This is a genomic window from Frigoribacterium sp. NPDC087798, from assembly GCF_044742985.1.
Lineage (GTDB): Bacteria > Actinomycetota > Actinomycetes > Actinomycetales > Microbacteriaceae > Frigoribacterium.
In genome coordinates, this window is record NZ_JBIUVP010000001.1 from 227,777 (window position 1) to 285,214 (window position 57,438).

Genomic DNA, 57,438 nt, shown 5'->3' on the forward strand with positions numbered 1-57,438 from the left:
GCGAGCTCGACGCTCTCGTCGACGGCCGCGTGGACGGCCACGCGCGTCGAGAGGAGCTGGTGCGTGCCGAGGCGGAGGACGTCCAGGAGTGCCGGGTCGATCGCGTCGGTGCCCCGACGGGCGGCCAGCGCGATGACGCGGTCGTAGTAGCCCCGGAGGCGCAGGGTGCCGTAGGTCAGTTCGGTCGCGAGCCCTGCGTCCTGGGCCCCCAGACGGGCCCGGACGATGCGCTGCGGCAGCAGGAGGTTGGCGTAGGCGTCGTCCTGCTCGACGGCCCGGAGGACGTCGAGGGCGACCTGGCGGGCGGGTTGGACTCGGCTCATGAGGTGCTCTTCGGGTCGGTGTCGGTGTCGGTGTCGATGTTGGCCGGGACGGGCAGGGTCACGCGACGGTCGACGCCGCCGGGCAGCCCCCGCCACCAGTCGGCCGCCGACATCTCTTTCTTGCCCGCCGGTTGCACCCGGACCAGCTCGACGGGCGAGGAGGCGGTGCCCAGCAGCACACGGCGGCCCCGGGACTCGAGGCGACCGGCCTCGAGAGGTGCCTCGTCGGTCGACGTCGTCCGCGCCTCCGTGATCTTGAGGCCCGAGCCGTCGAGGTCGACGCGGGCGCCGGGCTCCGGCGTGACGCCTCGGAAGCGGGCGATCACCTCGGTCGCCGGTCGCGAGGCGTCGAGGACGCCGTCGACGAGGGTCAGCTTGGGGGCGAGCGTGACCGCACCGGTCTGGGGCGTCGCCGTGGCCGTGCCGTCGGCGAGGCGGTCGACGACGTCGACCAGCAGGCCGGCACCGGAACGCGCGAGCTCGGCGAGGAGCTGGCCTGCGGTCTCGGTGCCGTCGAGGACGCGCTCGAGGGTGCCGTAGACGTCCCCCGCGTCGAGCTCGGGGACGAGCTGGAACACCGCGGCGCCCGACACGACGTCGCCCGCCATGAGCGACCGCTGGACGGGGGCGGCGCCGCGCCAGGCGGGGAGGAGGGAGAAGTGCAGGTTGACCCAGCCGAGCCGGGGGGCGCCGAGGAGGGGCTCGCGGAGCAGGGCTCCGTAGGCCACGACGACGCCGAGGTCGGGATCGAGCCCCGTGAGCTCGGCCGTGACCTCAGGCGTGATGCGGCGGGCCTTGACGACGCGGAGACCGAGGCGGTCGGCCTCGACGGCGACGGGGGTGGGGGTCAGGACGCGTCTGCGTCCCTGCGGGGTGTCGTCGCGGGTCAGCACGGCGACGATCTCGTGAGGACCGTCGGCGAGGGCGGTGAGCGAGGGCACGGCAGCGGCGGGGCTGCCGGCGAAGACGAGGCGCATGGGGTTCCTGGCGGGTCAGTCGGCGAACGGCTCGACGTCGTCGAACCGCACTCTGAGTGTAGGGACGGCCCGCGCACGCTTCTGACCGAGCGCCTTGCGTCGGTCCGTGGCCGCCCGGATGACCTGGGAGCGGAGGGCCAGCGCCACGTCGTGACCGCGCGAGTAGTCGAAGCGGACGATGGCGCGGACGCCGGCGGACTCGACGTCCACCGGGCCGAGGGTCTCGGCACGGACTTCGTCGGGAAGGTCGTCGAGCGCACGCGCGACGGTGTCGACCGTGCCGGTCACGGTCACCACTCGGACGGCCGGGGGGAAGCGCAGGACGCGACGGTCGGCGAGCTCTGAGGAGACGAAGCGGGCGAGCTCCCACGTCGCGAGGGCGGAGGCGATGGCGCCACCCACCCCGACCAGCACGACCGGGGCGCGACGTGCGGCCAGGGCCGTGGCGTTGGCCCACCAGCGGAGGCAGTCCTCCGCCACGCGGAGGCTCTCTCGGGCGAGCATGCGCTCACCGTCGAGCAGCAGCACGGCTCGGTAGCCGCCGGGGGCGATCGGCTCGGCCCCGCGGGTCGCGACGACGATCGCCGGGTCGGCGTCGACGTGGGTCAGGGCCCTCGCGCCGTCCGAGACGATGACGCGCACCCCGGGGAACGCCTTGCCGAGTTCGTCGGCCGTCCGCGACGCGCCGGTGCCGACGGCCCGCATGCGCGTTCCCTCGCAGGTGCGGCAGTGCCACGAGACGGCCAGGGCGCCACACCAGGCGCAGGCCGGGGTCACCCCTCGCTCGCGTTGCTGGAGGGGGCCGTTGCAGCGCAGGCAGCGTGCCGTGTCGCCACAGTCGACGCAGGCCAGGCGTGGCGAGTAGCCGGGCGAGGCCACCTGGATCAGGACCGGTCCGTGCTCGACCGCGGCCCGCGCCTCGGCGTAGGCCGAGGAGGGGATGCGGGCCTGCGCGGCGAATCCGTCCGTGGCGGCCTGACGGACGGTCGGCACGACCCGGGGCTGGTAGCGCGGATCGGGACGCACCTCGGCCAGGAAGCCGATCTCGACCAGGCGCTGCACGTCGGTGCTGCGGGAGTGGCCGAGGAACACCAGGGCGCTGTCTTGTTGGGCCTGCCGGAGCAGCGCGGTGTCGCGGGCGTGCACGTACGGGGCGAGCGGCTCGCCGAAGGACGGGTCACCGTCGTCGAACACCACGACGACCCCGAGCCTGGCCGAGGGGGCGAGCAGGACGGACCGGTTGCCGACGACGACCACGGGCTCGTCGCCTCGGGCACGGAGGAGCGCTCGGTAGCGGTCGGCGTTCGACTGTCGGGAGTCGAGCCGGACGACGCGGTCGGGCGGGAGGACGGCGGCGAGGGCCTGGAGGACGTGCTCTTCGTCGCGGTAGTCGGGGACGGCGACCACGGCGTTGTCGCCCGCGCCGACGGCGACCGCAGCGAGCTGGGCGGCCGTGAGGGCCCAGTGACCCACCCATGCCCCGTCGGGCAGTTCGACCAGCAGCGGAACGGCGTCGACCGCCGCGCGACCGCGGGCCGCAACGAGCCCGGCGAGGTCGGTCGACCGATAGCCGACGACGACCGGGACGGGTTCGGGGTGGGCGTCGGCGTCGTGGTCGGGAGTCGAGGATGTCACGGGAGCCACGGTCGGGGCAGTGGGGCCGGTGGGGCCGGAGGCCGGTGAGGACGAGTTGTCGGCGGCGGCCAGGTGGGCCTTCTCGACCCGGACCTGACGCGGTGGGATCGCGAGCCGCACGACGTCGCTGGCCGATCCGCCGGCCCGGTCGGCCACGGCGCGCGCGAGGCGCCACACCTCGGGTGCCAGGACCGACACGGTCGACACGACGTCCTCGATCTCGGACAGGTCGCCGCCGTGCTCGGACGACGACGCGACCTCGACGACGAAGCCGTCGGTGATGCGCCCGGCGGAGCGGAGCGGAACCTTGACGCGGATGCCCGGGGCGATCTGGTCGCGCAGCCGCTCGGGCACGGCGTAGTCGAACAACCGGTCGAGTTGCGGCAGCGGCGATTCGACCATCACCCGGACGACGCGCGGCACCCTGTCGACGGGGACGTCGGCGACCGCCGCCACGGTCAGAGCCCGGCGGCGGCCCGGAGGGCGTCGACGCGGTCGAGCGCCTCCCAGGTGAAGTCGGGCAGGTCGCGACCGAAGTGGCCGTAGGTCGACGTCGCCGCGTAGATCGGCCTCAGCAGGTCGAGGTCGCGGATGATCGCCGCCGGGCGGAGGTCGAACACGCTCTCGATGGCGGCCGTGATGACGTCGTCGCCGACGTGCCCGGTGCCGAAGGTCTCGACGTAGAGGCCGACGGGTGCGGCCCGCCCGATCGCGTAGGCCACCTGGAGTTCGAGCCGGTCGGCGAGGCCCGCGGCGACGGCGTTCTTGGCCACCCACCGCATGGCGTACGCGGCGGACCGGTCGACCTTCGAGGGGTCCTTGCCCGAGAACGCGCCCCCACCGTGACGGCTCGCCCCGCCGTAGGTGTCGACGATGATCTTGCGGCCGGTGAGTCCGGCGTCGCCCTGCGGGCCGCCGATCTCGAACCTGCCGGTCGGGTTGATGATGAACCGGGTGTCCGTGGACGAGAACCCTGCCTCGTCGAGGACGGGGCGGATGACGTGCTCGATGACGTCGGACTCGAGCTGAGCGCTCGAGACCGCAGGCGAGTGTTGGGTCGACAGGACGACGGTGTCGACGGTCGTGGGCACGACCCCGTCGTAGCCGACCGTCACCTGCGTCTTGCCGTCGGGCCGGAGGTAGTCGAGGGTGCCCGACTTGCGCACGGCCGCCAGTCGCTCGGCGAGCCGGTGGGCCAGCCACACGGGGAGCGGCATGAACTGGGGGGTCTCGTTGGTGGCGTAGCCGAACATGATGCCCTGGTCGCCGGCACCCTGGCGGTTGAGCAGGTCGTCGTCGCCGCCACGCGCCTCGAGGGCGGTGTCGACGCCCTGGGCGATGTCGGGCGACTGGGACCCGATCGACACCTCGACGCCGCAGGTACGGCCGTCGAAGCTCACGGCCGACGAGTCGTAGCCGATGCCCACGATGAGGTCGCGCACGATCGTGGGGATGTCGACGTAGCCCTTGGTGGTGACCTCGCCGGCCACGTGCACGAGTCCCGTGGTGACCATGGTCTCGACCGCGACCCGGCTGGCGGGGTCGACAGCCAGCAGCGCGTCGAGGATGCCGTCCGAGATCTGGTCGCAGATCTTGTCGGGGTGGCCCTCGGTGACCGACTCGGAGGTGAAGAGTCGAAGGGAGGTCGATGCCGTCGTGGCGGGGGCGGTCGTCGTGTCGGTCGGGGTCACGGTGTTCCTCTGGGTGTCGTTCTGGGTGGGGACGCGATGAGGCCCCGCGGGATGGACTCCCGGGGGCCTCGTCAGATGATAGGACCGACCACCGTCAGAGGGGCTGGTCGTGCCGCCCCGCTACTCGGAGGGGACGGCGAGCGGCTTCACCTCGAGCTTGTCCTCGTTGATCTCGTGCATCGCGACCGACAGGGGCTTGTCGTCGATGGAGCTGTCGACCAGGGGGCCGACGTTGTCGAACAGGCTGCCCTCGTGCAGGTCGGCGTAGTAGTCGTTGATCTGACGCGCGCGCTTGGAGGCGAAGATGACGAGTGCGTACTTCGACTCGACCTTCGACAGCAGCTCGTCGATGGGGGGATCGATGATGCCCTGGTTCTTGTCGGCCATTGGTTGCTCCTCGTGTCGATGGGGGACGGTGCCGGCTCCGCTCGGGACGAGCGTGGGCACCAAGATGGGGGCGCGGGTCACGCGCGCGTGCGGCCCGGTTCGGGCGCAGTCATCAATTCTACGACCTCTCGGGCCGCTTCGGCCACGTCGTGGTTCACGACACGCGCGTCGAACTCGTCCTGGGCGGCCAGTTCGACCTTCGCGGTCTCGAGTCGGCGTTGCTGTTCGGCGGCGTCCTCGGTACCCCGACCGATGAGTCGACGGACGAGTTCGTCCCAGGTCGGGGGCAGCAGGAACACGAGCACGGCCTCGGGCATCGCGGCCCGGACGAGTCGAGCCCCCTGCAGGTCGATCTCGAGCAGCACGCTGCGCCCCTCGTTCAACGCGGCGTCCAACGGAGGGCGGGGCGTGCCGTAGCGGTACGAGTTGTGCACCGTGGCGTACTCGAGCAGTTCGCGGTCGCGGATCATGCGGTCGAACTCCGCGTCGTCCACGAAGTAGTAGTGGACCCCGTCGACCTCGCCGGGTCGCGGGGCACGGGTCGTCGCCGACACGCTGAGGTGCACGTCGGGGTAGTTCTCGCGGATGTAGGTCGAGACCGTGCCCTTGCCCACGGCCGTGGGGCCCGCCAGGACGACCAGCCGGGACCGGAGGCGCCCCTTCGACTCGCGGACGGCCAGCCAGTCGCCGAGGATGCGGCGTTGCCTCACCCCGAGGCCACCGACCCGCTTCGACTCGGCGATGCCGAGCTCGGTCATGATGCGGGCGACGCGGGTCGGACCGATGCCCGGGATGCTGGTGAGGAGTTCGCGGACCCTGAGCGACCCCTCGGGGCTCGTGGGTTCACCGGCCCAGGCGGACTCGGCGACGTCGAGGGCGCTGCGAGTCCGGGAGGCGACGGCGTTCTTGACGGCGGCGCGACCGCGACGCGCGGCCACGGCGGCTCGGGCCGCCGCGGCACGGTCGACGGGAGGCGGGGTCAGACGAGGCACGAACGCACCTCGTCGGCATCACGACGGACCGCGTCGGCGAACCCTTCCGGACCCGCCGAGAGCAGGGCTCGGGAGGCGGAGACCAGCACGGCACCGGCCGCGGGGCCGAAGAGCCGCGGCAGGTCGGCATAGGTCGCGCCCTGGTGGCCGAACCCCGGGGCGAGCACCGGCGTCGTCGTCAGTCGGGCGGCGTCGATGCCGTAGTCGTCGAGGTCGACGGTCGCGCCGAGCACGAGGCCGACGCTGCCGAACGGAGCGTCGCCCGCCGTCTGGTTGTCATGGAGCACGTCGTCGACGATACCGCTCGCGACGGTGCCCTCCGCGCCGTGGTCGTCCGTCCGGACGGCCGTCTGGGTGGCGAGGGCCTCGACGTTGGACGTCGCGGCCAGCACGAAGACGCCGGCGCCGACGGCCCGTGCCCGGGTGACCAGTCCGGTCATGGAGTCGAAGCCGAGATAGGGCGAGACCGTCAGCGCGTCGACCCGCAGCGGTGACGACGCGTCGAACCAGGCCTCGCCGTAGGCGTCCATCGTCGAGCCGATGTCGCCCCGCTTCGCGTCGCCGATCTGCACCAGGCCCCGCTCGCGACCGGCCTCGAGGACGTCTTCGAGGGCTGCGAACCCCGCGGAGCCCCACCGTTCGAAGAACGCGACCTGCGGTTTCACGATCGTCGCCGAGCCGACCAGACCGTCGAGGACGCGCAGGCCGAACTCACGGACACCCGAGGCGTCGGACGGCAGGCCCCACTGGTCGAGGAGGTAGGGATGGGGATCGATGCCGACGCAGAGCGGACCGGTCGCGGCGAAGGCCGCCGCGAGCCGGTCGCCGAACGACGAGCTCACCGTCGGGCCGCCCGGGCGAGGCCGTAGTCCTGCAGGCTCGTCACCTCGAGGTCGCTCTGGACGGCCTCGATCGAGGCGACGGCCGCACCGAGTTGGGCGATGGTCGTGAAGAGCGCCTTGTCGGCTGCGACCGTCGCCGCACGGATCTCGTAGCCGTCGGCCCGGGCGCTCGAGCCGCTCGGGGTGTTGATCACGATGTCGACCTCGTCGGCGTTGATCAGGTCGACGACCGAGTGGCCTCCGGCGCTGAACTTGTCGACGGTGTCGGCGTGGATGCCGTTGCGGACGAGGACGGTGGCCGTCCCCTCGGTCGCCAGGATGCGGAAGCCGAGCTGCTGGAGGCGCAGCACCGGCAACACGATGGCCCGCTTGTCGCGATCGGCGACGCTGACGAAGACGGTGCCCGAGGTGGGGAGGCCGCCGTACGCCGCCGTCTGGCTCTTCGCGAACGCCCGGGGGAAGTCGCGGTCGATGCCCATGACCTCGCCCGTGGAACGCATCTCGGGGCTGAGGACGCTGTCGACGACCTGGCCCTCCTTCGTGCGGAACCGCTTGAAGGGGAGCACGGCTTCCTTCACCGAGATCGGCGAGTCGAGGGGGACGTCCGAGCCGTCCTGCTCCGGCAGCAGGCCGGTCTCCACGAGGTCGCGCACGCTGTGGCCGACCATGATGAGCGAGGCCGCCTTGGCCAACGGGATGCCGAGGGCCTTCGAGACGAAGGGCACCGTGCGGCTCGCCCGGGGGTTGGCCTCGATGACGTAGAGCACGCCGGCCGCGATCGCGAACTGCACGTTGAGCAGGCCGGACACGCCGATGCCCTTCGCGATGGCGAGGGTCGCGTCGCGGACGCGGTCGATCTCGCCCTTCCCGAGCGTGACGGGCGGAAGGGTGCAGCTCGAGTCGCCGGAGTGGATGCCGGCCTCCTCGATGTGCTCCATGATGCCGCCGACGTAGAGCTCGGTGCCGTCGTAGAGCGCGTCGACGTCGATCTCGACGGCGTCGTCCAGGAACCGGTCGACCAGCAGGGGTGCCTCCGGTCCGATGATGGCCTGGTCGGCGACCCGTTCGAAGTAGTCGGCGAGCGAGGGGCTGTCGTAGACGATCTCCATGCCGCGGCCACCGAGCACGTACGACGGACGCACCAGCACCGGGTAGCCGATCTCTTCGGCGACGGCGACGGCGCTGTCGTAGTCGGTCGCCGTGCCGTTGCGGGGCGCGAGCAGGCCGGCGGCGTCGAGGATGCCCTGGAAGAGGCCTCGTTCTTCTGCCGAGTCGATCGCGTCGGGCGTCGTGCCGAGGATGGGCACGCCCGCGGCCTCGAGGCCCTTCGACAGGCCGAGGGCCGTCTGGCCGCCGAGCTGCACGACGACGCCGACGAGCTCGCCGCTGGCGCTCTCGGCGTGGACCACCTCGAGGACGTCCTCGAGGGTGAGCGGCTCGAAGTACAACCGGTCGCTCGTGTCGTAGTCGGTCGAGACCGTCTCGGGGTTGCAGTTGATCATGATCGTCTCGAACCCGGCGTCGCTCAGGGCGAAGCTCGCGTGGACGCACGAGTAGTCGAACTCGACGCCCTGCCCGATGCGGTTCGGCCCGGAGCCGAGGATGATCACCTTGCGGCGATCGCTGGCCACCACCTCGGTCTCGGCGTCGTAGCTCGAGTAGTGGTACGGCGTCAGCGCGGGGAACTCCCCCGCGCAGGTGTCGACGGTCTTGAAGACGGGACGCACGTCGAGGGCGTGCCGGTGATCGCGGACCTGCTGCTCGGAGAGACCGCGCAACTGGCCGATCTGGTCGTCGCTGAAGCCGTGGTCCTTCGCGAGCACGAGCACGTCCGCGTCGAGTACGGCCGCCGCGGCGACCTGCTCGGCGACCTCGTTGATCAACACGACCTGGTCGATGAACCAGGGGTCGATCTTCGTGGCGTCGAAGACCTGCTCGGCGGTGGCGCCGGCCCGCAGGGCCTGCTGCACGGTGACGATGCGGCCGTCCGTGGGCGTCGACGACAACGCGAGCAGCGCCTCCTCGTCTCCGGGCTCGCCCTGCCAGTGGAAGCTCGAGCCACGCTTCTCGAGCGACCGGAGCGACTTCTGCAGCGCCTGCGCGAAGTTGCGGCCGAGGGCCATGGCCTCGCCCACGCTCTTCATCGTCGTGGTCAGCGTCGTGTCGGCCGCCGGGAACTTCTCGAAGGCGAACCTCGGCACCTTGACGACGACGTAGTCGAGCGTCGGCTCGAAGGAGGCGGGGGTCACCTTCGTGATGTCGTTCGGGATCTCGTCGAGACGGTACCCGAGGGCGAGCTTCGCCGCGATCTTGGCGATCGGGAAGCCGGTCGCCTTCGACGCCAGGGCGCTCGAGCGCGACACGCGGGGGTTCATCTCGATGACGATGACGCGGCCGTCCGCGGGGTCCACCGCGAACTGGATGTTGCAGCCGCCCGTGTCGACGCCCACGCGACGGATGATGTCGATGCTGATGTCGCGCAGGTTCTGGTACTCGCGGTCGGTGAGGGTGAGCGCCGGGGCGACGGTGATCGAGTCGCCGGTGTGGACGCCGACGGGGTCGACGTTCTCGATCGAGCAGACCACGACCGTGTTGTCGGCCGTGTCCCGCATCATCTCGAGCTCGTACTCCTTCCAGCCGAGGATGCTCTCCTCGAGGAGCACCTCGGTGGTCGGGCTCTGGTGCAGGCCGTCCGTGACCATGCGGACGAGCTCGTCACGGGTGTAGGCGAAGCCCGATCCGAGCCCGCCCATGGTGAACGAGGGCCGGATGACCAGCGGGTACCCGAGGTCTTCGGCGTACTCGACGGCCTGGTCGACCGTCGTGGCGATGTACGACTTGGCGACGTCGGCACCGGACTCCAGCACGAGCTTCTTGAAGAGCTGGCGGTCCTCGCCCTTCTGGATGGCCTCGACCTTGGCGCCGATCAACTCGACGCCGTGCTTGGCGAGGATGCCTTCTTCGTCGAGGGCGATGGCGGCGTTCAGGGCCGTCTGCCCGCCGAGGGTGGGCAGGATCGCGTCGGGGCGCTCCTTCACGATGATCGCCTCGAGCACCTCGGACGTGATGGGCTCGATGTACGTCGCGTCGGCGAAGTCGGGGTCGGTCATGATCGTGGCCGGGTTCGGGTTGACGAGGATGACCCGGACCCCTTCTTCACGCAGCACGCGGCACGCCTGGGTGCCCGAGTAGTCGAACTCGGCCGCCTGGCCGATGACGATCGGCCCGGAGCCGATCACGAGGACGGAGTTGATGTCGTCACGCTTGGGCATCAGTTGCTGCTTTCGATGTCGGAGCCGAAGTCGACGGCCTGGCCGTTCGTGCGGGCGACGACCGCCTCGCGGAAGCGGTCGAAGAGGTGGTTGCTGTCGTGGGGGCCCGCGGCGGCCTCGGGGTGGTACTGCACCGAGAACGCGGGGATGTCGAGGGCACGGAGGCCCTCGACGACCTGGTCGTTCAGGCTGTAGTGGCTGACCTCGACCCGGCCGAAGCCGGCCGGGGAGTCGAGGACGCCGTCGATGGGTGCGTCGACCGCGAAGCCGTGGTTCTGGCTGGTGATCTCGACCTTGTTCGTCGTCTTGTCGAGCACGGGTTGGTTGATGCCACGGTGGCCGAAGGGCAGCTTGTACGTGCCGAATCCCAGGGCCCGGCCGAACAGCTGGTTGCCGAAGCAGATGCCGAAGTAGGGCAGCCCGTCCCGCAGGGCACCCTGCAGCAGTTCGACCTGGGAGTCGCTCGCCGCCGGGTCGCCCGGGCCGTTCGAGTAGAAGAGCGCGTCGGGGGCGAGGGCACGGAGCTCGTCCAGGGTCGTGGACTGCGGCAGCACGTGCACCTCGAAGCCGCGCTGCGCCAGGTAGCGGAGCGTCGAGGTCTTCACGCCCAGGTCGAGCACCGCGACGGAGCCGATGCGGTCGCCCTCGGCGTGCAGGACGTACGGCTCGACCGTCGACACCTGGCTCGAGAGGTTGAGGCCGCGCATGTCGGCCCCGGCGGTGACGAGGGACAGCTGCTCGTCGGGGTCGAGCTCCGCGTCGGGACCGCTGAAGACCCCGCCCTTCATCGAGCCGACCTCGCGCAGACGGCGCGTGACGGCGCGGGTGTCGATGCCGCGGATGCCGACGATGCCGTCGGCGACGAGCTGGTCGTCGAGGCTGCCCTGCGCCCGGTGGTTCGAGACCACCCGGCTCGCGTCCCGCACGACGTACCCGGCGACCCAGATGCGGCGTGACTCGGGGTCGGTGTCGTTCACGCCCGTGTTGCCGATGTGCGGTGCCGTCATGACGACGATCTGCCCGGCGTACGACGGGTCGGTGAGGGTCTCCTGGTAGCCGGTCATGCCGGTCGCGAAGACGACCTCGCCGAGGGTGCGTCCGACGGCGCCGTAGGCACGACCCGTGTAGCGGGTGCCGTCGGCGAGGACCAGCACGGCCCTCTCGGTGGTGGAGGCGTCAGTCAATGGTCTTCTCCTTGGTGGTGCCGGCCCCGGGGGCCGTGGGGACGAGGGGGCGGATCGCGGCGACGACGGGTGCCGGGTCGTCGGTGATGCGCAGGTAGGTGTCGAGGTCGACGTCGCCGAGGCGCCAGCCGACGAGGACGAGGCCGTCCCGCTCGACGACGCGGTCGATGGTCCAGGTCGCACGGTCGACCCCCCGCAACGAGGAGGCGCGGATCAGCACGGCCGGTTCGCCCGCGATCTCGAGGCGCACGCCCTCGGCGTGGACGGACACGATCGCCCGACCGCGGAACCCGAGGCCGTGCACGACGACGCGGTCGAGCGGGTCACCGCCCCGTGACGTGGCGACGTAGAGGGCGTCGACGGCGAGGACGGGGGCCGAGAGGTCGTCGGGCGCCCGGTCGGGGGCGGGGATGTCGGACTGACGCCGCCCCCTGGCGCGCCAGGAGCGGGCCATCAGACCGATCAGCAGTCCGACGCCGACGAGGATGAGCGCGGCGATGATCCACTGGCTCATCGGGCGGGCGTCCCGTCGGAGGCGGCGAGGGCGGCGGCGCTGTCGACGAGTCGAGCCGCGTGGGCGACGACCTCGCTCTCGACGACGTGCCCGTCGACCACCGTCGCGTAGCCCTGGTGGAAGGTCGCCCGCACCTGTCCCGGCAGGAAGCGACCGAGGTAGGGCGAGTTGCGGCTCTTGCCCGCGAGGTGCTCGGTCGAGAACGTGCGGGTCACCCCACGATCGTAGAGCGTGAGCTCGGCGGGCTCGCCCACGGCGAGGGGACGGCCGTGGCCGGCGACCTGCCCGATCTCGGCCGGGGCGATCGACATCACGCGGGCGACGTCGGCCCAGCCGACGAGCCCCGTGTCGACCATCGCGTGGTGGACGACCGACAGGGCCGACTCGAGGCCGACCATGCCGTTCGCGGCGGCGTCCCACTCGCAGCACTTGGCCTCGGACGTGTGCGGGGCGTGGTCGGTGGCCACGATGTCGATCGTGCCGTCGGCCAGGGCGGCACGCAACGCCTCGACGTCTTCGGAGCGACGCAGCGGCGGATTGACCTTGAACCGTGAGTCGTAACCCGACACGAGGTCCTCCGTCAGCAGGAGGTGGTGCGGCGTCACCTCGGCCGTGACCTCGATGCCGCGCGACTTGGCCCAGCGGATGACCTCGACGCTGCCCGCCGTCGACACGTGGCAGACGTGCAGTCGGGCGCCGACGTGGTCGGCGAGCAGGACGTCGCGGGCGATGATGGCCTCTTCGGCGACCGCGGGCCAGCCTCCCAGGCCCAGTTCGGCCGACAGCGCGCCCTCGTTCATCTGGGCGCCCTCCGTGAGCCTCGGCTCCTGGGCGTGCTGGGCGAGGACTCCCCCGAACCCCTTGATGTACTCGAGGGCCCGACGCATCAGCAACGGGTCGGCGACGCAGGAACCGTCGTCGGAGAAGACCCGGACGGCGGCCCGCGAGCGGGCCATGGCACCGATCTCGGAGAGGTGGGTCCCCTTCAGCCCCTGGCTCACGGCACCGATCGGGCGGACGGTCACGAAGCCGGCCCGCTCCCCCAGCGCCTGCACCTGTTCGACGACCCCCGCGGTGTCGGCCACGGGTGACGAGTTCGCCATGGCGTTGACCGCGGTGTACCCGCCGGCGGCCGCTGCGCGTGATCCGGTCAGGACGGTCTCGCTGCCCTCGCCCCCCGGCTCGCGCAGGTGGGTGTGGAGGTCGACGAGGCCGGGGAGCAGGAGCAGGCCGTCGGCGTCGGTGACCGTCGCACCGGCGGCGGTCAGGCCGGTGCCGAGTTCGGCGACGACGCCGTCACGGACGACGACGTCGGTGCGGGTGCCGTCGACGGTCTCGGCGCCCCGGATGAGGTGGGTGGTGGTCACGATGCGTCCTCCCGGTCGCCGGCGAGGGTGAGGTAGAGCACGGCCATGCGGACGGCCACGCCGTTCGCGACCTGCTCACGGACGGTGGACCGCGGCGAGTCGGCGGCCTCGTCGCTGATCTCGAGGCCGCGGTTCATCGGGCCGGGGTGCATGACGAGCGTGGACTCGGGCAGAGCCCGGAACCGCATCGCACCCAGCCCCCAGGACCGGGCGTACTCGCGGGGATTGGGGAAGAACGCGTCGTTCATGCGCTCCTGTTGGATGCGCAGCATCATGACGACGTCCGGTCGCACCTCGGCCAGGGCCTCGTCGAGGTCGTAGCGGACGGAGACGCCGAAGCGGCTGACGTCCACCGGGATCAGCGTGGGAGGCGCGACCACCGTGACGTGCGCCCCGAGCGTCCGCAGCAACCACGCGTTGGAGCGGGCCACCCGCGAGTGCAGGATGTCACCGACGATCATCACCTCGACGCCGTCGAGGTCGCGCCCCCGGCTCGCCGAGCCGTGGACGCGCCGGCGGATCGTGAACGCGTCGAGCAGGGCCTGCGTGGGGTGTTCGTGGGTGCCGTCGCCGGCGTTGACGATGCCGGCGTCCACCCAGCCGCTGTCGGCCAGCACACGAGGTGCGCCGCTCGACGGGTGGCGGATCACGATGCCGTCGGCCCCCATGGCGGCGAGGGTCTGGGCCGTGTCCTTCAGGGACTCGCCCTTGGAGACGCTCGACCCCTTGGCGGCGAAGTTGATGACGTCCGCACTGAGCCGCTTGGCGGCGGCCTCGAACGAGATGCGCGTGCGGGTGCTGTCCTCGTAGAACAGGTTGACGACCGTGATGCCGCGGAGCGTCGGCAGCTTGCGCACCTCGCGGGTGGCCACGTCCGCCATGTCCTCCGCGACGTCGAGGACGCGGATCGAGTCGTCGCGCGAGAGGTCGGCGGTACTGAGCAGATGCCTCATCGGTTCGCCCCCGGGGTGGTGACCGGCGCGGAGGCGGCCCCCGCGCCTCCTGCGGTCGTGGCGTCGTCGATGGCGACGAGTTCGTCGTCGTCGACGCCGTGCAGTCGCACGAAGATGCGCTCGACGGTCGAGGTCGGCAGGTTCTTGCCCACGAAGTCGGCACGGATGGGCAGTTCTCGGTGGCCTCGGTCGACGAGGACCGCGAGGCGAACGGCCCGGGGTCGGCCGATCGAGCTCAGGGCGTCCAACGCGGCACGGATGGTACGCCCCGAGTAGAGGACGTCGTCGACGAGGACGACGGTCTTCCCGTCGATGCCGCCGGAGGGCACCGAGGTGGGTCGGGGCGACCGGGTGGGCTGGCGCCGGAGGTCGTCCCGGTACATCGTCACGTCGACCGACCCCACGGGAACGGTGCTGCCCGAGATGGACGAGAGGATCGCGGCGAGCCGGTCGGCGAGCACGACCCCCCGCGTCGGGATGCCCAGGACGACCAGGTCGTCGGCACCTTTGTTCGACTCGAGGATCTCGTGCGAGATGCGCGTGAGGGCACGCGCGATGTCAGCCTGACTCAGCACGGTACGGGTGCTCAATCGGACCTCCTTCCCCGCCTCTCGGGACGGAATTTAAAGGATGTCGGTGTGGGTCGCTCAACCCTAGCGGTTCGTCGGACGCCCGACGAGCCGGCCGGCGACGACGGCGGCCGGTCGGCGGTCAGTCCGCGGTCGCGATCCGACCGAGCAGTCCGTTGACGAACGAGGCGGAGTCGTCGGTGCTGAGGGTCTGGGCCAGTTCGACGGCCTCGCTGATCGCCACGGCGTCGGGGATCTCGTCGTTGTGACGCAGCTCCCAGATGCCGATCCGGATGATGCCGCGGTCGAGGGTGGGCATGCGCGCGAGGGTCCAGCCCTGCGAGTACGTCTCGATCAGTTCGTCGATCTCGTCGCGGTGGTCGATGACGCCCTGCACGATGTCGCGCGCATAACCCCAGCTCGAACCCCGCTCGGGCTGGTCGAGGGCCCGCTGGGTCTCGGCGACGAGTGCGTCGGTCATGCTGATCTGACGGATGTCGGCGACGTACAGGACGTCGAGGGCGCGCTTGCGCGCCTTGGTGCGTGCGCTCACCGACTAGTCGTTGACGCGGCCGAGGTAGCCGCCGTCGCGGGTGTCGACCTTGACCTTGGTGCCGGTCTCGAGGAACAGCGGCACCTGGATCTCGTAGCCGGTCTCGACGGTGGCGGGCTTCGTCCCGCCGGTCGAGCGGTCGCCCTGGAGGCCGGGCTCGGTGTACGTGACCTCGAGGATGACCGAGGCGGGCAACTCGATGTACAGCGGGTCGCCGTCGTGCAGGGCCATCTGCACGTTCTGGTTCTCGAGCATGAAGTTCTTCGCGTCGCCGACGATCGTGGCGGGCACGTTGATCTGGTCGTAGTCGCTCGTGTCCATGAACACGTAGCCGTCGGCCTCGGCGTAGAGGTACGTGTACTCGCGACGGTCCACGTTGGCGAAATCGATCTTGGTGCCGGCGTTGAACGTCTTGTCGACGACCTTGCCCGACATCACGTTCTTCATCTTGGTACGGACGAACGCGCCACCCTTGCCCGGCTTGACGTGCTGGAACTCGATGACGTTCCAGAGTTGACCGTCGAGGTTGAGGACGGCACCGTTCTTGATGTCGTTGGTAGTCGCCATGCGCGGATGATCCGTTCGGGGTGGTGGGAGGTCGGCCGGAATCGGCCATCGTCGAGTGTAGCGGACGCCCCGAAGGGCCGAAGGGCTACGAACCGATCTCTTGGTACGCCGCGAAGAGCAGGCTCTGGTCGGGCCCCTGCAGCACGGTGGGCCGACCGATCTCGTCCAGGACGATGAAGCGCAACAGGCCCGCGCGCGCCTTCTTGTCCCGTTGCATGGTGGCGAGCAGGGTGTTCCAGCGCCCGAGCGGATACGACACGGGAAGGGTCAGCGACTCGAGGATGCGGCGATGACGGTCGACCGCCTCGTCGGACAGTCGGCCGGTCAGGCGGGCGAGCTCTGCGGCGAACACCATGCCCACCGACACCGCGGCCCCGTGGCGCCACTGGTAACGCTCGGCGTGCTCGACGGCGTGGCCGAGGGTGTGGCCGTAGTTCAGGATCTCGCGCAGGCCCTGCTCGGTGAGGTCTTCGCCCACGACGCGGGCCTTCAACCCGATCGCCAGTTCGACCACCCGCCGGAACTCCGGCGTGGTCGGGTCGGTCGCCCGGTCGACGTCCGCCTCGACGATGTCGAGGATCTCGGGTTCGGCGATGAACCCGACCTTCACGACCTCGGCGAAGCCGGCGAGGATCTCGTTCTTCGAGAGCGTGTCGAGGTGGTCGAGGTCGGCCAGCACCGCCACCGGCGGGTGGAAGACACCGACGAGGTTCTTGCCTTCGGCCGTGTTCACTCCGGTCTTGCCACCGACGCTCGCGTCGACGAGCCCCAGCACGCTGGTCGGCATCTGGACCAGCGGGACGCCTCGGAGCCAGGTGCCGGCGACGAAGCCCGCCAGGTCGGTGATCGCCCCGCCGCCGAGACCGATGACGGCGTCGGTGCGGGTGAAGTCGGCCTGGCCCAGCACCTGCCAGCAGAAGGCGGCGACCTCGACGCGCTTGGCGTCCTCGGCGTCGGGCACCTCGGCGATGAGGGCCTCGTAGCCGGCCGCCACGAGCGCGTCGCGGACCTCTCCGGCCTTGCGGCCCAAGGTGGGGGCGTGGACGATCAGCACCTTCTTGGTCTGCGGGTGCAGGACCGCCGGCAGGTGGCCGGTGAGGCCCCGACCGATCAGGACGTCGTACGGGGCGTCTCCCCCGACGTGGATGGTGGTGGTGTCGGTCGCGTCGGTCATGCGGTGCCTCTCTCGGAGTCGAGCCAGGTCTCGATGTCGTCGACGACGGTCGAGACGGGTCGGTTAGACGTGTCGAACACGGCGGACGCCAGTGCCCGGTAGACCGGATCGCGCTCGGCGGCGATGGCTCGCCAGGCCTCGATCCCGCCCCTCTGCAGCAGCGGCCGGGTGCTCCCGGCCAGCCTCGACTCGACGGCCTCCGCCGTCACGGTCAGCAGGACGACGGGCAACCCGGACAAGGAGGCGCGCGTGCGTTCGTCGAGGACGGCTCCCCCGCCCAGCGATACCACCCCGTCGACGGTCAGGGCCTCGACCACGGCCTCGTGTTCGAGTGCCCGGAAGTGGGCCTCGCCGTGACGGTCGAACAGGTCGGCGATGGGCCCGTGCCGGCGGACGACGAGACGGTCGCTGTCGACGAACGGGACGCCGAGACGACGGGAGAGCTTCTTGCCGATGCTCGTCTTGCCCGCCCCCATGGGCCCGATCAGGACGACCGGCCGCGCGACCGTCACTCGGCGGCGGACGCCGGCTGAGTCCGCAGGTTCTCGGGGATGGCGTCGAGGTAGCCCCGCAGGTTGCGCGCCGTCTCCCCCAGCGAGTCGCCGCCGAACTTCTCCAGGATCGAGTTCGCGAGGACGAGGGCGACCATCGACTCGGCGACGACGCCGGCGGCCGGGACCGCGCAGACGTCCGATCGCTGGTGGTGCGCCTTGCTCTCTTCGCCGCTCGTGACGTCGACGGTGGCCAGCGCCCGGGGCACGGTCGCGATGGGCTTCATGCCGGCACGCACGCGGAGGACCGTGCCGGTGCTCATGCCCCCCTCGGTGCCGCCGGCTCGGTCGGTGTCACGCGAGATGACCCCTCCCGTGCGGTGGAGCTCGTCGTGGGCGACGGAACCGCGCCTCCGGGTGGTCTCGAAGCCGTCGCCGACCTCGACTCCCTTGATCGCCTGGATGCCCATCAACGCGGCGGCCAGCTGCGAGTCGAGACGGCGGTCCCACTGGACGTGCGAACCGAGCCCGGGCGGCACCCCGTAGGCGAGCACCTCGACGACGCCGCCCAGGGTGTCGCCGTCTTTCTTGGCGGCCTCGACCTCGTCGACCATGAGGGCGCTGGTCGCCTGGTCGAAGCAGCGCAACGGGTCGTCGTCGAGACGGTCCACGTCCGTCGGGACGGGCACCGGGCTGCCGTCGGGCACGCGCACGGGCCCGATCGACAGGGTGTGGCTGACGAGCTCGATGCCGAGCTCGGCGAGGAACGACCGGGCGACGGCTCCGAGCGCGACGCGCGCTGCCGTCTCGCGTGCGCTCGCCCGCTCGAGGATGGGTCGGGCCTCGTCGAAGTCGTACTTCTGCATGCCGACGAGGTCGGCGTGGCCGGGACGGGGTCGGGTGAGGGGCGCGCTCCGCCCCCGGGAGGCCTCACTCACCTCGACGGGCTCGGGGTTCATCACCTCGACCCACTTCGGCCATTCGGTGTTGCCGATCCGCAGGGCCACGGGGCTGCCCATCGTCAGACCGTGACGGACGCCGCCCGAGATGTTGAGTTCGTCCTGCTCGAACTTCATGCGGGAACCGCGGCCGTAGCCCAGTTTGCGTCGGGCGAGGTCGGCACGGATCGCGTCGAGCGACACCGGCACGCCGGCCGGCAGCCCTTCGAGGACGGCGACGAGCTCGGGCCCGTGAGATTCTCCAGCGGTCAACCAACGAAGCATGGTGTCGATCTTCCCACAGAGAGAGGGACCGACCGACCGTGTGACGGTCGATCGGCCCCTCGGGACCGGTGGGTCGGCCCAGAGGTCGACCGTGGGTCGGTCACTGGTACTCGGGGTGCTCCCGCATCCAGGCCTGCCACTGCTTGACCGCGGCCTGGTGCTCCGCGAAGGTGGTCGAGAACGCCGTCTCGCCCGAGTCGAGATCGACCGTGACGAAGTAGAGCCACGTCCCGTCGGCCGGCTTGAGGGCGGCGTTCAGGGCGAGGTCACCGGGGTTCGAGATCGGCCCCACCGGCAGGCCCTCGTGGACGTAGGTGTTGTAGGCGTTGTCCGCGTCGCCGCGCTCTTCGTCGGTCGTCGTGACCCGGTGGGTGTTGCCGGTGCCGTAGGCCACCGTCGCGTCGGACTGGAGGAGCATGCCCTGGTCGAGACGGTTCTGGAAGACCCGCGCGACCTTCGGGTAGTCGTCGGCCAGACCGGCCTCTTTCTGGACGAGCGACGCGAAGACGATGGTCTTCTGGTAGTCGGCGGGCTGGGCGCCGGCGGACTGCAGGTGCTGGGTCATGGTCGTCACCATGTCCTGCAGGTAGTCGTGGGCGGTCTTGCCCGGGTCGAGTTCGTAGGTCGCCGGGAAGAGCCATCCCTCGAGGCTCGTGGCCTCGGCGGGCAGCCCGAACGTCGTGTAGTCCGCAGCGGCGGCCTGGACGTCGGCGATGGGGATCGACGTCGCGGTGGCCAGGAGTTCGTAGACGTCCGCCGCCACGGTTCCCTCGGGGATGACGACCTTGTTGGTGATGCGGTTGGCACTGTCCTGCAACGCATCGAGGGCCGACTGGGCGCTCATCTGCTGCTGCAAGGTGTACGTCCCCGGTTGGAAGGTCATCGACGGGTTGGACAGGAGGAGCGAGTAGGCCGACTCGTAGCTCTGCGTGACGCCCGCGTCCGCGAGGTTCTGCGCGATGTCGGAGCCGACCTGACCCGAGACGATGGCGAACTCGACGGGCGTGCCGTTCCCGCTGCCGGCGTAGTCGGCCGGTTCGTCGTCACCCGTGAACTTGGCGATCAGGGGCTGCACCTGCCCCCATGCGGCGGCGACGCCGGCGGTTCCGCCGGCCAGGACGAGCACGAGGATGGACGCGAGGACGATCGGGCCCTTCTTGGAACGCCGTTCACGCGGTTCGCGCGTCATGCGTCCGCGGGGGCGGTCACCCCCACCGTCGGAGGGGGGAACGACGCCGGGTTCGGTCTGTCGCTCGCGCTCACGCTGTTCGCGGCGGGACAGGGCGGGGGCGTCGACGTGGGTGGTGCGGCGGAGGGGTGCACCGTCGGCGTCGCCCGATCGACCGTCACCCGGATCACCCCGTCGTCGTCCGGAGGTGTCGGCAGGGCGGTCGTTCTGGGGTTGGGACGCGAAGATGTCGTCCCAGTCGGGTTCGTCGGCCACGAATCACTGTCTCTCGTCGGTGGCGGGTGCGGCACCGTCGCCGCTCGCCTCTCGGGTCACGTCGACCATCCGCCCGGGCGGTCGACCGCTCGAGCGTTCGAGGTCGAGCGCGTGCTGGACGATGATAACAGCGGCCACTTGGTCGATGACGGACCGCTGGCTCGTGCCCTTCCGGCCCGAGGCCCGGAGGGCGCCCTGGGCGCTCACGGTCGACAGGCGCTCGTCGACGAGGCGCACGGGCACGGCCACGGCCCGGGCGACGGCCGCGGCGAAGTCCCGGGCGTCCTGGGTGGAGGCCGTGTCGCGACCCGAGAGGGCGATGGGCAGCCCGACGATCACCTCGAGCGCGTCGAGTCCGACGACCAGGTCGCGGACGGCACCGATGTCGGCCACGCCGTCGGCCGAACGCGCCAGCGTCTCGACCGGGGTGGCGAGCAGACCGTCGGGATCGGTGCGGGCGACACCGACCCGGGCCTTGCCCACGTCGATGCCGATCCGGACTCCGCGCCGCACGAGCGTCCTCAGGACCCGAGCTCGGCGACGATGCCGGCCAGCGCGGTGGGGATGGCCGAGACGTCGGATCCGCCGCCCTGGGCGAGGTCGTCCTTGCCGCCGCCCCCGCCACCGAGAGCCGCGGCGGCGCCCTTGGCGAGACGGCCGGCCTTGACGCCGGCCTGACGCGCGCCGTCCGTGGTGGCCACGATCACGGCGGGCTTGCCCGCGACGTCGGCTGCCAGGGCGACGACCGAGGCGCTGGACGCGCCCAGGCGTTCGCGGACCGACAGGGCGAGCGACCGCAGGTCGTCGGTCGAACCGAGCGACCCGACCGATTCGGCGACGACCGTGAGGTCGCCGATCCGACTCGCCGTCTCGGCCAGCGCCGGGACGCGGGTGGCGAGGCGGGCGGACTCGAACTCGGCGATCTTCTTCTCTGCCGTCCGGAGGCTCGTGACCAGGTCGCCGATGCGGTCGGCCAGCTGATCACGCGGAGTCTTGAGCGACGAGGTCAGTTGGGACACGAGAGCCCGCTCGGCGGCGAAGTCACGGAATGCGTCCATGCCGACGAGGGACTCGACGCGGCGGTTGGTCGACCCCACCGAGCTCTCGCTGACGAGGTTGATGAGGCCGACCTGCGAGCTGGTCGAGACGTGGGTGCCCGCGCAGAGCTCGCGCGACCAGGGACCACCGATGTCGACCATGCGGACCGTCTCGCCGTACTTCTCACCGAACAGCGCCATGGCGCCCAGCGCGCGGGCGTCGTCGAGGGGCATCTCGCGGGTGACGACCTGCAGGTCGTCGCGGATGGCGTTGTTCGCGATCTCTTCGATCTCGGAGCGTGTCTGCGGGCTCAGCGCCTGGTTCCAGTTGAAGTCGAGCCGCATGTATCCGGCCTTGTTGTACGACCCCGCCTGGTGCGCCTCCGGGCCGAGCACCTCCCGGAGGGCGGCGTGGATCAGGTGCGTCGCCGAATGCGCCTGCGTCGCGCCGCGCCGGTAGGCCGGGTCGACCACGCTGGTCGCCGTGTCGCCGACCCCCACCTCGCCGGACGTCACCTGGACGCGGTGGCTGATCAGCCCCTTGACGGGCTTCTGCACGTCGAGGACCTCGAGGTCGAAGCCCACGCCGACGATGCGGCCCGAGTCGGCTTCTTGACCGCCGGACTCGGCGTACAGGGAGGTCTCGGCGAGGATCACCTCGGCGATGTCACCCGCCACGGCCCGGTCGACGTCGGCCCCGTCGACGATCAGGCCCAGCACGCGCGTCTCGGTGTCGAGCTCGTCGTAGCCGGTGAAGACCGTCTCGCCCTGGGCCCTGAACGCGCTGTAGACGCTCAGGTCGGCCAGGGCCACCTTCCGGGACTTGGCATCGGCCTTCGCCCGGGCACGCTGCTCGGACATGAGTCGGTCGAATGCCTCGCGATCGACCGTCAGACCGCTCTCTTCCGCGATCTCGAGCGTCAGGTCGATGGGGAACCCGAAGGTGTCGTGCAGGAGGAACGCCGTGTCGCCCTGCAGCTGCGGGGTCGTGCCCGCCGAGGCACGCTGCTTCGTGTCGTCGACGGCGATGTCGAGGATGTTCGTCCCGGCGGCCAGGGTGCGGAGGAAGGTCTCCTCCTCGGCGTAGGCCAGGCGCGAGATGCGCTCGTAGTCGGTCTCGACCTCGGGGTAGGCGGCCTTCATCGCGTCGCGGGACTCGGGGAAGAGCGAGGGGAACGTGGGGCCGTCGACGCCGAGCAAGCGCATCGACCGGACCGTGCGGCGCAGGAGGCGGCGGAGGATGTAACCCCGACCCTCGTTGGACGGGCGGACCCCGTCGGACATCAACATGAGCGAACTGCGGACGTGGTCGGCGATGACCCGCATCCGCACGTCGTCGTCGTGGACGGCTCCGTATCGCCGTCCCGACAGCTCGGCGGCCTTGTCGAGGACGGGGCGCACCTGGTCGATCTCGTACATGTTGTCGACGCCCTGCTTGAGGAACGCCACGCGCTCGAGACCCATGCCGGTGTCGATGTTCTTGTTGGGCAGCTCGCGGACGATGTCGAAGTCGACCTTCGAGCGCACGTTCTCGATCTGGTACTGCATGAACACGAGGTTCCAGATCTCGACGTAACGGTCGTCGTCCGTCGCCGGGCCACCGTCGGCACCGTGGGCGGGACCACGGTCGAAGAAGATCTCCGAGCACGGACCTGCGGGCCCCGGCTGGCCGGTGTGCCAGTAGTTGGAGTCCTTGCCGAGTCGCTGGATGCGCTCGTCGGGCAGACCGGCGACCTTCTTCCAGAGGGCGATGGCCTCGTCGTCCTCTTCGTACACCGTCACCCAGAGGTCGTCGGGCGAGAACGCGAGTCCTCCGTCGGCCTCGCTCGAGGTCAGGAGCTCCCAGGCGTAACCGATCGCCTCTTCCTTGAAGTAGTCGCCGAACGAGAAGTTGCCGTTCATCTGGAAGAACGTGCCGTGCCGCGGCGTCTTGCCGACCTCTTCGATGTCGTTGGTGCGGATGCACTTCTGGACGCTGGTGGCACGCGGGTACGGCGTCGGGACGAGCCCCGTGAGGTACGGGATGAACGGGACCATGCCCGCGACCGTGAAGAGCAGGCTGGGATCGTCGCTGACCAGGGACGCGGACGGGACGACGGTGTGGCCCCGATCGCCGAAGTAGTCGAGCCAACGGCGGCGGATTTCGGCGGTCTGCATGGTTCTCCCGAGGGTGGGTTGGTCGTGTGTCAGGACGAGGAGGCGCGGCGGCGCACTCAGGACTCGTCGCGGTCGGAACGCAGTTCGGCTTCGCGGGCCTTGTAACCGTCGACCACGGCGGCACGGAACGACTTCACGTTGCCGTCGAGGTCGCCGAAGAACTGCTGACCCCGAGATGTCTTGTTGAACTGGTGGGCGACGGCGAAGCCGCCGACGACACCGACGGCGAGCAGGAACAGGCTCTTCACGGGGACTCCTCTTGGGGCTGGTGCCGCGACGTGCGAGCGCGACGACTCGACAGCTTACCCGGCCCCGGGAACGCGAAAGGAGCGGGCCACGACCGTGGCCCGCTCCTGACGGGGTGACGAGTTCTAGCGCGCGGCGTAGTACTCGACGACGAGCTGGACCTCGCAGGTCACCGGGACCTCGACGCGCTTCGGGCGACGCACGAGGCGGGCCTGCAGCTTGTCGATCTCGACCTCGAGGTAACCGGGCACCTTGGGCAGCAGGTCGACGTGACCGCCGGCCGCGGCGACCTGGAAGGGCTCGGTCTTCTCGCTGCGCTCCTTGACGTGGATCATCTGACCCGGCTTGACGCGGAACGACGGGCGGTCGACGAGCTTGCCGTCCACCAGGATGTGGCGGTGGACGACCATCTGACGGGCCTGGGCCGTCGTGCGGGCGAAGCCGGCACGGAGGACGAGGGCGTCGAGACGGGTCTCGAGGAGCTCGACCAGGTTCTCACCGGTCAGGCCCGAAGCCTTGCGGGCCTCGTTGAAGACGATCTTGAGCTGGGCCTCGCGGATGCCGTACTGGGCGCGCAGGCGCTGCTTCTCACGCAGACGGACGGCGTAGTCGCTGTCGGTCTTGCGCTTGGTGCGGCCGTGCTCGCCGGGAGCGTAGGGGCGCTTCTCGAGGTAACGAGCAGCCTTCGGGGTCAGGGCGATGCCGAGGGCACGCGAGAGACGGGTCTTGCTGCGGGTACGTGACTTGGTGGACACTTGTTCCTTTTTCTTGTCGATGGTTCGTCAGGGACCGCCCCAGCGCGCGAGCGCCGGGCGGCGTAACAAGAGGGGTGAGTGCCGCGGTGGCGACCGGCTACAGGTCGTCGCACCTTGATCGGGTCGTCGTCAGCAGCCGCGCGTCGACGCCCGAGAACAGGCAACCCCCCGAGCATACAGGAGCCCGGGCGCCGATGCGAGCAGCCAGCGATCGTGGCGTCAGTGCCCCCGGGTGATCCGGCGCAGCTTCTCGAGACGGGCCGCCACGTCGCGTTCGTTGCCGTTGGCGGTGGGATCGTAGTACTCGTGGCCGACGAGTTCGTCGGGGAGGTACTGCTGCTCGACCACCCCGAACTCGGAGTCGTGGGCGTAGCGGTAGCCCTTCCCGTGGCCGAGGCGTCGGGCCCCGGGGTAATGGGCGTCGCGCAGGTGCTTGGGCACGCGGCCCGCCTTGCCGGCCCGGACGTCCGCGATCGCGGCGTCGAGGGCGGAGTAGGACCGGTTCGACTTGGGTGCGGTCGCCAGGTAGACGACGGCCTCGGCCATCGGGATGCGTCCCTCGGGCATGCCGATCATCTGCACGGCGGTCGCGGCCGAGACCGCGACGGTGAGTGCGTTCGGATCGGCCATGCCGATGTCCTCACCGGCCGACACGATGATCCGACGGCAGATGAAGCGGGGGTCCTCACCCGCCTCGATCATGCGGGCGAGGTAATGGAGCGACGCGTCGACGTCGGACCCCCGGATGGACTTGATGAAGGCGCTGATGACGTCGTAGTGCTCGTCGCCGTTGCGGTCGTACCGCAGCAACGCCCGGTCGACCGACTGGGCGACGATCTCCGACGTGATCGTCGGACGGTCGTCGTCGGGATCGTTCTCGTCGTACTCGGCGTCGGGGTCGAAGTCGGCGTCGGACGCGTCGTCGGCCGAGGCCGTCGGCACCGCGTCGGCCTCGAGCTTCGTGGCCCACGCCGACTGGGCGGACGCCTCGAGGGCCGTGAGCGCACGTCGGGCGTCACCGGAGGCCAGTCGGACGATGGTGGCCAGGGCTTCGTCGTCGAGGCGCACGGATCCGTCGAGACCGCGGGGGTCGCCGACCGCCCGCTGAACCAACTGGGCCAGGTCGTCGTCGCTGAGCTGTTCGAGCGTCAGCAGGAGCGAACGGGACAGCAGAGGCGTGATGACCGAGAAGGACGGGTTCTCGGTGGTGGCGGCGATGAGGATGACCCAGCCGTTCTCGACGCCGGGCAGCAGTGCGTCCTGCTGCGCCTTGGTGAAGCGATGGATCTCGTCGAGGAAGAGCACGGTCGTCGTGCCGTAGAGGTCACGGTTCGACAGGGCCTTCTCCATCACCTGTCGGACGTCCTTGACTCCCGCGGTCACGGCTGACAGCTCGATGAACTGACGGCCGGAGCTGCGGGCGATGGCCTGGGCGAGGGTGGTCTTCCCCGTACCCGGCGGACCCCAGAGGATGACGGAGACGGCCCCCTGGTCGGCACCCGTGTCGGACGCCAGGGTGACCAGAGGCGAGCCAGGCCGCAAGAGGTGCCGTTGACCGGCGACCTCGTCGAGGGTGGTGGGACGCATGCGGACCGCGAGAGGGGTCGAGCTCTGCGGGAGCGGGCTCATGGTGACCCATGCTAGACCGGCCCTCCGATACAGTGCAGGCTGGACATCACCGAGCTGGAGGACCCGTGGCACCGAGCAAGAACCCGGACCGTGAGAGCCGGGACCGGCTCCGCAGGTACACCGCTCGTCAGCAGGTGCACGCGACGCAGGTCGCCCGACGCCGTCGGGACAACGTCCTCGCCGTGACCGCCGTCGTGGTCGTGGTCGGAGTCGCGGCCGTGTCCCAGGTGTTCTGGTCGACCAGCGGTCCCGGTGCCCCCGCGGCGGCTCCGTCTGACGCGCCCAGCGCCTCCTCGACGCCCGCCGCCGGCGAGAACGTCGGGGACGTGCCCAGCGAGGCGATCGCCGACGGCCGCTCCTGGACGGGCGGCCTCACGCTCAACGACGGCGTCGAGCTCGGGATCGAACTGGACGGGGCGAAGGCCCCGCAGGCGTCGAGCGTCGTCATCGACCTCATCCAGAAGGGCTTCTACACGGGGACGACCTGCCACCGCATGAGCGACGCTGCGACGGCGAAGTTCATCCAGTGCGGGTCCGCCAACGGCGACGGGACGGGCGACGCCGGTTTCACCTTCGGCCCACTCGAGAACGTCCCGTCGGACGGCGTGTACCCGACGGCGACGATCGCCATGGCTCGGAGCACCGACCCGTACTCGCAGTCGACGCAGTTCTTCATCACCTACGGCGACACCACCCTCGACGGCTCGACGGGTGGTTACACCGTGGTCGGACGCGTCACGAGCGGACTCGACCAGCTCGAGGCGCAGATCACGGACGCGGGCCTGACTCCCGGTACGAGCGAGACCGACGGCGCTCCCGTCGTGCCGACGACGATCACGGGCGCGACCATCGAGTAGTCCGCCGCGGTCCGCTGTGCAATAGGCTGAGCACCCATCGTGGTGGCCTGTCCTGGTCCCGCGACGAGCACGTTCAGCAAGGGATAAAAGTGGCTACTGACGATCAGGCACCCTGGGGCCGCGTCGCCGACGACGGCACGGTCTACGTCCGCGAGGGCGACGGCGAACGCGCCGTGGGGCAGTACCCCGACGCGACGCCCGTCGAGGCTCTCGCGTACTACGAACGCAAGTTCATCGAACTCGCCGGGCAGGTGACGTTGCTCGAGCAGCGCATCAAACGCGGCGCATCGGCGGGCGACGTCGTCAAGACGGTCACCCACCTGCGCGAGCAGCTCGTCGAACCGAGCGCGGTCGGGGATCTCGAGGCCCTGCGCCTTCGGGTGTCGGCACTCGACTCCACGGTCGACGAGCTGACGCAACAGCAGAGCGCCGAGGCACAGAAGGCCCTCACCGAAGCGGTCGCCTACCGCACCGCTCTCGTCACGGAGGCCGAGGCCCTGGCGGCCCAGGACCCCGCCCGCGTCCAGTGGAAGCAGGTCACGGCCACCCTCGACGACATCTTCGCCCGGTGGCAGAAGCATCAACAGGACGGTCCTCGCATCCCGAAGGGCGAGGGCAACGACCTCTGGAAACGATTCCGTGCTGCGCGCACCACCATCGACCAGCACCGCAAGGCCTTCTACGCCGAACTCGACGCGACCCACCGTGACGCTCGTCAGCGCAAGCAAGCCCTCGTCGAAGCGGCCGAGGCCCTGGCGCCGAAGGGTGTCGACGGCATCTCGGCCTACCGGGGGCTGCTCGACGACTGGAAGCGCGCCGGCCGTGCCGGAAAGAAGTACGACGACGCCCTGTGGGCGAAGTTCAAGCGTGCAGGCGACGTCCTCTACGCAGCCAAGTCCGAGGTCGTCGCGCAGGACACCGCCGAGTACGAGAGCAACCTCGAACAGAAACTCGAGCTGCTCACCGAGGCCGAGAAGATCCTGACGGTCACGGACCGGGTCCCGGCGCGCGAGGCCCTCACCTCGATCCAGCTGCGATGGGACGAGATCGGTCGCGTTCCTCGCGAGCAGGTCCGGGTGGTCGAGGATCGCCTCCGCAAGGTCGAGTCCCACGTGCGTCAGCTCGACGAGCAGTTCTGGGAGAAGAACAACCCCGAACGCCAGGCACGGTCCCAGGGGCTCGCGAGCCAACTGCACTACGCCATCAGCAAGCTCGAGGACGAACTCGCGACGGCAGAGGCCAGCGGCGACGCTCGTCGTGTCCGCGAGGCTCGTGAAGCTCTGGACGCCCGGAAGGTCTGGCTCGACGCCCTGGGCTGACCGTCAGGGGCCGACCGCCCACCGACGTCGCGAACCGTCCGATTCTCCACAGGGAGGGCCGGGCGGTTCGTCGTCGTCGGCAGGGTCGGCCAGGCTGGGCGCATGCCTGCTCGTCTCCCCCTGGTCCTGACCGACGACGACCTGCCCGAGCCCGAACTGCGTGCGGCTGCACTGGACGGGCAGGTCTACGCGGTCGGTGGCTCGTGGCGGAGCGTCGCCGAGATCGACGACGCCGGGGGCAGGGCGATCGCGATCGGGATCGCCCTCGGCGCCGGAGTCGTCGCGGCCGAACGGAGTGCCGCCTGGGTCTGGGGTGCCCGAGGCCCGGCACCACTCCCCCACTCCGGGCTGGTGGTCTCGCCGGCGAGGGTGAAGCATCGTGGTCGGGGTTCGATCGTCCGGCAGGTCGTCATCGACGAGGGCGAGATCGTCACCGTCCATGGTGTGGCCGTCACCACACCGGCCCGGACCGTCGTCGACCTCGCTCGCTGTGAGGGCTGGGCGTCTGAGGACGAGACGGCCGCCGGGGACGTCGCCTCCCAGCAGGCCGTGACGTACGCCGACGTGATCGCCGTCCTCGATCGACGTGGACGGCTCCCCCATCGAACGCGAACCGTGGAGCGACTCGGTCGAGTCTGTCCATTCGTCGCCGACGCGGCCCTCGTCGACGACGAGGTGCGACGAGACGCAGGCCCACCCGGTCCGTCGGAGGAGGCAGCGTCTCAGCCGGCGCTGACCCGGTAGACGTCGTACACGGCGTCGATGCGTCGGACCGCGTTCAGGACGCGATCGAGGTGGGTGGTGTCACCCATCTCGAACACGAAGCGGCTGAGGGCCAGGCGTTCGTCAGAGGTCGAGACGCTCGCCGACAGGATGTTGACGTGGTGCTCGCTCAGGACCCGGGTGACGTCCGACAGCAATCCGCTGCGATCGAGGGCCTCGATCTGGATCTGCACCATGAACACGCTCTTGGACGACGGAGCCCACTCGACCTCGATCATCCGCTCGGGCTCTTTCAACAGGCCCTGGACGTTGTGGCAGTTCGCCTGGTGGACGCTGACGCCCTGGCCTCGGGTCACGAATCCGACGATCTGGTCGCCCGGCACGGGAGTGCAGCACTTGGCGAGTTTCACCAGGATGTCCGGGGCCCCTCGGACCAGCACGCCCGAGTCGCTGTTGCGCAACGGCCGTGCTCGACCTTGGCTGGGGAACTCGAACTCGCCTTCGTCGACCTCGGTCTGCGTGTGGACCGCGGCGAGGATCTTCTCGATGACGGACTGGGTCGAGATGTGGCCCTCGCCGACGGCCGCGTAGAGACTCGACACGTCGTCGTACCGCATGGTGGCGGCGACTTCGGCGATGCTGTCCTGGGTCATCAGCTTCTGGAGCGGCAGGTTCTGCTTCCGCATGGCACGGGCGATGGCGTCCTTGCCCTGCTCCATGGCCTCGTCGCGGCGTTCTTTCGTGAACCACTGCCTGATCTTGTTCCGGGCGCGGGGGCTCTTGACGAAGGCGAGCCAGTCCTGGCTCGGCCCCGAGTCAGGATTCTTCGAGGTGAAGACCTCGACGACGTCGCCACTCGACAGGACGCTCTCGAGGGGCACGAGGCGACCGTTGACCTTGGCGCCCATCGTGCGGTGTCCGACCTCGGTGTGCACGGCGTAGGCGAAGTCGACCGGGGTCGCTCCCGACGGCAGGCCGATGACCTTGCCCTGAGGCGTGAAGACGTAGACCTCCTTCGCGCCGATCTCGAAACGGAGGCTGTCCAGGAACTCACTGGGGTCCGCCGTCTCGGCCTGCCAGTCCGAGATGTGGGCGAGCCAGGCCATGTCCGTCTCGGTCTTCGCTCCGCCCTGGTCGTCGCGCCCGCCGTTCATGCGCTGCTTGTACTTCCAGTGGGCGGCCACGCCGAACTCGGCCCGCTGGTGCATCTCGTGCGTGCGGATCTGGATCTCGACCGGACGTCCCTTGGGACCGATGACGGTCGTGTGCAGCGACTGGTACAGGTTGAACTTCGGCGTGGCGATGTAGTCCTTGAAGCGGCCGGGGATCGGGTTCCAGCGGGCGTGGATCGAGCCCAACACGGCGTAGCAGTCGCGGAGCGAGTTGACGAGGATGCGGATGCCGACGAGGTCGTAGATCTCGTCGAACTCCCGACCCCGGACGATCATCTTCTGGTAGATCGAGTAGTACTGCTTGGGCCGACCCATGACGTCGCCGCGGATCTTCGTCGACTTGAGGTCGGACTTGACGGCGTTGATGACGTTCTGCACGAACTGCTCGCGTTGCGGCGTGCGCTGTTTGACCAGGTTGTCGATCTCGACGTAGAGCTTGGGGTGGAGCACCGCGAACGAGAGGTCCTCGAGCTCCCATTTGATGGTCTGGATGCCGAGCCGGTGCGCCAGGGGGGCGTAGATCTCGAGGGTCTCGGTGGCCTTGCGGGTCGCTGACGCCGACTCGACGAAACCCCAGGTGCGAGCGTTGTGCAGCCGGTCGGCGAGCTTGATGACGAGGACCCGGATGTCTTTCGACATGGCCACGACCATCTTCCGGACGGTCTCGGCCTGAGCGCTGTCGCCGTACTTGAGCTTGTCGAGCTTGGTGACCCCGTCGACGAGCATCGCGATCTCGTCCCCGAAGTCGCGCTGGAGCATGGCCAGTGTGTAGTCGGTGTCCTCGACGGTGTCGTGCAGCAGTGCAGCCGCGACGGTCTTGGCGCCGATGCCCAGATCGGCGAGGATCTGCGCCACCGCAACGGGATGGGTGATGTACGGTTCGCCGCTCTTGCGCAGTTGACCCGTGTGCGCCTTCTCGGCCACCGAGTAGGCCCGCTCGATGATGACGATGTCGGCCTTGGGATGGTGCATGCGCACGGTCTTGATCAACCGGTCGACGGCGCCTGCCGGCTGGCTGCGCGAGAAGAGTCGAGGCAGGAGCGTCCGCAACGAGGCCGTGTTCTGACCGCCGGGCGTCTCGGGCGGTGCGGAGTTGTTCCGTGTGGTGATCTCGGTCACGGCTGCACCTCGTTCTCTCGGGTCGGAGCGCCACCGCCGGCCGTCGTGGTCGGACGTGGACTTCGTGGGGTCAAGGGTACCCGTCGGCCGTCAGTCGACCGGCGCCCCGGGGTGGCCGTCGTCTGCCACGACCGTGCCCCCCGCGTCCCGCCAGGCGAGCATCCCACCGACGACGTTGCGGGCGTCCACGCCGACGCCTCGGAGGGCGTCCGTTGCGCGAGCCGACCGCATGCCGGAGTGGCAGACGACGAGGACGGGGCGGTCGGTGGGGACCTCCCCGACCCGTTCGTTCAGCTCGGACAGTGGGATGGACGTCGCGCCAGGCGCATGACCTTCATCCCATTCGTGCGGTTCTCGGACGTCGAGCACGTAGGTGCCGTCGGACAGGGCGTCGATGGCGGCGTCGGCCCCGATCTCGGGTCGACGGTGGTCGCCGATCATGCGCCCACCGTCTCGTCGACGGTGAGGGGCTCGGTCTTCTGTGCCTCGAGCTTGCGGGCATCGCGTTTCGCGATGTCCGGCTCACGGAGGCGGAGCGTGGCGTAGAGCGGTGAGGCGATGAAGATCGTCGAGTAGGTACCGACCAGGATGCCGATGAAGAGCGCCAGGGAGATGTCGCGGAGGGTGCCCGCTCCCAGGACGAATGCCCCGATGAAGAGGATCGCCGCGACGGGGAGGAGCGCCACGACGGACGTGTTGATCGACCGGACCAACGTCTGGTTGACGGCCAGGTTCACGGACTGTCCGAACGTGCGTCGTGAGCCCTCGCCGTCGTCGGCGGTGTTCTCGCGGATCTTGTCGAACACCACCACGGTGTCGTAGAGCGAGTAGCCGAGGATCGTCAGGAAGCCGATGACCGCCGCCGGGGTGACCTCGAAGCCGACGATGCCGTAGATGCCCGCGGTCAGCACGAGGTCGTGCAGCAGGGCTGCCATGGCGGCCAACGACATCTTCCAGGTTCGGAAGTACAGCGTCATGCCGATCGCGGCGAGGATCAGGAAGATCACGAGACCCTTGATGGCCTGGCTCGTGATGTCGGCACCCCATGAGGCACCGATGAAGGACGAGGTCACTCGATCGTCGGGGACGTCGTACGCGGTGGCCAACGCCGCCGCCACGTCGTTCGTCTGAGCGGCTTCCAGCTGCGAGGTCTGCACGCGGATCGTGTCGGTGCCGACCTGCGTGACCCGCGGGTTCGAACCGGGTACGACCTCGTCGACGGTCGTCGTGGCGACGTCCTGGTCGAGTTCGGCCGGCTGGGCGACCTGGAACTCCGACCCGCCCGTGAACTCGATGCCGAAGTGGAAGCCGCCGCGGAGGAACGGGACGGTGACCGAGATGAGGATGACCAGGGCGGCGATCCAGTACCAGCGGCGGCGGTGACCGACGATGTCGTACGACCGGGCACCCGTGTAGAGGTCGTTGCCGAATTTCGAGAAACTGGCCATCAGGAGTCCTTCTTCCCTTCACCGGCGGTCGACGAGTCGACGCGCTCGGTGTTCTTCTCGGCGGCTTTGCGCTCGGCGATGGTCTGACGCTTGACGGCCTCGCGACCGCCCGCTTGCTTGCGGCCGACGACGGCCGGGGTTCGGAACTGCGCCCGCCCCCGGTAGACGGCGCCGAGGGCGCGTGGGTTGAGCCCGCTGAACGAGTGGCCCTCGCCGAAGAACCGCGTCCGGGCGATGAGCTGGAGCATGGGGTGGGTGAACAGCGAGACCACGATCAGGTCGATCACCGTGGTGATGCCCAAGGTGAGCGCGAAGCCCTTGACGTTGCCGACCGCGAGGATGAAGAGCGTGATGGCCGCCAGGAAGTTCACCGTGTCGGACGCGATGATCGTGCGGATGGCGCGCTTCCAGCCCGATTCGACGGCGCTCTCGAGGATGCGACCGTCGCGGAGTTCGTCCCGGATGCGTTCGAAGTAGACGATGAATGAGTCGGCCGTGATGCCGATGGCCACGATCAGACCGGTCACCCCCGCCAGCGAGAGGCGGTAGCCCTCTCGCCAGGACAGGATGGCGATCACGAGGTAGGTGAGCACGGCGGCGATGACCAGCGACAGTACGGTCACGAAGGCGAGGGCCCGGTACTGGATCAGCGAGTAGATGACCACCAGGATCAGGCCGATGAGGCCGGCGATCAGACCGCTGATCAGCTGGGTCTGTCCGAGGGTCGCGGTGATCGTCTCGTTGCTCTGGACCGAGAAGCTGAGCGGGAGGGCACCGAACTTCAGCTGGTCGGCGAGGGTCTTCGAGGAGTCCTGCGTGAACTGGCCCGTGATCTGGGCCCGGCCGTCGGTGATGGCGGCGTTCGCGGACGGCGCCGTGATGACCTGGTTGTCGAGGGTCACGGCGAACTGGTTCTGCGGCGCCTGCAACGAGACGAGGCGCGAGGTGACCTGGGAGAACCGGTCGGTGCCCTGGCCGTTGAACTCGAGGTTCACGGCCCAGGTGTTCGTCGAGTTGCCCTGCGAGTCGGCGGCGAGGCCGTTCGTGGCGTCGCTGATGTCGGAACCCTGCACCTCGACCGGGCCGAGGATGTACTTGGCCGTGCCGTCGGTGGAGCAGGTGACCAGTGGCTCGTCGTCACGGGCCGTGGCCAGGTCGTTCTCGGCCGCGCAGTCGTAGTTCTGGTAGAGGTCGGCGAGCTGGGGGGTGATCCAGGCCAGGTCGGATGCGTTCGTCGGGGACGCGGTCGGCGTGCTCTCGAGCTCGGGGTTGGGGGTGTAGGGCGTGGCGCTCGGGCTGGCCGTGGCGCCGTCGCCTTCTCCGCCGACCGCGGCGTTCGAGACCGCCTCGGTGTAGAGCACGGGGCGGAAGGTCAGCTTGGCCGACGCCTCGATGCGTTCGAGGGTCGCGTTGTCGGGTCGTCCCGGGATGGACACGACGATGTTCTGCGTGCCCTGCTTGGTGATCTCGGATTCCGAGACGCCGGCCGAGTCGATGCGCTGCCGGATGATCGTGACCGCCTGGTCCAGCTGCTCCGACGACACCGTCTCGCCGCTCTGGAGCTGGGCCGCCAGGGTGATCTGCGTACCGCCCTGCAGGTCGAGGGCCAGTTCGGGCACCCAACTCGCTCCGTTCCACCACCCGTCACGACCGGAATCGTTCAGGAACGTGGCCGTGCCGTTCAGGGCCGTGAGGCCGGCGATGATGACCAACAACCAGGTCAGGGATCGTATTGCTTTCTTCACCGGCGTCGAGCGTGCCACGGAGGAACTCTGCTTTCTCATGGGAGCGCGCGCTCACGTGGAGCGCGCGCCGTGGATCGGACCCGGCCGCGCCAGGCGGCCGAGGCGGTCGTCGGGTCAGGCCTTGGTGTCGGAGTCCTTGGCGACCGTCGAGTCGACCGGTGCGGACGTGGCGCGTTCACCGAACTCGGGAGCGTCGTCGATGACGCGGTCGTGCTCGGTGGAGCCGTCGGCCAGCGAGTCGGCGTCGTCGGCGACGGGCTCGTCGATGACCGGTTCGACGACGCGACCCAGGGTCTGACGGTGGACCTTGAGGACGGTGCCGGGCGAGACCTCGACCTCGGCGACGTTGTTCTCGTCGTCGATGGAGACGACGGTGCCGTAGACGCCGAACGAGAGCATGACCTCGACGCCGGGGACGAGCTTGTTCTGCAGTTCTGCCTGCTGACGGTCGCGCTTCTTCTTGTTGCGGAACATGAAGACGACGAGGACCACCAGGAGGAGGACCATGATGAGGGTTGCGGGATCCATGCGGAACTCCCTTTCGCTGTTGGGGGTGTGGGCCGAGCGGGACTCGCTTCAGCGAGCGAAGGCCTCGGACCTGCAGGAATTATAGGTCATCGCCGAAGAGCGCCCCTGAGGCGTGCGCCAGACCGAAGTGCCGCCAGGCCTCGGGAGTGGCGATGCGTCCCCGCGGCGTGCGGGTGAGCAGGCCCACCCGGACGAGGAACGGCTCGACGACCGACTCGATCGTATCGGCCTCTTCTCCCACCGAGACCGCAAGGGTGTTGAGGCCGACGGGTCCGCCGCCGAACCGGGTCAGCACCGTGCGGACGACCTCACGGTCGAGCCGGTCGAGCCCCAGCGAATCGACGTCGTAGAGATCGAGCGCTTCGCGCACGGTCGTCAGGTCGGCATCCCGCCCGTGGACGAGCGCGTAGTCGCGGACGCGTCGGAGCAGGCGGTTCGCGATGCGAGGCGTGCCCCGGCACCGTCCGGCGATCTCGGCCAGGGCGGCACCGTCGATGACGATGCCGAGGAGGGACGCCGCCCGGCGGAGGACCTCGGTCAGCTCGGCCTCGTCGTAGAACTCGAGGTGCGCCGTGAAGCCGAACCGGTCGCGCAGGGGGTTGGGCAGCAGTCCGCTGCGGGTGGTCGCACCGACGAGCGTGAAGGGCGACAACTCGAGGGGGATGCTGGTCGCTCCTGCCCCCTTGCCCACCATGATGTCGATCCGGTAGTCCTCCATCGCGAGGTACAGCATCTCTTCGGCCGGCCGCGCCATGCGATGGATCTCGTCGATGAAGAGCACCTCCCCCGGCACGAGCGCGGAGAGGACCGCGGCCAGGTCGCCCGCGTGCTGGATCGCGGGACCCGACGACATCCGCAACGGCCGAGCCCCTTCGTGGGCCACGATCATGGCCAGGGTCGTCTTGCCGAGCCCGGGCGGTCCGGCGAGCAGGATGTGGTCGGGGGTGCGGCCCTGCATCGTCGCGGCCTTGAGCAGCAGCTCGAGCTGGCCCCGCACCTTGGACTGCCCGACGAACTCGCCGAGCGAGGTGGGCCGCAGCGCCCCTTCGAAGGCCAGCTCGGCCTCGGACTCGAGCGTGGGACGGGTCAGGTCGTCGTCGCTCACGCTCGGGCCCCGGTGGACTTCTGCGGACCGAGGTGACCGAGTGCGGCACGCAGCAACTGCGGCACGGCCACCGCGACGGCGTCGCCACGGTCCGCCACGACGGAGTCGATGGCGGCCTGCGCCTCACGGTCGGACCACCCGAGCCCGACCAACGCGACGAGCACGTCGGCAGCCGTCGTCGACGCCGCCGTGACGGTCGGCGCGGTCGGTGCCACGTCGAGCTTGCCGGTCAGCGAGAGGACGATGAGCTTGGCCGTCTTCGGCCCGATGCCCGAGACGCGTCGGAACGCGGCGTCGTCGTCGTCGGCGACGGCGGTGGCGACCTGATGGGGCGTGAGCGTCGACAGGACGCCCTGGGCCGACTTCGGACCGACGCCGGTGACGCTGCGGAGCAGGTCGAAGACCTCGAGTTCTTCGCGGTCGGCGAAGCCGAAGAGCGAGAGGTCGTCTTCTCGGACGATCAACGCCGTGTGGACGAGCGCCTGCTCGCCGACGCGGACCGTCAGTGCGAGCTGTGGGGTGACCGAGACACGGAGGCCCACCCCGCCGACCTCGACCACGACCGATGTGCCGGACGCGGACAGGACGGTACCGCGGACACTCGAGATCATGCCCCCAGCCTAGGAGTGCGCACCGACTTCTCGGCGTCGCGCCACGCTCGCTGGGCCGGCGTGAGGGAACCCGAGGAGGCGCGGGCGGCGACGGGCGCACCCCGCCAGGCATGGCAGATGGCCAGGGCCAGGGCGTCGGCGGCGTCCGCCGGCCGGGGCGCCTCGGCCAGCCCGAGCAACCGGGCGACCATCGTGCCGACCTGCTTCTTGTCGGCCGACCCGTACCCGGTCACGGCAGCCTTCACCTCGGACGGCGTGTGCAGCGTGACGGGGATCTCGCGTTCGGCTGCGGCACGCAGGGCGAGGCCGCTGACCTGTGCCACCCCCATGACGCTGCGGACGTTCTGTTGGGCGAAGACCCGCTCGATCGCCATGGCGTCCGGCCGGTGCTCGTCGATGAGCGCCTCGAGACCGCGACCCAGGGCGAGGAGACGCAACTCGAGGGCGAGGTCGGGGGCGGTGCGGATGACCTGCACGTCGACCAGGGTCGCACGCCGCTGGGCGTCGACCTCGACCACCCCGACCCCGCATCGGGTGAGCCCGGGGTCGATGCCGAGCACCCGGAGCGTCACCGCGGCGGCCTATTCTTCGTCGTCGAGCGCGGCCTGCACGTCGGCGGGGACGTCGTGGTTCGCGTAGACGTTCTGCACGTCGTCGTCGTCGTCGAGGGCGTCGATGAGTCGGAAGACCTTGCGTGCCGTCTCGAGGTCGACCTCGATCTTGAGCCCGGGCACGAACTCGATGTCGGCCGAGTCGTAGTCGATGCCGGCGTCCTGGAGCGCCGAGCGGGCCGGGACCAGGTCGGAGGCCTCGGTGACGATCTCGAAGCCTTCACCACGATCGGTGACCTCTTCGGCTCCGGCGTCGAGGACGGCGGCGAGGACGTCGTCTTCGGTGAGGTCGTCCGTCTTCATGACGGCGATGACGCCCTTGCGGCTGAAGTTGTAGGCCACGCTGCCGGGGTCGGCCATGGTGCCGCCGTTGCGCGACATCACCGTACGGACGTTGGCGGCCGCGCGGTTCTTGTTGTCGGTGAGGCACTCGATCAACAACGCGACGCCGTTGGGGCCGTACCCCTCGTACATGATCGTCTGGTAGTCGACGCTCTCGCCGCTGAGACCGGCACCGCGCTTGACGGCCCGGTCGATGTTGTCGTTGGGGACCGAGGTCTTCTTGGCCTTCTGGACGGCGTCGACCAGCGTGGGGTTGCCGGACATGTCGGCCCCGCCCTGCTTGGCCGCGACCTCGATGTTCTTGATGAGCTTGGCGAACGACTTGGCACGTCGACTGTCGATGACGGCCTTCTTGTGCTTGGTCGTTGCCCACTTGGAATGCCCGGACACGGTGCTCCTTCAGACTGCTGACGTGGATCGCGACGAGTCTACCGCGACGCCCGCGCGCGGGCCTTGTCGAGGAACCGCGAGTGGAACCGCAGGTCGTCGGTGACCTCCGGGTGGAACGAGGTGCCCATCAGAGGACCTTGCTCGACGGCGACGACCCGGCCGTCCTCGAGGACGCCGATCGCCGTCGCGGCCGGCCCGACCGCGTCGACCACCGGGGCACGGATGAAGACCGCGTGCACGGGTGGACCGTCGAGCACGGGGACGTGGACGTCGGTCTCGAACGAGTCGGTCTGCGAGCCGAACGCGTTGCGCCGGACCGAGACGTCGAGGCCCCCGATGCTCTGCTGGCCGGGGATGCCGTCGACGATGCGGTCCGCGAGCATGATGAGACCGGCGCAGGTGCCGTATACGGGCAACCCCGAGCCGATCGCCCGTCGGAGCGGCCCGTCCAGGTCGAACGTCCGCGACAGCTTGTCCATGACGCTGGACTCGCCGCCCGGGATCACGAGACCGTCGATCTCGTCGAGCTCGGAGGCTCGGCGTACGGGGACGGCCTCGGCCCCCAACGAGGTCAGGACGGCCAGGTGTTCACGGAAATCGCCTTGCAGGGCCAGGACGCCGACCCGGGGCGTTCGTTCGGGCATCACCGACGATCGACCCCCGAGGTCACCAGCCGCGCTCGGCGAGGCGGTGCGGTGCGGGGAGGTCGGGCACGTTGATGCCGACCATCGCCTCGCCGAGACCGCGCGACGCGTCGGCCACGACCTGGGGGTCGTCGAAGAAGGTGGTGGCCTTGACGATCGCCTTGGCACGCTCGGCGGGGTTGCCCGACTTGAAGATGCCCGAACCGACGAAGACGCCGTCGGCACCGAGCTGCATCATGAGAGCCGCGTCGGCGGGTGTCGCGACGCCGCCCGCGGTGAAGAGGACGACGGGGAGCTTGCCGGTCTCGGCGATCTCTTTCACGAGCTCGAAGGGAGCTTGCAGTTCTTTCGCGGCGACGTAGAGCTCGTCGGACTTGAGCCCACGGAGCTGGGCGATCTCTTTCGAGATCGTGCGGATGTGCTTGGTGGCCTCGGACACGTCACCGGTGCCGGCCTCGCCCTTGGAGCGGATCATGGCCGCGCCCTCGGTGATGCGACGCAGCGCCTCGCCCAGGTTGGTGGCCCCGCAGACGAAGGGGACGGTGAAGTTCCACTTGTCGATGTGGTTGACGTAGTCGGCCGGGCTCAGCACCTCGGACTCGTCGATGTAGTCCACGCCGAGGGTCTGGAGGATCTGGGCCTCGACGAAGTGGCCGATGCGGGCCTTCGCCATGACGGGGATCGAGACCGCCGCCACGATCTCGTCGATCATGTCGGGGTCGCTCATGCGGGCGACACCGCCCTGGGACCGGATGTCGGCGGGAACGCGCTCGAGGGCCATGACGGCCACGGCCCCGGCGTCTTCGGCGATCTTCGCCTGCTCGACGTTGACGACGTCCATGATGACGCCGCCCTTGAGCATCTCGGCGAGACCGCGCTTGACGCGGCTCGAACCGGTGGTGGAGGACTGGTGGGAGGCAGAGGTCGTGTCGCTCATGATGGCCCCTATCTTAGGCCCGATCAGACCGCCGACGCCGCCGTCGGCGTCGTGCCGTCGCCGTCCCTCGGCCAGGCCTCGGAGACGGCGACGCGGACGTCGCCGAGCAGCTGCGTGACGGCCTTCGTCTGGGCGATGATCGGGAAGAAGTTCGAGTCGCCGCCGTAGCGCGGCACCACGTGTTGGTGCAGGTGGGCCGCGATGCCGGCGCCGCCGACCTGCCCCTGGTTCATGCCGATGTTGAATCCCTGTGCGTGGGACACCTGCGTGAGGACCCGCATGGCGATCTGGGTCAGGGACGCGATCTCGGCCACCTCGTCGGAGGTGGCGAGGTCGTAGGTGGAGACGTGCCGGTACGGGCAGACCAGCAGGTGCCCCGGGTTGTAGGGGTAGAGGTTGAGCAACACGTAGGCGTGTTCGCCCCGAGCCACGATGAGCGCCTCGTCGTCCGACCTCGAGGGGGCGCTGCAGAACGGGCAGGAGTCGTCGTGGGCGCCCTGGCCCGCCTCGACGTAGACGGCGCGGTGCGGCGTCCAGAGTCGCTGGAACGCGTCGGGGACTGCGGCGAAGTCGGCGGAGGACTCCGCCGCGGACCCGTCGGCGACCACGCTCAGACCTGGGCCTTGGTCTCGATGGCTGCGACGATCTTGGCGATCGCCTCGTCGAGCGGCACGCCGTTCTCCTGTGAGCCGTCCCGGTAGCGGAAGCTGACGGCCCCGGCCGCGCGGTCGTCCTCGCCGGCGATCAACTGGAACGGCACCTTGGCCTTGGTGTGCGTGCGGATCTTCTTCGGCATGCGGTCGTCGCTGTGGTCGACCTGCGCCCGGACGCCGGCCTCGCGCAGACGTGACACGACGCCGTCGAGGTAGTCGCCGTACTCGTCGGCGACGGGGATCGCCACGACCTGGACGGGCGCCAGCCAGACCGGGAAGGCCCCGGCGTAGTGCTCGGTGAGCACGCCGAAGAAGCGCTCGATCGAACCGAACAACGCCCGGTGGATCATGACCGGACGCTGACGCGACCCGTCGGCCGCCGTGTACTCGAGGTCGAAGCGCTCGGGCAGGTTGAAGTCGAGCTGCACCGTCGACATCTGCCAGGTGCGTCCGATCGCGTCACGTGCCTGGACCGAGATCTTCGGCCCGTAGAACGCCGCGCCGGCCGGGTCGGGTACGAGTTCGAGGCCGGTCTCTTCTGCGACCTGCCTCAGCGTCGCCGTCGCCTCGTCCCAGGTGGCGTCGTCGCCCACGTACTTCTCGGGGTCCTTGGTGGACAGCTCGAGGTAGAAGTCGTCGAGGCCGTAGTCGCGCAGCAGGCTGAGGACGAAGTCGAGCGTGCCCTTGAGCTCGGCCGCCATGTCGTCACGGGTGGTGAAGATGTGCGCGTCGTCCTGGGTCATGCCGCGCACGCGGGTGAGCCCGTGGATGACGCCGGACTTCTCGTTGCGGTACACGGTGCCGAACTCGAACAGGCGCTGTGGCAGGTCACGGTAGGACTTGGCCGACGAACGGTACGCCAGGATGTGCATCGGGCAGTTCATCGGCTTGAGGTAGTAGTCCGCACCCTGGCGGGTGATCTCGCCCTCGTCGTTGCGTGCCTCGTCGAGGTGCATCGCCGGGAACATGCCGTCCTTGTACCACCCCAGGTGGCCCGAGGTCTCGAACAGGGCCGCCTTGGTGATGTGCGGCGTGTAGACGAACTCGTACCCGGCCTTCTCGTGACGCTCGCGCGAGTAGTCCTCCATCTGGCGACGGATGATGCCGCCCTTCGGGTGGAAGATCGCGAGACCGGAGCCGATCTCGTCGGGGAACGAGAAGAGGTCGAGCTCGGCGCCGAGCTTGCGGTGGTCGCGCTTGGCGGCCTCCTCGAGTCGGCCCTGGTAGGCGCGCAGGTCGTCCTTGGTGGGCCACGCCGTGCCGTAGATGCGCTGCAGCTGGGGGTTCTTCTCGGACCCGCGCCAGTAGGCGGCCGCCACGCGCATCAGCTTCGTGGCGTTGCCGAGGAGGCGCGTGCTGGGCACGTGGGGACCGCGGCAGAGGTCGAACCAGACGACCTCGCCGGTCTTCGGGTCGAGGTTGTCGTAGACCGTGAGCTCGGCCCCGCCCACCTCGACCGACTCTCCGTCGGCGCCGAGGTCGTCGGCCGACCCGCCCTTGAGCCCGATGAGCTCGAGCTTGAACGGTTCGTGGGCCAGCAGCTCGCGGGCCTCGTCGTCGGTCACGACGCGACGACGGAAGCGCTGGCCCTGACGGATGATGCGCTCCATGCCCTTCTCGATCGCCTTGAGGTCGTCGGGGGTGAAGGGCTCCGCGACGTCGAAGTCGTAGTAGAAGCCGTCGGTGACGGGCGGTCCGATGCCGAGCCTGGCCTCGGGGTTGATCTGCTGCACCGCCTGGGCCATCACGTGCGCAGCCGAGTGCCGGAGGATGGCCAGGCCGTCGGGCGAGTCGATCGTGACCGGCTCGGCCACGTCGCCCGCGTGCAGCTCGGTCGCCAGGTCGCGGAGCTCGCCGGACACGCGGACGGCCACGACCGACTTGTCGGTGAACAGCTCGGAGCCGGTCGTCGTCGCGGTGGCCTCGACGGCCGAGAGGCCGTGGGCGGCTGAGGAGGCGGTCGGGTCGATGTCGGTCTGGTCGGACACGGCGGTGGTTCCTATCGTCGAGGGGCGGGGACCACTTTAGTCGCCGACCGACCGCCGACCGGCCGACCAGGGCCTCGACGGGCGACGAGGCCCGGGTCGGCTCAGACGGCGCGCAGTTCGGTCGAACAGGCCTCCGCCGCGACCCACGCGAGCATGCCGCACTTCACCCTCATGACGAACTTCGAGACCCCGTGGAACACGACCGCGTCGCCGAGGACCTCGTCGTCGGGCTCCCCGGCGCCCCGGGACCGCATCATCTCGCGGAAGTCCCCGACGAGTGCGTCGAGCTCGGTCAGCGTGCGACCCGGAGCCAGCTGCGCCAGCACCGAGGCGGAGGCCATCGAGATGCTGCAGCCGGCGCCCTGCCAGCGGAGGTCGGCGATGCGGTCGGTCCCGGGCTCGAGGGCGACGCGGACGGTGATCTCGTCACCGCAGGTCGGGTTGCGTTCGTGGTGCTGCGCGTCGGCCCCGGGCAGCTCGCCGTCGCCGTGGCGCGCCTTTGCGTGGTCGAGGATGACCTGCTGGTACAGGCCGTCGAGGGCGGCGCTCACCGCGCCTCCTCGGCCTTCTCGTCGACGGGCTCCGGGCCGACGACGCCGAAGTAGCCGCGGACCTCGGCGACCCCGGCGACCAGCCGGTCGACCTCGTCGCTCGACGAGTACAGGTAGGTGCTGGCCCGCGTCGTGGCCGTCACCCCGAGACGACGGTGCAGTGGCTGGGCGCAGTGGTGGCCGACCCGCACGGCGATGCCGCGCGCGTCGAGGAACTGGCCGACGTCGTGGGCGTGCACCCCGTCGACGACGAAGCTGGCGAGTCCCGATCGCGGCACGCCGGCCGGTGGACCCACGACCGTGACGCCGTCGACGGCCTCGAGGCCGCGGACGAGCAGGTCGGCGAGGGCCTCCTCGTGGGCGCGCACCCGGTCCATGCCGACGGCGTCGAGGTAGCGCACGGCCTCGGCCAGGGCGACGGCCTGGGACACGGGCTGCGTGCCGGCCTCGAAGCGCTGCGGAGCAAGGAGGTACTCGGAGCCCTCCATCGTCACCGTCGTGATCATCGAGCCGCCGGTCCGGAACGGCGGCAGGGCGTTCAGCAGCTCGGCCCGGCCGTAGAGGACGCCGATGCCCGTGGGCCCCAGCATCTTGTGGCCCGAGAATGCGGCGAAGTCGACGTCGAGGTCGTGGAGGTCGACGGGGCGGTGCGGGACCGACTGGCAGGCGTCGAGGACGACGAGGGCGCCGACGTCGTGCGCCAGCGCCACCAGCTCGGCGACGGGCGCGACGAGGCCGGTGACGTTCGAGACGTGGGCGAAGGCGAGGAGGCGCGTGCGGGGTCCGATCACGGCGGCCGCGTCGGCGGTGGTCCAGGTGCCGTCGTCGCGGACCGGCACGAATCGCAGGCTGGCACCGGTCGTCGCGGCGAGTTCTTGCCACGGGACGAGGTTCGCGTGGTGTTCGGCCTCGGTGACGACGATCTCGTCGCCGGGCGCGAGGGCGAAGCGTCGCGCGGCCTCACCACCCCGCCCGTGCGTCGCGTTCGCGACGCCGTACGCGACGAGGTTGAGGGCGTCGGTGGCGTTGGAGGTCCAGACGATCTCGTCGACGTCGGCACCGACGAAGCGGGCGACCGTCTCGCGCGCCTCTTCGTAGGCCTCGGTCGACAGGGCGGCGAGCGTGTGGGCGCCCCGGTGCACGGCCGAGTTCGTCGTCTCGAGGAAGCGCCGCTCGGCGTCGAGCACGGACGCCGGCCGTTGGGCGGTCGCCCCCGAGTCGAGGTAGGCGAGCGGCTCGCCGTTGACGTCCTGCCCGAGGAGCGGGAAGTCGGCGCGCAGACGGCGGGCGTCGTCGTCGGACAGCCCCGGACGGTGGGTGGATGGTGCGGAGGAGGTGGTGGTCACGGTGTCCCTTCCCGTCGATCGTACCGAGGCCCCCCGAGGGGCCCGGCTCCGGCCGACACGGGACGCAACGGCCGACGGCCGCCCGATGTTCCCGAGCGCACGGCTGTGACGTCCCGTGTCGTGCCCGTCGCACTCGTCCGGGGTCGGGGGCCAGAGTGGTGGCGACGAACGGAGCACCCCATGACGACCACCCCCGGCCGCATCGAGACCACCCACGCGGGAAGCCTGCCGCGCACGCCCGAGCTGATCGCCGCGAACGACGCACGCGCCCTCGGCGAGGACGGCTTCACCCTCGAGCGCACCCCCGAGTTCGACGCCCTGCTGACCGACGCCGTCGTCGATCTCGTCCGGCGCCAGAGCGATCTCGGCATCACCATCGTCGGCGACGGCGAGTACGGGAAGGCCATGACGAGCGCGGTCGACTACGGCGCCTGGTGGTCGTACTCGTTCCAGAGGGTCGGCGGGCTGTCGCTGACCGGGTCGGACATCTTCAGCCAGCCGGCCGTGCGGTCCTCGCCCGGCGACGTACGACTGACGTCGTTCCCCGACCGCCGGGACTGGCGGGCCTTCCACGACGCCTACACCGACCCGACCTCGGGCATCGGCACGGGCTCGGGTGCCACGCCGTTCCCGAGCACGACGGGACCCCTGGCCTACGTCGGACACGCCGCCATCGCCTCGGACATCGCCAACCTGAAGGCCGGGCTCGAGGCGAGCGGTTCGACCTCGGGCTTCCTCACGTCGTTGTCCCCGGGCAGCGGTGCCCGCATCGCCAACGACTTCTACGCCACCGAGGAGGAGCACATCTGGGCCTGGGCCGAGGTGCTGCGCGAGGAGTACACGGCGATCGTCGAGGCCGGCCTGACCGTCCAGATCGACGACCCCTCGATCGCCGAGAACTGGGACCAGATCAACCCGGAGCCGAGCGTCGAGGACTACCGGGCGTTCACCCGAATCCGCGTCGAGGCGCTCAACCACGCCCTCCGTGGCCTGCCGCCGGAGCAGGTGCGCTTCCACCTCTGTTGGGGCTCGTGGCACGGTCCCCACACGACCGACGTCGAGTTCCATCACATCGTCGACCTCATGCTCGAGATCGACGCCGGCTCGTACTCGTTCGAGGCGGCCAACGTCCGTCACGAGCACGAGTGGAAGCTCTGGCGCGACGTCGAGCTGCCGACCGGCAAGACGATCGTGCCGGGTGTCGTCAGCCACGCCACGAACGTGGTCGAACACCCCGAACTCGTGGCCGACCGCATCGAACGGTTCGCCTCGCTGGTCGGCCCCGAGAACGTCGTCGCCTCGACCGACTGCGGCCTGGGTGGTCGGATCCACCCGCAGATCGCGGTGGCCAAGCTGGCCGCGCTCGGCGAGGGCGCGCGCATCGCCTCGCACCGCCTGTTCGGCTGAGCGTCCCGGACCGCGTCGACCCGCGCCTCCTGGTCCCCGATCGAGGAGGCGCGGGTCGATCGTCGCGCCGACGTCCCGTCAGTCGTCGAGCGGCTTGAGCACCCGTTGCAGGAACTGCTGCGTGCGGGCCTCGCGGGGGCGGGACAGCACGTCGGCCGGGCGGCCCCGCTCGACGACGACGCCGGCGTCCATGAAGAGCAGCTCGTCGGCCACCCGGCGGGCGAACTCGAGCTCGTGGGTGACGACGATCATCGTCCAGCCCTCGTCGGCGAGTTCCTTCACGACGGTGAGCACGTCACCGACCAGTTCGGGGTCGAGGGCAGAGGTCGGCTCGTCGAAGAGCAGGAGTTCGGGCCGCAGGGCGAGCGCGCGCACGATGCCCACGCGCTGCTGCTGGCCGCCCGAGAGCTCGGCCGGGTAGGCGTCGGCCTTCTCGGCGAGGCCCACGCGCGCGAGGAGTGCCTCGGCCTCGGCCCGCGCCTCCTTCGGATCGCGTCCCTGGACGCGCACCGGTCCCTCGACGACGTTCTGCAGCACCGTGAGGTGCGGGAACAGGTTGAAGTGCTGGAACACCATCGACGAGCGGTCGCGGAGGGCGAGCAGGTCGCGCTTGCCGACCGTGGTGCCGAAGTCGATGGAGCGGCCGTCGGAGAGCGTGACGACTCCCCCGTCGGGCACCTCGAGGCTGTTGAGCGACCGCAGCACGGTCGTCTTGCCCGAACCCGAGGGCCCGATGATGGCGACGACGCGTCCGCGGCGCACCTCGAGGTCGATGCCGCGCAGCACCTCGTTCGCGCCGAACGCCTTGTGCAGCCCGCGGACGGTCAGCACGGGGGCACCGGTCTCGTCGGCCGGCCGGGGCGGGGTGACGTCAGCGGGCAACGTGGCGGTCCAATCTCTTCTCGAGGGCGTCCTGCCCGAACGACAGGATCAGGCAGATCACCCAGTAGACCAGGGCGGCCTCGAGGTAGATCAGCAGGAACTGGTTCGAGACGGTCGCGATCTGCTCTGCCTGACGGAACAGCTCGACGACGAGGATGACGCTCGCCAACGAGGTGTCCTTGACCAGGCTGATGAAGGTGTTCGACAGCGGGGGCACCGAGACGCGCGCCGCCTGCGGCAGGATGATCCGCCGGAGGGCGAGCCCCCGCGACATGCCGATCGTGTGGGCGGCCTCCCACTGGCCCTTGGGCACCGAGAGGATGGCCGCGCGGATGACCTCGGCCGCGTACCCACCGACGTTCAAGGAGAACGCGATGATGGCGCTGGGCCACGGATCGAGCTTGACGCCGATCGACGGAAGGCCGTAGAAGACGACGAAGAGCTGCACGAGCAGCGGCGTGCCCCGGATGATCGAGATGTAGACCCGGGCGATGCCCGCGAGCGCCGCCTTGCCCGACAGGCGCATCAGCGCGATGACGACGGCGATGACCAGCCCGATCGCCATCGATGCGAAGGCGAGCGGGATCGACGCGACGAGCGCCCCCGACACGATCGGCCAGAGCGACCGCCAGAAGAGGTCGAGGGAGGACTGCACGCCTACTCGCTGACGTCCTGGCCGAAGTACTTCTCGCTGATGGTCGCCAGCGTGCCGTCGGTCTTTAGCTCGGCGAGGGCGTCGTCGATCGCCGACACGAGGTCGTCGCTGCCCTTCGTGGTGACCAGGGCCGAGCGCGAGACGTCGTCCGTGGTCGCCGCGATCTTGATGCCGGCGGCCTGGTCGGGGTTGGTCTTGACGTAGTCGAGGAAGGTCAGTTCGTCGTTGACGGTCGCGTCGATGCGACCCTGCTCGAGGAGCGCGACCGACTGGGCCCAGCCGTCGACGACCTGCACGTCCGCGCCCGCGTCCTTGGCGGTCGTGTAGAAGTTGCTCGACTGCGACTGGGCCGTCGTCTTGCCCTCGAGGTCGGAGAGCGAGGTGATGTCGGTGTTGTCGGCGGCCGTGATCACGACACCGCGGCTGACCGTGTAGGGCGTCGAGAAGTCGTACGTGGCCTCACGCTCGTCCGTGATCGAGATCTGGTTGGCCACGAGGTCGAAGCGGCCGGCGGTGAGTCCGGCGAGCAGGGCGTCGAACTGCGTCTCCTCGAAGGCCGGGGTGACGCCGAGCTTCTCGGCGACGGCCGTGGCGACGTCGACGTCGTAGCCGGTCAGCGCGCCGGCCCCGCCCTCGTGGTAGGTGAAGGGCTGGTAGGTGCCCTCGGTGCCGATGACGAGCTCGCCGGCCGCCTGGATGTCGGACAGGCTCTTCGCCGCGCTCGTGTCGGCGGTCGCGCTGCCGGTGGACTGGACGACCCCGTCGGTGGAGGCGGGCGCGCAGGCGGCCAGGGCGACGGCGGCGGCGGCGACGACGCCGACGGAGGCGAGGCGACGGACGGTGCGGACGGCGGTGATCTTCACGAGGGTTCCTTTACTGCGGCTCGGGGGTCGGGGGTCGGGGGTCGGACGAGCCTCCCGACACTAACGCCGCGGGGGCGGGCGTGATTCCCGATGACTCCGCATGACCTTGCGGCCACGGAGGCCGGGCGTCGTCGCACACCCGTCGGCGTCGCCACGCGCCCGTCAGCGTCGCGCGATCGCCTCCCCCACCGAGGGGGCGCCGTCGAGCCGCACGTGCCGGTGGGCCACGTCGTCGGCCGAGACGGCGACGGTGCTCAGCGACAGCGAGTGGAAGAGGCGTCCGTCGACCAGGTCGGCCCGCACGAGCGCGTCGTCGTCGGCGGTCGGCAGTGCGCTGCTCTCGCGCAGCAGGTCGAGCCACGGCGTCCAGCTGCCCTCGCCCTCGGCCCCCGTCGGCAGCGGACCGGTCGGAGGCGCGACGTCACGGAACCGAGGCAGCCAGCGGTCGACGCGCGGCACGGACCGGTCGTCGGGGGCGGCGTGCGTGAGCAGGTGCACCCCGGGGGCGAGGCGGGCCGTCTCGGTGGCGGTGCCGTCCCAGACGGAGTGCACCGCGCCTCCTGCGTCCGCGGTGAGCAGGTTGAAGGTGCGGGTCGTCTGCGGCCCGTCGGGCAGGACGCCGTCGGCGGCCGCCCGGAGGGGCAGGGCACCGCGGGTGGTCCATCCCCCGGGCGGCGACGCGGGCGCCTCGTGACGATTGAGCACGACGCTCGCCCGGCTCGGGCCCCGGGCGGTCGCCAACCAGGCCCCGCCCGCCTCGCGGTCGTGCACCCCGGTCACCCGCTCACCGAGGTCGGGCCACCAGGCGCCGGGCTCGTCCCAGGGGCGGTCGGGCGACTCGTCCCGGAGCCCGAGGAAGACGACGGGCCAGGGCGCGTCCGGCTGGACGGCGACGACGACGGTGCACATGGGGTCCTCAGGGTGGGGGCTCGTCGGGGCGGGTGCCGACGCTCGACCGCGGGATGCGGCATCGTGGTGGGCAACGCTACCGACCCGGCACCGGGTCGGCCGACCGACGCATCGATCGACGAGGCCCACCGTGACGCACGACCACCCCCGCTCCTCCCCCGCCGACGCCCCGCGTCGCCTGTCCGTCGTCGTCGGCGTCTCGGGCGGCATCGCGGCGTACAAGGCCGTCGGGGTCGTCCGCGGCCTCGTGCTGCGGGGACACGACGTCCACGTCGTGCCGACCGAGGCCGCCCTGCGCTTCGTCGGGGCGCCCACCTGGGAGGCCACGAGCCGCAACCCCGTGCACACGTCCGTCTTCGACGATGTCGCGGAGGTGCGGCACGTGGCCCTGGGGCAGCGCGCCGACCTGATCGTCGTGGCCCCCACGACCGCCCACACCCTGGCGAAGATCGCCCACGGCCTGTCCGACGACCTGCTCGGCACGACGATCCTCGCGAGCACCGCGCCGCTCGTCGTCGCGCCCGCCATGCACACCGAGATGTGGCGGAACCCGGCGACGGTCGCGAACGTCGACCTGCTGAGGTCGCGCGGGGTGACCGTCGTCGGGCCGGACGACGGCCCGCTGACCGGGGGCGACGTGGGGCCCGGCCGGCTGAGCGAACCCGACGAGATCGTCGCCGCGGCACTCGCCCTCGTGACCGGCCCGGGCTCCCCCGACGCCCCGCCCGCCGTCGCCCCGCCCGCCGTCGTCTCGGGTGCTCGGGACCAGGAGGCGCGGGTCGGCGACCTGGACGGCCTCCGGTTGGTCGTCTCGGCCGGCGGCACCCGTGAGCCCCTCGACCCCGTGCGGTTCGTCGGCAACCGGTCGAGCGGCACGCAGGGGGCGGCGCTCGCCCTCGGGGCGGCCCGCCGCGGTGCCCACGTCACCGTCGTCGCGGCCGCACTCGACGGGGCCGTGCGGCAGACGCTCGAGACGGAGGGGACGATCGACGTCGTCGAGGTCGGCACCGCCCTCGAGCTCGACGCCGCGATGGGCGAGCACGCCCCGGCGGCGGACGTCGTGATCATGGCGGCCGCGGTGGCGGACTACCGGCCGTCGTCGGTGGCCGACGGGAAGATCCGGAAGGACGACTCGGGCGACGAGCTGACCGTCCGTCTCGTCCGGACCCCGGACGTCCTGGCCGGGCTCGTCTCCCGTCGGGCCGTGGGGCAGGTGGTCGTCGGCTTCGCGGCCGAGACGGCCGCCGACCGGGACGAACTGCTCTCGCTCGGGCGCGCCAAGCAGCGGCGGAAGGGAGCGGACCTGCTCGTCCTCAACACGGTGGGCTGGACGACCGGCTTCGGCAGCGACGACACGGCCGTCGTCGTGATCGACGCCGACGGTGACGTGGTGTCCGAGGCCGAGGGGTCGAAGACCGCCGTGGCCGAGACGGTGCTCGACGCCGTGGTGTCCCGTCGGGTCGCGAGTCGGGGGTCGGGTGGCGGCACTCCTCCCGTGCTCCCCGGCGCGTCGACGGGAGCGGGCGCATGAGCCCCCGCGAGCAGGCCGATCCCCGCCTCGGCACGACCGTCGGCGGTCGCTACCGCCTCGACGCGATCGTCGGGCGCGGAGGCATGGGGGCCGTCTACCGGGCGAGCGACCTCGAGCTCGGCCGGGTCGTCGCCGTCAAGCTCTTCTCCTCGGACGGGCACGACGTCCACGACCTCAGCCGCCAGGTCAGCGAGGTGCGCCTCCTCGCCTCCCTCAACCACCCGGGGCTCGTCACGCTCTACGACGCCCGGGTCGAGGGCGACGGCCACGACGACGACGCCTACCTCGTGATGGAGTACGTCGACGGCCCCACCCTGCAGACCGTGCTCGCCGACGGTCCGTTGTCGCACGCCGAGGCCGCGGCGTTGCTCGGCGACGTCGCGGACGGCCTGGCGGCGGTGCACCGCGCCGGCGTCGTCCACCGGGACGTCAAGCCCGCGAACATCCTGCTCGCCGCGCCGCACCACGAAGGCGACCCCCGACGGGCCAAGCTCGCCGACTTCGGCATCGCCTACCTGATCGACTCGACGCGGGTGACGGCCACGGGAACCCTGATGGGCACCGCCGCCTTCGTCAGCCCTGAGCAGGCCGAGGGGCGTCCGCCGGCCCCCGCGTCCGACGTCTATTCGCTCGGGTTGGTGCTGGTCGAGGCGCTGACCGGGCGGCGCGTCTTCACGGGGTCGGTCGTCGAGTCGGTCATGGCCCGTCTCACCCGCGACCCCGAGATCCCGGCCTCGATCGGCTCGGGGTGGGCGGAACTGTTGACGCGCATGACCGCGCGAGCACCCGACGACCGTCCGGCCGCCGCCGAGGTCGCCCGAGCGGCCCGCACGCTGGCCGTCGAGGGCGCCGGGTCGACCGATGCCGTCACGCGCGTCATGGCCGCTCCCGACGTGCCGACGGCTGCCCTGCCCGGCGGCGACGCCCCCACTCGCGTCCTGCCCCGGGACGATGCCCGCACGCCGGTGTTCGGGGCGGGGGCGGCCTCCCGCGCCGACGCCACGGACCTGGTCGCCGACGTCACGGCGGACGACGGGACCCGGAAGCGTCGGCGTTGGCCCCTCGTGCTGGTGGCGCTCGTCGTCGCCGGGTTGCTGGCGGCGGGCATCGGTTGGGCCGCCACCCGCGACGGTGGGACGGTCGACCCGACGGAGAGCACGAGTCCGAGCGTCGAGACGGATCCGTCGACGACGCCGTCCGAGTCGTCGGACGTCGACTCGCCGTCACCGTCCGACGACTCCACCGACGACTCACCGGTCGACCCGGCTCCCTCGGACGAGGTGAGCCCCACCCAGGAGGCGCCGGTCGAGCCGACGACGCAGCCGACGGTCGACCCCGTGACGCCCCCGACGGTCGACGTCCCTGGCGTCGACGTCCCCGGAGGGAACAGCGGGCCCGGCAACAGCGGCAACGGCAACGGCGGACCGGGCACCAACGGGAACGGGAACGGCCGGGGCAACGGAGTCGGTCTCGGGACGGGGACCGACACCCCCTAGGCGGATGCCGCAGGACGTCACGACTCGTCGCTCACATCGTGAGGTGGGCGGCCGGTCGGGCCTCTCGGCAGGAGAGGCGGGCCTCTGCTGAGAAAAGGAGCCCGGACATGACGAAAGCCCCGGCCGAGGCCGGGGCTTTCTGTGTGTGAGCGATACTGGGATCGAACCAGCGACCTCTTCCGTGTCAGGGAAGCGCGCTACCGCTGCGCCAATCGCTCATGTCTCAACGATCCGAGAGTCTCCCCTCGAACCGCACTATTCAATTGCAACATCGAGTCTAGACCTAGGTCTAGATCGAATGGAGGTGGAGACGGGATTTGAACCCGCGTGAACGGCTTTGCAGGCCGGTGCCTCGCCTCTCGGCCACTCCACCATACGAGTAGCCCCCCAGAGGGAGGCCACCAGTCGGTGGACCACCCTCTGGTGAGCATTACACTCGAGCGGATGACGAGATTCGAACTCGCGACCCTCACCTTGGCAAGGTGATGCGCTACCGCTGCGCCACATCCGCATTTCGCTTTGCATTTCTGCGTGCAAAAGAACAATACCCACACCCCGGGGCAGAAACCAAATCGAGGGAAGTTCGTGTCTTGATCGATCACGGGGCAGCTCACGACGGTGCCCTCGACGACCGGCCGAATGGCGTTCGAGCACCGCGATGCACTAGCATCGTCGAGTCCCACACGGGCGATTGGCGCAGTTGGTAGCGCGCTTCCTTCACACGGAAGAGGTCATCGGTTCGAGCCCGGTATCGCCCACGATCATCATCGAGAGGCCCTGCTCCTGCAGGGCCTTTCGTCGTTCCTGGCCCGCGATCCCCGGCCCGGTGCCGCCGTCGGAGCATCGACGCCGCCCACTGCCGAGACGTGGCATCCTCGCCCCATGACCGACTCCCCCACCTCCCGCGCCGCCGCGACCCGCCCCACGCCCGTCCCCGACGCCGACTGGTGGCGGCAGGCCGTGGTGTACCAGGTGTATCCGCGCAGCTTCGCCGACGCGAACGACGACGGCATCGGTGACCTGGCCGGCGTGACCTCGCGCGTGCCGTACCTGCAGCGGCTCGGGGTCGACGCCGTCTGGCTGAGCCCCTTCTATCCGTCACCGCTCGCCGACGGCGGGTACGACGTCGCCGACTACCGCGACGTCGACCCCCGCCTCGGCACCCTCGACGACTTCGACGAGATGGTCGCCGCCCTCCACTCGGCCGGGCTGAGGGTCGTGGTCGACATCGTCCCGAACCACACCTCGAGCGACCACGAGTGGTTCCGTGAGGCGGTGGCGTCCGAGCCCGGCAGCGCCGCCCGTGGCCGGTACGTGTTCCGGGACGGCCTCGGCGAGGGAGGAGACACTCCCCCGTCGACCTGGGTCTCGAACTTCGGCGGTGGCGCCTGGACCCGCCTGCAGCGCCCCGACGGCACGCCCGAACAGTGGTACCTGCACCTGTTCGCCCCCGAGCAACCCGACCTCGACTGGAGCAACCCCGAGGTCCGCACCGACTTCGAACGCACGCTGCGGTTCTGGTCGGACCGTGGCGTCGACGGATTCCGGGTCGACGTCGCCCACGGGCTCGCGAAGGACCTCACCGAGCCCCTCCGCGACGCGGCCGAACGTCAGCTCCTGCCGGTCGACGGCAGCGATCCGCTCTACGACCGTGACGAGGTGCACACGATCTTCGAGGGGTGGCGCCGGGTCCTCGACGAGTACGACCCGCCCCGGAGCGCCGTGGCCGAGGCCTGGGTGCAGCCCGAGCGGGTGCCGCTCTACGCCCGCCCCACCGAGCTCGGCCAGGCCTTCAACTTCGCCCTGACGCGCGCCGACTTCGACGCCGACCAGTACCGGACCATCATCGCGTCGACCCTCGAGCAGGCGGCCGTCAGCGGGGCGACGAGCACGTGGGTGCTCTCGAACCACGACGTCGTCCGTCACGCCACGCGCTACGGCCTGCCGAAGGGGCAGGACCTCGACGCCTTCGTGCTGAGCGACGGTCGCCGACCCACTCTGAACCCCGATGCGGGCCTCCGTCGGGCCCGTGCGGCGACGCTGCTCATGCTCGCCCTCCCGGGTTCGGCCTACGTCTACCAAGGAGAAGAACTGGGCCTCTTCGAGGTGGCCGACCTGCGTCCCGACGACCTGCAGGACCCGGTCTGGGTCCGCACGGGCCACCGGCGCAAGGGCCGTGACGGCAGCCGGGTGCCGCTGCCCTGGGACACGAGCGAGCCCGCCCTGGGCTTCGGGGACCACGCCCCGCACCTGCCGCAACCCGAGTGGTTCGAGGACCTCGCCGTCTCGGTGCAGGACGACGAGGACGAGTCCACGTTGTCGATCTACCGACGCGCCCTCGCCCTCCGCCGCGAGCTGCAGCGCGGTGAGGCCTTCCTCTGGGCCGACGACACCTCGGAGGACGTCGTGCGCTTCTCCCGCCACGAGGGGTGGCACTCGCTGACGAACTTCGGCGGCGGCCCGGTCGACCTGCCCACCGGGGCACGCGTCCTGGCCTCCAGCGAGCCGTTGCACGACACGCTCGCCGGCGTCACCGAGGTGCCGGGCGAGACCACGGTCTGGTTCTCGCTGACCTGAGACCCGGGCCCGGTCCGACCGGGCGACCACCCGCAGGAGGCGCGGTGCGACGCGGTCGCGCACCGCGCCTCCTGCGTTCTGCCGCGGCCGGGACGCGGAACGGCCCCGGTCCGAGGACCGGGGCCGTTCGTCGTGCGACGTGGGTCAGGCGCGCGAGTTCTCGAGGACGTAGCCCTCTTCACCGTGCAGGGCGAGGTCGATGCCGGCCACCTCGTCCTCGTTCTTCACGCGGAAGCCGATGGTCTTCTCGATGACGAAGCCGATGACGAAGGCCAGGACGAACGAGTAGAGCATGACGGCCAGGGCCGAGAGGGCCTGGATGCCGAGCTGCGTGAAGGTGTGCGAGAAGATGAGGCCGGTGTCGTTCGCGAAGATGCCGAGGTACAGCGTCCCGATGAGGCCACCGACGAGGTGGATGCCCACGACGTCGAGGGAGTCGTCGAACCCGAGCTTGAACTTGAGGTCGATGGCGAGGGCGCAGACGGCACCCGCGACGACGCCGAGGACGACGGCCCACCCCGGGGTGAGGGCGGCGCAGGCCGGGGTGATGGCGACGAGGCCGGCGACGGCACCCGAGGCGGCGCCGACCGAGGTGGCCTTGCCGTCCTTGAGCTTCTCGACGACCAGCCAGCCGAGCACGGCGGCGGCCGGTGCGGCGATGGTGTTCAGGAACGCCAGGGCGGCCACGCCGTCGGCCGCGAGCTCGGAGCCGGCGTTGAAGCCGAACCAGCCGAACCAGAGCAGCCCGGCACCCAGCAGGACGAAGGGCGGGTTGTGCGGCTTGTCGGCACCCTTGGCGAAGCCGACGCGCTTGCCGAGGACGAGTGCCAGGGCGAGGGCCGCGGCACCGGCGTTGATGTGGACGGCCGTGCCGCCGGCGAAGTCGATGACGCCCATGGCGGCGATCCAGCCACCGACGGTGTTGCCGTCGGCGTCCTTCGTGAAGTTGAAGACCCAGCTGGCGACCGGGAAGTAGACGACCGTGGCCCAGACGCCGGCGAAGATCATCCACGCCCCGAACTTGGCGCGGTCGGCGATGGCGCCCGAGATGAGGGCCACCGTGATGATCGCGAAGGTGGCCTGGAAGGCGGCGAAGGCGATCGTCGGGTAGGCGCCGGTCGGGTCCAGGCTGTCCTCGAAGGCGGCGCCGAGGCCGAGGTTCGCGACGTCGAGGCCGATCAGGCCCTGGATGCCCACGAAGCTCTCGCTCCCACCGGGGATCGAGGTCGGGTTGCCGAAGGCGATCGCATAGCCGAAGAGCACCCACAGGACGCCGATGAGGCCCATCGCGCCGAAGCTGAGCATCATCATGCTGATGACGCTCTTGGCCTTGACGAGGCCGCCGTAGAAGAAGGCCAGGCCGGGGGTCATGAGCAGCACGAGTGCCGCGCAGATCAACATGAAGGCGGTGTTGCCTTGGTCCATGGGTGGGTCACCTCTCGAGTTTCGGAGCCGGGGAGGCACCGACGTCGAGGTCGACCGTGTGGGTTCACGGGCTGTGGTGACGAACGCTCTCGTCCGGTGCGGCCCCCAGTGTCGCGGGGAGAGGTTTCGGGCCGTGTGCGGGATTGTTTCCCCGATGTAACACGATTCGGGCGCAGGTAAACAACGTGTTACCGGATGCCCGGTGCGGGGTGGGGATCCCGTCAGAGCGAGGTCAGGGCCACCAAGCGCGACACGGCGCGCAGGTACTTCTTGCGGTAGCCGCCGGCGAGCATCTCGTCCGAGAAGACCTGGTCGAGGGGCGTGCCCGAGGCGACCACCCGGATCTGCGCGTCGTACAGGCGGTCCACGAAGGCCACGAGGCGCAGGGCGTCCACCTGGCTCGTGAGGACGTGGACGTCACGGAGCCCCACCGCGTCGAGGTCGTCGACGAGCTTCACGTACTTGCTGGGGTGGACCGTCGCGAGGTGGGCGACCACGCCGTCGAAGTCGTCGAGCGACACGGTCCCGCCGAGCGCGGCCGCCGCCGCGTCGACGTCGTCGACCACGTGCGCCCGGGCCTCGACCTCGCGACGCCGGTAGTCGTCCCCGTCGATGCGCAGGGTGAGGAACTTGTCGCTGAGCCCTTGGATCTCGCGGAGGAAGTCGGCGGCGGCGAACCGGCCCTCACCGAGGGCGTTGGGCGGCGTGTTCGAGGTGGCGGCGATGCGCGTGCCGTCGTCGGCCAGGTCGCCGAGCAGTCGGGTCATCATCATGGTGTCGCCCGGGTCGTCGAGCTCGAACTCGTCGATGCAGACCAGGGCGGCGCCCTTCAGCTGCGACGCGGCCCCGGCGTAGCCGACGGCGCCGACCAACGCGGTGTACTCGATGAAGGTGCCGAAGTACCGCCGGCCGGGCGTGCGGTTCCAGAGGGCGGCGAGCAGGTGGGTCTTGCCCACGCCGAAGCCGCCGTCGAGGTACAGGCCGGGACGCACGGCCGGGGCAGCCGGCTTCTTGCGGAACAGGCCCCTCCGCGGCGCGTCGGGACCCGCGCCTCCGAACGCCGTCACGGCGGCCACCGCCTCGGCCTGGGAGGCGAAGGCCGGGTCGGGCCGGTAGTTCTCGAGCGAGGCCTCCGCGAACTGACGAGGAGGCACGAGTTGCGTCACGATCTCGGCCCCCGTGATCGTCGGGGTGCGGTCGCTCAGCGAGACGAGGGTGCTGACGGATTCGGGGGGCATGGGCGCGGCCTCGCGGTGGGGTGGGCGGGGATCTGTGTCAGAGTCGTACGGTTCCCGGGCGACGGTCACGCGGCATGCGTAACCTCGACGGGGCCGACCAGAGGCGATCCTACGCCGCCGGGCACCACGCGTCGCCCGGCGTCGGCTCCACCCCGACCCCCGCACAAGGAGACACCATGGCCGTCGAGCACGACACGTCCGCCCGCTTCGGCGAGTACGCCCATCCCGAGCGTCTCGTCGGCACCGAGTGGCTGCAGCAGCACCTCGGCACCCCCGGGCTCGTCGTCGTCGAGTCCGACGAGGACGTCCTCCTGTACGAGACCGGCCACATCGCCGGCGCCGTCAAGATCGACTGGCACCTCGACCTCAACGACCCGGTGCAGC

General features: G+C 70.5%; 53 protein-coding genes and 4 tRNA genes (2 of these 57 only partly in view). 9 read left to right on the forward strand and 48 right to left on the reverse strand.

The genetic code is table 11. The features are described 5' to 3' along the window. From ACIOSR_RS01110 to ACIOSR_RS01225, 24 genes are all read right to left on the reverse strand, one after another. Positions 1-323, reverse strand: the beginning of a protein-coding gene (locus tag ACIOSR_RS01110) for an RsmB/NOP family class I SAM-dependent RNA methyltransferase (protein WP_402751640.1). 1,048 nt of this gene lie to the left of the window's left edge; the window shows 323 of its 1,371 coding nt (coding positions 1-323); the start codon lies at positions 321-323; the stop codon falls past the left edge of the window. After that, complete coding sequence (locus tag ACIOSR_RS01115; protein WP_402751641.1) at positions 320-1,300, reverse strand: methionyl-tRNA formyltransferase; 981 nt, start codon at positions 1,298-1,300, stop codon at positions 320-322. Before ACIOSR_RS01115 ends, ACIOSR_RS01110 begins: the two co-directional genes overlap by 4 nt. A gap of 15 nt (positions 1,301-1,315) precedes the next feature. Beyond that, positions 1,316-3,391, reverse strand: a complete 2,076-nt coding sequence (locus ACIOSR_RS01120; RefSeq protein ID WP_402751642.1) for a primosomal protein N' — start codon at positions 3,389-3,391, stop codon at positions 1,316-1,318. A gap of 2 nt (positions 3,392-3,393) precedes the next feature. Beyond that, a complete protein-coding gene (metK, locus tag ACIOSR_RS01125) occupies positions 3,394-4,626 on the reverse strand; it encodes a methionine adenosyltransferase (protein WP_402751643.1) in 1,233 nt (410 codons plus the stop codon). Positions 4,627-4,746: 120 nt separating this feature from the next. Next, the gene (rpoZ, locus tag ACIOSR_RS01130; protein ID WP_056045308.1) at positions 4,747-5,013 is read right to left on the reverse strand and encodes a DNA-directed RNA polymerase subunit omega; all 267 of its coding nucleotides are present in this window, start codon (positions 5,011-5,013) and stop codon (positions 4,747-4,749) included. A 77-nt stretch (positions 5,014-5,090) separates the two neighbouring features. Then, positions 5,091-6,005: a guanylate kinase gene (gene gmk, locus ACIOSR_RS01135; RefSeq protein ID WP_056045311.1), complete on the reverse strand. Its 915-nt coding sequence runs from the start codon at positions 6,003-6,005 to the stop codon at positions 5,091-5,093. Then, positions 5,993-6,847 carry an orotidine-5'-phosphate decarboxylase gene (gene pyrF / locus ACIOSR_RS01140; protein ID WP_056045314.1) on the reverse strand — a complete coding sequence of 285 codons (855 nt, stop codon included), beginning with the start codon at positions 6,845-6,847 and terminating at the stop codon, positions 5,993-5,995. The genes gmk and pyrF overlap by 13 nt, the downstream gene beginning before the upstream one ends. After that, a complete protein-coding gene (gene carB / locus ACIOSR_RS01145) occupies positions 6,844-10,119 on the reverse strand; it encodes a carbamoyl-phosphate synthase large subunit (RefSeq protein ID WP_402751644.1) in 3,276 nt (1,091 codons plus the stop codon). The genes pyrF and carB overlap by 4 nt, the downstream gene beginning before the upstream one ends. Next, entirely contained in the window at positions 10,119-11,303 is a 1,185-nt protein-coding gene (gene carA / locus ACIOSR_RS01150; RefSeq protein WP_123570094.1) for a glutamine-hydrolyzing carbamoyl-phosphate synthase small subunit, read from the reverse strand. Before carA ends, carB begins: the two co-directional genes overlap by 1 nt. Then, positions 11,296-11,817, reverse strand: a complete 522-nt coding sequence (locus ACIOSR_RS01155; protein ID WP_056045324.1) for a hypothetical protein — start codon at positions 11,815-11,817, stop codon at positions 11,296-11,298. Before ACIOSR_RS01155 ends, carA begins: the two co-directional genes overlap by 8 nt. Continuing rightward, positions 11,814-13,184 carry a dihydroorotase gene (locus tag ACIOSR_RS01160; protein WP_402751645.1) on the reverse strand — a complete coding sequence of 457 codons (1,371 nt, stop codon included), beginning with the start codon at positions 13,182-13,184 and terminating at the stop codon, positions 11,814-11,816. The genes ACIOSR_RS01155 and ACIOSR_RS01160 overlap by 4 nt, the downstream gene beginning before the upstream one ends. Further along, a complete protein-coding gene (locus ACIOSR_RS01165; RefSeq protein WP_402751646.1) occupies positions 13,181-14,137 on the reverse strand; it encodes an aspartate carbamoyltransferase catalytic subunit in 957 nt (318 codons plus the stop codon). Before ACIOSR_RS01165 ends, ACIOSR_RS01160 begins: the two co-directional genes overlap by 4 nt. Then, positions 14,134-14,727, reverse strand: coding sequence for a bifunctional pyr operon transcriptional regulator/uracil phosphoribosyltransferase PyrR (gene pyrR / locus ACIOSR_RS01170; RefSeq protein WP_123570098.1), 594 nt, complete (start codon positions 14,725-14,727; stop codon positions 14,134-14,136). Before pyrR ends, ACIOSR_RS01165 begins: the two co-directional genes overlap by 4 nt. Before the next feature lie 121 nt (positions 14,728-14,848). Further along, a complete protein-coding gene (gene nusB / locus ACIOSR_RS01175) occupies positions 14,849-15,259 on the reverse strand; it encodes a transcription antitermination factor NusB (RefSeq protein WP_043592748.1) in 411 nt (136 codons plus the stop codon). A 3-nt stretch (positions 15,260-15,262) separates the two neighbouring features. Continuing rightward, complete coding sequence (efp, locus tag ACIOSR_RS01180) at positions 15,263-15,826, reverse strand: elongation factor P (protein WP_043592746.1); 564 nt, start codon at positions 15,824-15,826, stop codon at positions 15,263-15,265. A gap of 85 nt (positions 15,827-15,911) precedes the next feature. Then, positions 15,912-17,000, reverse strand: coding sequence for a 3-dehydroquinate synthase (aroB, locus tag ACIOSR_RS01185; RefSeq protein ID WP_056045338.1), 1,089 nt, complete (start codon positions 16,998-17,000; stop codon positions 15,912-15,914). Beyond that, on the reverse strand, positions 16,997-17,476 hold the full coding sequence (locus ACIOSR_RS01190; protein WP_402752191.1) for a shikimate kinase: 480 nt from the start codon (positions 17,474-17,476) through the stop codon (positions 16,997-16,999). The genes aroB and ACIOSR_RS01190 overlap by 4 nt, the downstream gene beginning before the upstream one ends. Before the next feature lie 32 nt (positions 17,477-17,508). Beyond that, positions 17,509-18,714, reverse strand: a complete 1,206-nt coding sequence (aroC, locus tag ACIOSR_RS01195) for a chorismate synthase (protein ID WP_123570099.1) — start codon at positions 18,712-18,714, stop codon at positions 17,509-17,511. A 100-nt stretch (positions 18,715-18,814) separates the two neighbouring features. Continuing rightward, the gene (gene mltG / locus ACIOSR_RS01200) at positions 18,815-20,158 is read right to left on the reverse strand and encodes an endolytic transglycosylase MltG (protein WP_402751647.1); all 1,344 of its coding nucleotides are present in this window, start codon (positions 20,156-20,158) and stop codon (positions 18,815-18,817) included. A gap of 3 nt (positions 20,159-20,161) precedes the next feature. Next, a complete protein-coding gene (gene ruvX, locus ACIOSR_RS01205; RefSeq protein WP_402751648.1) occupies positions 20,162-20,671 on the reverse strand; it encodes a Holliday junction resolvase RuvX in 510 nt (169 codons plus the stop codon). An 8-nt stretch (positions 20,672-20,679) separates the two neighbouring features. Beyond that, positions 20,680-23,352 carry an alanine--tRNA ligase gene (alaS, locus tag ACIOSR_RS01210; protein WP_402751649.1) on the reverse strand — a complete coding sequence of 891 codons (2,673 nt, stop codon included), beginning with the start codon at positions 23,350-23,352 and terminating at the stop codon, positions 20,680-20,682. A gap of 56 nt (positions 23,353-23,408) precedes the next feature. Next, positions 23,409-23,600 (reverse strand): hypothetical protein, encoded by a 192-nt coding sequence (locus ACIOSR_RS01215; RefSeq protein WP_056045353.1) that lies wholly within the window; start codon positions 23,598-23,600, stop codon positions 23,409-23,411. A gap of 123 nt (positions 23,601-23,723) precedes the next feature. Then, positions 23,724-24,353, reverse strand: a complete 630-nt coding sequence (rpsD, locus tag ACIOSR_RS01220) for a 30S ribosomal protein S4 (RefSeq protein ID WP_043592736.1) — start codon at positions 24,351-24,353, stop codon at positions 23,724-23,726. A gap of 219 nt (positions 24,354-24,572) precedes the next feature. Then, positions 24,573-25,982: a replication-associated recombination protein A gene (locus ACIOSR_RS01225; protein WP_123570102.1), complete on the reverse strand. Its 1,410-nt coding sequence runs from the start codon at positions 25,980-25,982 to the stop codon at positions 24,573-24,575. 65 nt (positions 25,983-26,047) lie between these two features. Here ACIOSR_RS01225 and ACIOSR_RS01230 point away from each other — a divergent pair, with 65 nt between their 5' ends. The 3 genes from ACIOSR_RS01230 to ACIOSR_RS01240 all read left to right on the forward strand — a co-directional run bounded on the left by ACIOSR_RS01230 (position 26,048) and on the right by ACIOSR_RS01240 (position 28,902). Continuing rightward, positions 26,048-26,839, forward strand: a complete 792-nt coding sequence (locus ACIOSR_RS01230; RefSeq protein ID WP_402751650.1) for a peptidylprolyl isomerase — start codon at positions 26,048-26,050, stop codon at positions 26,837-26,839. Positions 26,840-26,928: 89 nt separating this feature from the next. Further along, complete coding sequence (locus tag ACIOSR_RS01235; protein WP_402751651.1) at positions 26,929-28,158, forward strand: DUF349 domain-containing protein; 1,230 nt, start codon at positions 26,929-26,931, stop codon at positions 28,156-28,158. 102 nt (positions 28,159-28,260) lie between these two features. Further along, a complete protein-coding gene (locus ACIOSR_RS01240) occupies positions 28,261-28,902 on the forward strand; it encodes a type IV toxin-antitoxin system AbiEi family antitoxin (protein WP_402751652.1) in 642 nt (213 codons plus the stop codon). Here ACIOSR_RS01240 and ACIOSR_RS01245 read toward each other — a convergent pair. From ACIOSR_RS01245 to ACIOSR_RS01315, 15 genes are all read right to left on the reverse strand, one after another. Then, on the reverse strand, positions 28,881-31,025 hold the full coding sequence (locus tag ACIOSR_RS01245) for a bifunctional (p)ppGpp synthetase/guanosine-3',5'-bis(diphosphate) 3'-pyrophosphohydrolase (RefSeq protein ID WP_235452715.1): 2,145 nt from the start codon (positions 31,023-31,025) through the stop codon (positions 28,881-28,883). The two genes, ACIOSR_RS01240 and ACIOSR_RS01245, sit on opposite strands and share 22 nt — an antisense overlap. A 237-nt stretch (positions 31,026-31,262) precedes the next feature. Beyond that, entirely contained in the window at positions 31,263-31,613 is a 351-nt protein-coding gene (locus tag ACIOSR_RS01250) for a rhodanese-like domain-containing protein (RefSeq protein WP_402751653.1), read from the reverse strand. Next, positions 31,610-32,620, reverse strand: coding sequence for a protein translocase subunit SecF (gene secF, locus ACIOSR_RS01255; RefSeq protein WP_123570107.1), 1,011 nt, complete (start codon positions 32,618-32,620; stop codon positions 31,610-31,612). Before secF ends, ACIOSR_RS01250 begins: the two co-directional genes overlap by 4 nt. After that, positions 32,620-34,383 carry a protein translocase subunit SecD gene (gene secD, locus ACIOSR_RS01260; protein ID WP_056045374.1) on the reverse strand — a complete coding sequence of 588 codons (1,764 nt, stop codon included), beginning with the start codon at positions 34,381-34,383 and terminating at the stop codon, positions 32,620-32,622. Before secD ends, secF begins: the two co-directional genes overlap by 1 nt. A 96-nt stretch (positions 34,384-34,479) precedes the next feature. Beyond that, positions 34,480-34,893, reverse strand: coding sequence for a preprotein translocase subunit YajC (gene yajC, locus ACIOSR_RS01265; protein WP_123570108.1), 414 nt, complete (start codon positions 34,891-34,893; stop codon positions 34,480-34,482). A 79-nt stretch (positions 34,894-34,972) separates the two neighbouring features. Further along, complete coding sequence (ruvB, locus tag ACIOSR_RS01270) at positions 34,973-35,998, reverse strand: Holliday junction branch migration DNA helicase RuvB (RefSeq protein WP_056045381.1); 1,026 nt, start codon at positions 35,996-35,998, stop codon at positions 34,973-34,975. Beyond that, the gene (ruvA, locus tag ACIOSR_RS01275) at positions 35,995-36,609 is read right to left on the reverse strand and encodes a Holliday junction branch migration protein RuvA (RefSeq protein ID WP_402751654.1); all 615 of its coding nucleotides are present in this window, start codon (positions 36,607-36,609) and stop codon (positions 35,995-35,997) included. The genes ruvB and ruvA overlap by 4 nt, the downstream gene beginning before the upstream one ends. Continuing rightward, positions 36,606-37,181, reverse strand: a complete 576-nt coding sequence (gene ruvC / locus ACIOSR_RS01280) for a crossover junction endodeoxyribonuclease RuvC (protein ID WP_043592720.1) — start codon at positions 37,179-37,181, stop codon at positions 36,606-36,608. Before ruvC ends, ruvA begins: the two co-directional genes overlap by 4 nt. A gap of 9 nt (positions 37,182-37,190) precedes the next feature. Further along, complete coding sequence (locus ACIOSR_RS01285) at positions 37,191-37,952, reverse strand: YebC/PmpR family DNA-binding transcriptional regulator (RefSeq protein WP_056045387.1); 762 nt, start codon at positions 37,950-37,952, stop codon at positions 37,191-37,193. 38 nt (positions 37,953-37,990) lie between these two features. After that, positions 37,991-38,596 carry a pyridoxal 5'-phosphate synthase glutaminase subunit PdxT gene (pdxT, locus tag ACIOSR_RS01290; RefSeq protein ID WP_402751655.1) on the reverse strand — a complete coding sequence of 202 codons (606 nt, stop codon included), beginning with the start codon at positions 38,594-38,596 and terminating at the stop codon, positions 37,991-37,993. A 22-nt stretch (positions 38,597-38,618) separates the two neighbouring features. Next, the gene (gene pdxS, locus ACIOSR_RS01295) at positions 38,619-39,533 is read right to left on the reverse strand and encodes a pyridoxal 5'-phosphate synthase lyase subunit PdxS (RefSeq protein WP_056045394.1); all 915 of its coding nucleotides are present in this window, start codon (positions 39,531-39,533) and stop codon (positions 38,619-38,621) included. A gap of 23 nt (positions 39,534-39,556) precedes the next feature. Beyond that, positions 39,557-40,141 (reverse strand): HIT family protein, encoded by a 585-nt coding sequence (locus ACIOSR_RS01300; protein ID WP_402751656.1) that lies wholly within the window; start codon positions 40,139-40,141, stop codon positions 39,557-39,559. A 2-nt stretch (positions 40,142-40,143) separates the two neighbouring features. Beyond that, complete coding sequence (gene thrS / locus ACIOSR_RS01305; RefSeq protein ID WP_402752192.1) at positions 40,144-42,081, reverse strand: threonine--tRNA ligase; 1,938 nt, start codon at positions 42,079-42,081, stop codon at positions 40,144-40,146. A gap of 194 nt (positions 42,082-42,275) precedes the next feature. Then, positions 42,276-42,725: a Fe-S cluster assembly sulfur transfer protein SufU gene (gene sufU, locus ACIOSR_RS01310; protein ID WP_402751657.1), complete on the reverse strand. Its 450-nt coding sequence runs from the start codon at positions 42,723-42,725 to the stop codon at positions 42,276-42,278. Continuing rightward, the gene (locus ACIOSR_RS01315) at positions 42,722-44,029 is read right to left on the reverse strand and encodes an aminotransferase class V-fold PLP-dependent enzyme (RefSeq protein ID WP_402752193.1); all 1,308 of its coding nucleotides are present in this window, start codon (positions 44,027-44,029) and stop codon (positions 42,722-42,724) included. The genes sufU and ACIOSR_RS01315 overlap by 4 nt, the downstream gene beginning before the upstream one ends. A gap of 222 nt (positions 44,030-44,251) precedes the next feature. Here ACIOSR_RS01315 and ACIOSR_RS01320 point away from each other — a divergent pair, with 222 nt between their 5' ends. Then, positions 44,252-45,478 (forward strand): cobalamin-independent methionine synthase II family protein, encoded by a 1,227-nt coding sequence (locus ACIOSR_RS01320; protein WP_402751658.1) that lies wholly within the window; start codon positions 44,252-44,254, stop codon positions 45,476-45,478. Between the two features lie 78 nt (positions 45,479-45,556). On the opposite strand, the gene ACIOSR_RS01325 is transcribed toward ACIOSR_RS01320, so the two are convergent. From ACIOSR_RS01325 to ACIOSR_RS01340, 4 genes are all read right to left on the reverse strand, one after another. Beyond that, positions 45,557-46,360: an amino acid ABC transporter ATP-binding protein gene (locus tag ACIOSR_RS01325; RefSeq protein WP_123570115.1), complete on the reverse strand. Its 804-nt coding sequence runs from the start codon at positions 46,358-46,360 to the stop codon at positions 45,557-45,559. Then, positions 46,350-47,015 (reverse strand): amino acid ABC transporter permease, encoded by a 666-nt coding sequence (locus ACIOSR_RS01330; protein WP_056045410.1) that lies wholly within the window; start codon positions 47,013-47,015, stop codon positions 46,350-46,352. The genes ACIOSR_RS01325 and ACIOSR_RS01330 overlap by 11 nt, the downstream gene beginning before the upstream one ends. 2 nt (positions 47,016-47,017) lie before the next feature. Then, positions 47,018-47,872, reverse strand: a complete 855-nt coding sequence (locus ACIOSR_RS01335) for an amino acid ABC transporter substrate-binding protein (protein WP_402752194.1) — start codon at positions 47,870-47,872, stop codon at positions 47,018-47,020. Between the two features lie 168 nt (positions 47,873-48,040). After that, complete coding sequence (locus ACIOSR_RS01340; protein WP_402751659.1) at positions 48,041-48,787, reverse strand: NRDE family protein; 747 nt, start codon at positions 48,785-48,787, stop codon at positions 48,041-48,043. A gap of 178 nt (positions 48,788-48,965) precedes the next feature. On the opposite strand from ACIOSR_RS01340, the gene ACIOSR_RS01345 reads away from it, so the two are divergent. After that, complete coding sequence (locus ACIOSR_RS01345) at positions 48,966-50,318, forward strand: bifunctional phosphopantothenoylcysteine decarboxylase/phosphopantothenate synthase (protein WP_402752195.1); 1,353 nt, start codon at positions 48,966-48,968, stop codon at positions 50,316-50,318. After that, on the forward strand, positions 50,315-51,814 hold the full coding sequence (locus ACIOSR_RS01350) for a serine/threonine-protein kinase (protein ID WP_402751660.1): 1,500 nt from the start codon (positions 50,315-50,317) through the stop codon (positions 51,812-51,814). Before ACIOSR_RS01345 ends, ACIOSR_RS01350 begins: the two co-directional genes overlap by 4 nt. Before the next feature lie 146 nt (positions 51,815-51,960). On the opposite strand, the gene ACIOSR_RS01355 is transcribed toward ACIOSR_RS01350, so the two are convergent. The 3 genes from ACIOSR_RS01355 to ACIOSR_RS01365 all read right to left on the reverse strand — a co-directional run bounded on the left by ACIOSR_RS01355 (position 51,961) and on the right by ACIOSR_RS01365 (position 52,325). Continuing rightward, positions 51,961-52,032 (reverse strand) — tRNA-Val (locus tag ACIOSR_RS01355). 81 nt (positions 52,033-52,113) lie between these two features. Then, a tRNA-Cys gene (locus tag ACIOSR_RS01360) sits at positions 52,114-52,187 on the reverse strand. Between the two features lie 66 nt (positions 52,188-52,253). Next, positions 52,254-52,325: transfer RNA gene (locus tag ACIOSR_RS01365), tRNA-Gly, on the reverse strand. Between the two features lie 174 nt (positions 52,326-52,499). Between ACIOSR_RS01365 and ACIOSR_RS01370 the strand changes: the two genes are divergently transcribed. Then, positions 52,500-52,572 (forward strand) — tRNA-Val (locus tag ACIOSR_RS01370). Between the two features lie 124 nt (positions 52,573-52,696). Next, complete coding sequence (locus ACIOSR_RS01375; RefSeq protein ID WP_056045420.1) at positions 52,697-54,391, forward strand: alpha-amylase family glycosyl hydrolase; 1,695 nt, start codon at positions 52,697-52,699, stop codon at positions 54,389-54,391. A 144-nt stretch (positions 54,392-54,535) separates the two neighbouring features. Here ACIOSR_RS01375 and ACIOSR_RS01380 read toward each other — a convergent pair whose 3' ends face one another. Both ACIOSR_RS01380 and zapE read right to left on the reverse strand, forming a co-directional pair. Further along, the gene (locus ACIOSR_RS01380) at positions 54,536-55,816 is read right to left on the reverse strand and encodes an ammonium transporter (protein WP_402751661.1); all 1,281 of its coding nucleotides are present in this window, start codon (positions 55,814-55,816) and stop codon (positions 54,536-54,538) included. A 221-nt stretch (positions 55,817-56,037) separates the two neighbouring features. Next, entirely contained in the window at positions 56,038-57,054 is a 1,017-nt protein-coding gene (gene zapE / locus ACIOSR_RS01385) for a cell division protein ZapE (protein ID WP_173150888.1), read from the reverse strand. A 176-nt stretch (positions 57,055-57,230) separates the two neighbouring features. Between zapE and ACIOSR_RS01390 the strand changes: the two genes are divergently transcribed. Then, positions 57,231-57,438, forward strand: the start of a protein-coding gene (locus tag ACIOSR_RS01390; RefSeq protein WP_056047468.1) for a sulfurtransferase. The gene runs 692 nt beyond the window's last position; the window shows 208 of its 900 coding nt (coding positions 1-208); its start codon is at positions 57,231-57,233; its stop codon lies off the right edge, out of view.

Bases quoted from the DNA above. Each gene is read 5' to 3' on its own strand.
- carB (WP_402751644.1), bottom strand. From the start codon at position 10,119: ATGCCCAAGCGTGACGACATCAACTCCGTCCTCGTGATCGGCTCCGGG.
- ACIOSR_RS01250 (WP_402751653.1), bottom strand. From the start codon at position 31,613: ATGATCGGCGACCACCGTCGACCCGAGATCGGGGCCGACGCCGCCATC.
- ACIOSR_RS01245 (WP_235452715.1), bottom strand. From the start codon at position 31,025: ATGCACCATCCCAAGGCCGACATCGTCATCATCGAGCGGGCCTACTCG.
- ACIOSR_RS01320 (WP_402751658.1), top strand. From the start codon at position 44,252: ATGACGACCACCCCCGGCCGCATCGAGACCACCCACGCGGGAAGCCTG.
- aroB (WP_056045338.1), bottom strand. From the start codon at position 17,000: ATGACCGACGCGACCGACACCACCACCATCCACGTCGGGGGAGACGCC.
- ACIOSR_RS01350 (WP_402751660.1), top strand. From the start codon at position 50,315: ATGAGCCCCCGCGAGCAGGCCGATCCCCGCCTCGGCACGACCGTCGGC.
- ACIOSR_RS01190 (WP_402752191.1), bottom strand. From the start codon at position 17,476: ATGGGGGCGGGCAAGACGAGCATCGGCAAGAAGCTCTCCCGTCGTCTC.
- secF (WP_123570107.1), bottom strand. From the start codon at position 32,620: ATGGCCAGTTTCTCGAAATTCGGCAACGACCTCTACACGGGTGCCCGG.
- ACIOSR_RS01115 (WP_402751641.1), bottom strand. From the start codon at position 1,300: ATGCGCCTCGTCTTCGCCGGCAGCCCCGCCGCTGCCGTGCCCTCGCTC.
- pdxT (WP_402751655.1), bottom strand. From the start codon at position 38,596: ATGCCCGAACGAACGCCCCGGGTCGGCGTCCTGGCCCTGCAAGGCGAT.
- zapE (WP_173150888.1), bottom strand. From the start codon at position 57,054: ATGCCCCCCGAATCCGTCAGCACCCTCGTCTCGCTGAGCGACCGCACC.
- aroC (WP_123570099.1), bottom strand. From the start codon at position 18,714: ATGCTTCGTTGGTTGACCGCTGGAGAATCTCACGGGCCCGAGCTCGTC.
- pdxS (WP_056045394.1), bottom strand. From the start codon at position 39,533: ATGAGCGACACGACCTCTGCCTCCCACCAGTCCTCCACCACCGGTTCG.
- rpoZ (WP_056045308.1), bottom strand. From the start codon at position 5,013: ATGGCCGACAAGAACCAGGGCATCATCGATCCCCCCATCGACGAGCTG.
- ruvA (WP_402751654.1), bottom strand. From the start codon at position 36,609: ATGATCTCGAGTGTCCGCGGTACCGTCCTGTCCGCGTCCGGCACATCG.
- ACIOSR_RS01380 (WP_402751661.1), bottom strand. From the start codon at position 55,816: ATGGACCAAGGCAACACCGCCTTCATGTTGATCTGCGCGGCACTCGTG.
- yajC (WP_123570108.1), bottom strand. From the start codon at position 34,893: ATGGATCCCGCAACCCTCATCATGGTCCTCCTCCTGGTGGTCCTCGTC.
- alaS (WP_402751649.1), bottom strand. From the start codon at position 23,352: ATGCAGACCGCCGAAATCCGCCGCCGTTGGCTCGACTACTTCGGCGAT.
- ACIOSR_RS01340 (WP_402751659.1), bottom strand. From the start codon at position 48,787: ATGTGCACCGTCGTCGTCGCCGTCCAGCCGGACGCGCCCTGGCCCGTC.
- efp (WP_043592746.1), bottom strand. From the start codon at position 15,826: ATGGCGACTACCAACGACATCAAGAACGGTGCCGTCCTCAACCTCGAC.
- ACIOSR_RS01240 (WP_402751652.1), top strand. From the start codon at position 28,261: ATGCCTGCTCGTCTCCCCCTGGTCCTGACCGACGACGACCTGCCCGAG.
- ACIOSR_RS01375 (WP_056045420.1), top strand. From the start codon at position 52,697: ATGACCGACTCCCCCACCTCCCGCGCCGCCGCGACCCGCCCCACGCCC.
- ACIOSR_RS01155 (WP_056045324.1), bottom strand. From the start codon at position 11,817: ATGAGCCAGTGGATCATCGCCGCGCTCATCCTCGTCGGCGTCGGACTG.
- ACIOSR_RS01165 (WP_402751646.1), bottom strand. From the start codon at position 14,137: ATGAGGCATCTGCTCAGTACCGCCGACCTCTCGCGCGACGACTCGATC.
- ACIOSR_RS01225 (WP_123570102.1), bottom strand. From the start codon at position 25,982: ATGAGCCCGCTCCCGCAGAGCTCGACCCCTCTCGCGGTCCGCATGCGT.